Genomic DNA, 57,671 nt, shown 5'->3' on the forward strand with positions numbered 1-57,671 from the left:
GAAGCTCGAAAATCAGAGCTTTGTCCCGCTGGCGCACACCAACGAAGCCCGCGCGCTGGTTGGTATCTTCCTTAACGATCAGTTCGTGAAGGGCAAAGCCAAACAGCTGACCAAAAACGTTGAGACGCCAAAACACGCGGCGGTGCTCGGTGCTGGCATTATGGGTGGCGGCATCGCCTACCAGTCGGCCTGGAAAGGCGTGCCGGTAGTGATGAAAGACATTAACGAGAAATCCCTGACGCTGGGCATGACCGAAGCGGCCAAGCTGCTGAATAAACAGCTGGAGCGCGGAAAAATTGACGGGCTGAAGCTCGCAGGCGTGATCTCCACCATTCAGCCGGTGCTGGAGTACAGCGGTTTTGACCGTGTGGACGTAGTGGTTGAAGCCGTCGTTGAGAACCCGAAAGTCAAAAAAGCAGTGCTGGCCGAAACGGAAGACAAGGTTCGTCCAGGCACCGTGCTGGCCTCTAACACCTCCACTATTCCGATTGGCGAACTGGCGAGCGTGCTGAAGCGCCCGGAAAACTTCTGCGGCATGCACTTCTTCAACCCGGTACACCGTATGCCGCTGGTCGAAGTGATCCGTGGGGAAAAAACCTCTGACGAAACCATCGCCAAAGTGGTGGCGTGGGCGAGCAAGATGGGCAAAACCCCGATCGTGGTGAACGACTGCCCGGGCTTCTTCGTTAACCGCGTATTATTCCCGTACTTTGCAGGCTTCAGCCAGCTGCTGCGCGACGGAGCGGACTTCCGCAAAATCGACAAGGTGATGGAAAAACAGTTCGGCTGGCCGATGGGCCCGGCGTACCTGTTGGACGTGGTCGGCATTGATACCGCCCATCACGCGCAGGCGGTGATGGCGGCAGGCTTCCCGCAGCGCATGCAGAAAGATTATCGCGACGCCATTGACGCGCTGTTTGACGCCAACCGCTTCGGTCAGAAAAATGGCCTGGGCTTCTGGCGCTATAAAGAAGACAGCAAAGGCAAACCGAAGAAAGAAGAAGATGCTGTGGTCGATGGCCTGCTGGCCGACGTATGCCCACCGAAACGCGACTTCACCGACGATGAGATCATCGCCCGCATGATGATTCCAATGATCAACGAAGTGGTGCGTTGCCTGGAAGAAGGCATCATCGCCAGCCCGGCAGAAGCGGATATGGCGCTGGTGTACGGCCTTGGCTTCCCTCCATTCCACGGCGGCGCTTTCCGCTGGCTGGATACGCTCGGCAGCGCCCGCTATCTCGATATGGTTCAGCAGTACCAGCACCTTGGCCCGCTTTATGAGGTGCCGGAAGGTCTGCGTAACAAAGCGCGCCATAACGAACCCTACTATCCAGCAGTTGAGCCAGCCCGCCCGGTTGGCGAGCTGAAAACGGCTTAAGGAGTCACAATGGAAAAGGTTGTCATTGTTGATGCGATTCGCACCCCGATGGGCCGTTCAAAAGGCGGCGCGTTCCGTAACGTGCGTGCGGAAGACCTCTCCGCGCACCTGATGCGTAGCCTGCTGGCGCGTAACCCGGCGCTGGACCCAACAGCGCTGGACGATATCTACTGGGGCTGCGTTCAGCAGACACTGGAGCAGGGTTTCAACATCGCCCGTAACGCGTCGCTGCTGGCGGAGATCCCGCACTCGGTTCCGGCGGTCACCGTCAACCGTCTGTGTGGTTCGTCCATGCAGGCACTGCACGACGCGGCGCGCATGATCATGACCGGCGATGCACAGGCCTGCCTGGTGGGCGGCGTTGAGCACATGGGCCACGTGCCGATGAGCCACGGGGTCGATTTCCACCCGGGCATGAGCCGTAACGTGGCGAAAGCCGCGGGGATGATGGGCCTGACCGCCGAGATGCTCTCTCGCCTGCATGGCATCAGCCGTGAAATGCAGGATGCCTTTGCCGCACGCTCTCACGCCCGCGCCTGGGCCGCCACGCAATCCGGTGCCTTTAAGAATGAGATCATCCCGACAGGCGGTCACGACGCAGACGGCGTTCTGAAGCAGTTCAGCTACGACGAAGTCATCCGCCCGGAAACTACCGTAGAAGCGCTTTCTACCCTGCGCCCGGCATTTGATCCAGTCACCGGCACGGTAACGGCGGGAACGTCGTCCGCCCTGTCCGACGGTGCTGCCGCGATGCTGGTGATGAGCGAAAGCCGCGCCCGCGAGCTGGGTTTAACGCCTCGCGCTCGCGTGCGTTCGATGGCGGTCGTGGGCTGCGATCCTTCCATCATGGGTTACGGCCCGGTTCCGGCCTCGAAGCTGGCGCTGAAAAAAGCGGGCTTAACCGCCAGCGACATCGATCTGTTCGAGATGAACGAAGCGTTCGCCGCGCAGATCCTGCCGTGCATTAAAGATCTGGGGCTGATGGAGCAGATCGACGAGAAGATTAACCTCAACGGTGGCGCGATCGCCCTCGGTCACCCGCTGGGTTGTTCCGGAGCGCGCATCAGCACCACGCTTATCAACCTGATGGAACGCAAAGATGCCCAGTTTGGTCTGGCAACAATGTGTATCGGATTGGGTCAGGGTATCGCGACGGTATTTGAGAGGGTGTAATAAATTGTTTGAGGGAATGTAAATAAGGAAAAGTATCTCAAAGCCAATGACGTCAGAACAAGGCGGCAAGCGAGCGAATCCCGATGAGCTTACATTAGTAAGTGATTCGGGTGAACGAGCGCAGCCAACGCAGTTATGGCGCCATTGGCGAAGAGAGACAGTTTAGTTGCCGTTCTTCCCGCCTGTCAGGGGCGGGTTTTTTACGTTACTGCAGCAGCGAAATATCCGCCACGCGCAGGAACAGCTCGCGCAGTTTCTCGAGCATAGAGAGACGGTTAATACGCAGTTCTTTATCTTCCACGTTCACCATCACTTTCTCGAAGAAGGCGTCAATAACGTCACGCAGTTCAGCCAGTTCCACCAGCGCTTCCTGGTAGCGACCTTCCGCGAAGTACGGCTCGAGCTTGTCGCGCAGCACCACAACCTGCATCGCCAGGGCAATCTCTTCCGGCTCTTTCAGGGTCGCGGCGTTTACGCGCTCGTTCAGCGTTTCATCGGATTTCGCCAGGATATTGGATACACGCTTGTTGGCCGCAGCCAGGGCTGATGCCGCTTCCAGCGTACGGAAGTGAGAAACCGCCTTCATACGCGCATCAAAATCTGCCGGACGGGTCGGACGACGCGCCAGCACCGCCTGAATAGTGTCAACGGTGTAGCCTTCGTCCTGATACCAGGCACGGAAACGACCGAGCATGAAGTCGATGACGTCATCTACCACTTTCGCGTTGGTCAGCTTGTCGCCGTACAGACGCACCGCTTCTTCGGTCAGGGTCTGCAGATCGAGGTTCAGGTTCTTCTCAACGATGATACGCAGCACGCCCAGCGCGGCACGACGCAGCGCGAACGGGTCTTTGTCGCCTTTCGGATGCTGACCGATGCCGAAGATACCCGCCAGGGTGTCCATCTTATCGGCAATCGCCACGGCGCAGGCCACCGGGTTGGACGGCAGATCGTCACCGGCAAAGCGCGGCTGATACTGTTCGTTCAGGGCGACTGCCACGTCTTCCGCTTCGCCGTCGTGACGCGCGTAGTGCATACCCATGACGCCCTGGGTGTCGGTAAACTCGAACACCATGTTGGTCATCAGGTCACACTTGGACAGCAGGCCAGCGCGAGTCGCGTGGTTGACGTCAGCACCGATTTCACGGGCGATCCAGCCGGACAGCTCCGCGATACGGTCGGTCTTGTCGCGCAGCGTACCCAGCTGCTGCTGGAACAGTACGGTTTGCAGGCGCGGCAGGTTATCTTCCAGACGCTTTTTACGGTCGGTGTTGAAGAAGAACTCCGCATCCGCCAGACGTGGGCGCACCACTTTCTCGTTACCGGAGATAATCTGGATCGGATCTTTCGATTCGATGTTCGCCACGAAGATGAAGTTTGGCAGCAGCTTGCCGTCGTTGGCGTATACCGGGAAGTACTTCTGGTCACCTTTCATGGTGTAGACCAGCGCTTCTGCCGGAACGGCCAGGAATTTCTCTTCGAACTTCGCGGTCAGCACAACAGGCCATTCCACCAGAGAGGTCACTTCTTCCAGCAGGCTTTCGCTCAGGTCGGCGTTACCGCCAATCTGGCGTGCCGCGTCTTCCGCGTCCGCTTTGATTTTGGCTTTACGCTGTTCGTAGTCGGCAATGACTTTACCGCGTTCCAGCAGGATCTGCGGGTACTGGTCGGCATTGTCGATGGTGAACTCCGGCTCACCCATAAAGCGATGGCCGCGGATCACGCGATCGGACGCCACGCCCAGAATGGTGGCAGGGATAACGGTATCGCCCAGCAGCAGGGTCACGGTGTGAACCGGACGCACAAAGTGCACGTCGGACGCGCCCCAGCGCATCAGCTTAGGAATTGGCAGCTTGGCCAGTGAGGTCGCGATCATGTCCGGCAGCAGCGCTTCCGCGCTTTCGCCTTTCACATGGGCACGATACAGCAGCCACTCGCCTTTGTCGGTGGTCAGACGCTCGGCCTGGTCAACGGTGATACCGCAACCACGTGCCCAACCTTCTGCCGCTTTGCTCGGCTTGCCTTCGGCGTCGAACGCCTGAGCAATGGCCGGGCCACGTTTTTCCACTTCACGATCCGGCTGAGAGGCCGCCAGATTTGCCACTTTCAGCGCCAGACGGCGCGGTGCAGCAAACCATTCAATTTTACCGTGTGCCAGGCCAGCGTTATCAAGCTCGGCGGTCACGTTCGCAGCAAAAGATTCAGCCAGGCTGCGCAGGGCTTTTGGTGGCAGCTCTTCGGTGCCGATTTCCACCAGGAAAGTTTTTTCAGACATGGCCGCCTCTTATTTGTTTCGGTTGCACATCGGGAAGCCAAGGGCTTCACGGGACGCATAGTAAGCTTCTGCTACGGCTTTGGTCAGGGTACGAATGCGCAGAATGTAACGCTGACGTTCAGTCACGGAGATGGCTTTGCGGGCGTCCAGCAGGTTGAAGCTGTGGGCGGCCTTCAGAATACGCTCGTAGGCAGGCAGCGGCAGCGGAGTCTCCAGCGCCAGCAGCTGCTGCGCTTCTTTCTCGTACTGCTCGAAGCAGGTGAACAGGAAGTCCACGTCCGCGTATTCGAAGTTATAGGTGGATTGCTCCACTTCGTTCTGATGGAACACGTCGCCGTAGGTGGTTTTACCCAGCGGGCCGTCGCTCCAGACCAGGTCGTAAACGCTGTCTACGCCCTGAATGTACATGGCCAGACGTTCCAGACCGTAGGTGATTTCACCGGTGATCGGCTTACATTCCAGACCACCAACCTGCTGGAAGTAAGTGAACTGGGTCACTTCCATGCCGTTCAGCCACACTTCCCAGCCCAGACCCCAGGCACCCAGCGTTGGGTTTTCCCAGTTATCTTCCACGAAACGAATGTCGTGAATGGTCGGGTCCATACCCAGCTCTTTCAGCGACCCGAGGTACAGTTCCTGAATGTTGTCTGGCGATGGCTTAATCACCACCTGGAACTGATAGTAGTGCTGCAGACGGTTCGGGTTTTCGCCATAACGGCCATCGGTAGGACGACGGGAAGGCTGCACATACGCGGTCGCCATTGGCTCCGGCCCCAACGCGCGTAAGCTGGTCATTGGGTGCGAGGTGCCTGCGCCAACTTCCATGTCCAAAGGTTGAACAATGGTGCAGCCCTGACGAGCCCAGTAATCCTGTAAGGTCAGGATCAGGCCCTGGAAGGTCTTGGTATCAAACTTTTGCATAGTATTTCGTGCTGGATACGTGTGGTTTTAAATGGAAGGGATCAGTATACCCGCTGGCTGCAAGATATACAGTACGAAACGGGGTTGTTTAAGATAAATTGGGGAATAAGGCGCGCAGCCAGAACGCCAGGGCATTGTGGCTGCTGATTATACGAGCAGATTAGCGCATCGAGAGATGTAAAAACTGACCGTCCGCGTCAAAAGAACAGACAAAGCCTTCTTTACGCGCAGTATAGCCTTTTAGCTCATAGCTCCTCTGAAAGCGCTCAAATCCGTTAACCGTAATTTTCTGCACCTCGGAATTATAACGGTGCGCCGCCTGGTCTTTGCAGAGCTGCTCCATATTCAGCGAACGTTCAGGGCTGATTTTCCCCTGCTGTGCTTTTTGTTCAGGCACGTCCTGCGAGGTGCTGCACCCCGCCAGTATGAGGAGCAGAAAGAGTGCCGCCACTCGCTTCATCATCATTTTTATTACCGCCCTGGTCAGTGGCTGTTATTTTTAATATCAACACTTTTATAGATTATGGTGGGTCATTCTGCGAATCTCGCGCTCCTCGTACAAGTTACACGAGTTAAACTCAGAATTTTCCAAGGGAAGACATTACCCTAATCGCAGTCACACTCTATTTACAGGGAATAAGAGGAACTGATGTCGTCAAAAATTAACTGGATAGATAACCTGCGAGGAATAGCCTGTCTGATGGTGGTAATGATCCACACGACGACCTGGTACGTCACGAACGCGCACAGCATCAGCCACGTTAACTGGGATATCGCTAATATACTTAACTCCGCTTCCCGCGTGAGTGTGCCGCTGTTCTTTATGATTTCCGGCTTTCTCTTCTTTGGCGAACGCAGTGCGCAGCCGAGGCATTTTATCCGCATCGCGTCATGCCTGGGTTTCTACAGTGCCATTGCGCTGCTCTATATCACGCTTTTTACCTCAATTAACGCCGAACTATCACTGAAAAACGTGCTGCAAAAACCGATCTTCTATCACCTGTGGTTTTTCTTCGCCATTATCGTTATCTACCTGGTTTCGCCTCTGATACAGGTGAAGAACGTCAGCGGCAAGATGCTCCTGGCGCTGATGGTGGTGATCGGCGTGGTGGCAAACCCCAACACCGTCTCGCAGAAAATTGACGGATTTGAATGGCTACCTGTCAACCTCTATATCAACGGCGATACCTTCTACTACGTGCTTTACGGCATGCTGGGGCGCGCCATTGGCATGATGGATACACAAAAACGGGGTATGAACTGGCTTTGTGCAGCGCTGTTTATCATCGGTGTGGTCGTGATTTCACGCGGTACACTTTATGAGCTGAAGTGGCGCGGGAATTTTGCCGATACCTGGTATCTGTACTGCGGCCCGATGGTCTTTATCTGCGCCATATCCCTGCTGATACTCGTCAAAAATATGCTGAATGAACGCCCGCTTCCCCTGGTGGGATTTATTTCCCGCCACTCACTGGGGATTTACGGTTTTCACGCGCTGGTGATCCACGCTCTTCGTACGCGTGGGATTGAGCTCAAAAGCTGGCCGCTGCTGGATATTATCTGGATTTTTGCCGCCACGCTGGTCGTGAGCTTATTGCTGTCGATGCTGTTGCAAAAAATAGATACCCGTCGCTTCGTTAGTTAGCGATTCGCTGCCGGGCACGGTGGAACTGGCGCGGGGAGGAAAACCCTGCCGCCAGAGACGCCTGCTCCACCCCACGCCCCTGCAATAACCACTGTTCGGCCACTGCCAGACGCAATTGCTCAAGGTAATCCCGAACGCTTATCCCTAAATGTTCCTGAAAAAGTCGGGTCAGATGGCGTGGGCTGACGTGCGCCTGCGCGGCGATATCCGGTATCTGCCACGCTTTTTGCGGCTCAGCGGTAAGGGCGTCCTGGGCGCGATGGATCGCCGGGTGAAGATGATTGCGGTAGCGTAACCAGGGTGAAAGCTGCGGATCGTCCCCGGAGCGGCGGAACCAGACCACCATTTCACGCGCGACGGCCAGGGCTTTTTCTGGCCCACAAAGTCGGTTAATCATATGCAGCGCCAGATCGATACCCGACGTGATCCCTGCACTGGTCCAGATATTCTCGTCCTGCACGAAGATCCGGTTCTCTTTAATCGTCGCCGTGGGAGCTGCGGCGCGTAAGCGGCTAATGACGTCATGATGCGTGGTGCACTGCCGGTTATTCAACAAGCCCGACTTTGCCGCCAGCAACGCGCCAGAACAGACGCACATCACGGCGATATCCTGCCGTTGTATTTGCGGCTGAAGCCGCATTAGCCAGTGCTGAATCTGCTGCGCCAGAGGGGTTGAGAACTGAACGCAGGAGTCGCTGACTCCCGGCAGCACAAGCAAGCTACCTTCTGGCAGACGTTCCGGCAGCGGCTGAATGCCGCTCATCGTCAGGCCAATCGACGTCTGAACATCAGGCTGTGGGCCAATGTAATGCAGGCGAAACGCGTCGCCCGCCAGCACAAAGGTTTCTGCCGGGCCGGTCATGTCTAATGACAGCACCCCGGGCAGCATAACGAACCAGACGTCGATGCTCATTACAGTGACTCCAGCGTCTCCGCTACCGTTTTAATCTCGGCAAAACGCCCGGCCAGCACAGTCTCGGTGCGATGACGCAGTTCGTCAGCGCTGAGGGTAATTCCCCTGTACGTCATCGGGAACGTCAGCGTGGCCTCGCTCACAAAGGTCACAGCATAGCCCAGATCGGAGGCCACCCGTGCGGTGGTTTCACAACATTGTTCAGTGCGAATACCGCAGATAATCAGTCGGTTGATATCACGCTCGCGTAGCCAGCGGTCAAGCCCGGTGTCCGTGAAGGCATTATGGACGTGTTTCTGGAAAACCACATCTGGCTGATGACGTAAAAAGGCCATCGGTTTGACATAGCCGCTTTCCAGGGTGAAGGGGCCGTCTTCATCTACATGAAAAATATCAACGACTGGAATATTGCGCGACCGGCAGCCTTCAATCAGCCCCAGCATGGCCTGCTGAAAGGCAGGAATATCGCCCTCCTGCCAGTACACGCGATGATGGAATGACTGCTGAGTGTCAATATTGATTAATGCGGTGCGGGACATGATGGAACTCCTCGTCAGTGGGTATGACCTTATCCTGACGAGGAAATGCAGGCACGAACAGACCAAAAAAGGACATCGTCATGCCTCAATCAGACAACCGTTTTTAAGACATTAACGGCAGCAGCTGCTGGTAGATCCTGCGGAACACATCACGCCTTTCCGCGTAGCGCGAATGTCGTGCTGCGTCAGGCAGGTGCGTTTGCTCAAGCGCCAGCTGTGGCAGCAACTGTGCGAGCGGTTTTTCAGGGTTCACGGCTATCTGTGCCAGCCGCGCTGCGCCGAGCGCAGGCCCGACGTCGCCCCCGGTGCGATAATCAAGCTGTAGACCGCTAATATCAGACAGCATCTGCCGCCAGTAACTGCTACGCGCGCCGCCGCCAATGAGCGTAATGCTTGATGGCTTCAGCCCACAATCATGTACGACGTCCATCCCATCCGCCAGCGCATACCCGACGCCCTCCAGTACCGCACGCGCCAGTTCAGCCGGGCCATGTTGATGAGTTAAACCGAAAAACACCCCTTTCGCTTCTGGGTTGTTGTGCGGCGTACGCTCGCCGGAAAGATAGGGCAAAAACCAGACAGCACCGGCATTTTCATCCGCCTGCTGCGCGGCTTCGATAAACGCAGGGACATCCGCCATTCCGGTCAGCTTCGCTGCCCAATCAAGGCATGATGCCGCACTCAGCATCACCGACATCAAATGCCATTTCCCCGGCAAGGCATGACAGAAACTGTGGACTGCGCTTTCAGGATTGCTGCGATAACCGTCGCTGACGGCAAAATAGACGCCGGAGGTTCCCAGCGAGAGCATCGCCTGCCCTGCCTCCACCATCCCGACACCGACAGCGCCCGCCGCGTTGTCGCCGCCGCCAGCCACCACCGGTACGGCAGGCATATTCCAGCGTTCAGCAATGGAGGATTGCAGTGTGCCGGTGACCTCGCTGCCTTCGAAAAGCGCAGGCATATGGTCACGAGTCAGATGGCAGGCATCCAGCATCACCTCGCTCCAGTCGCGTTTCGCCACATCGAGCCACATCGTGCCCGCCGCGTCAGACATATCACTGGCGAAATCACCCGTCATGCGAAAACGCAGATAATCTTTCGGCAGCAGAACTTTCGCTACCTGACGGAAAATCTCAGGTTCATGGCGCTGTACCCACAAGAGTTTTGGTGCGGTGAAACCTGGCATCATCAGGTTGCCGGTGATGTCACGAGAGGTTGGTACGCGTTCTTCAAGAAGCGCGCACTCTTCTGCACAGCGACCGTCGTTCCAGAGGATCGCTGGACGCAACACGCGGTGCTGGCTGTCCAGCAGCGTTGCGCCGTGCATTTGTCCGGCAATTCCCAGCGCTTTTACATCACGGAGACTGTGCTGCATGCCTAAGGCTTTGATTGCGCGATCCGTCGCCTGCCACCACTGCTCCGGGTCCTGTTCAGACCACAGCGGATGCGGACGTGAAACCTGCAGTTTTTCCGTCTGCGTGGCCAACACGTCGCCCTGTTCGCTTAACAGGATGGCTTTCACACCCGATGTGCCAAGATCGATCCCGATATACATTGTGGTGACTCCTTTGACAGAAATGCCCGGTGGCGCTGCGCTTACCGGGCCTGGATGCTGTTATTTATCGAACAGGTAATGATTGACCAGGTTTTCCAGCAACTCCTGGTGTCCGCTCTGATGCTGCGGTGCCAGTTGATGCTGTTCAGCGTACTTCGCGATCTCAGCAAGCGATAACTGGCCTTTCAAAATTTGCTGGCCCAGCTCACTGTTCCAGCCGCTATAACGCTTCGCTACGCGTTTATCCAGCTCACCGTCCTCAATCATTCGGGCGGCGATTTTCAGCGCCAGCGCCATGGTGTCCATCGCGCCAATGTGACCGTAGAACAGATCGTACTTATCGGTGCTTTGACGACGCACTTTGGCGTCAAAGTTCAGACCGCCGGTGGTGAAGCCACCCGCTTTGATAATTTCGTACATCACCAGCGCATTCTCTTCCACGCTATTCGGGAACTGATCGGTGTCCCAGCCGAGCTGCGCATCGCCACGGTTTGCATCCACAGAACCAAAGATGCCCAGCGCAATAGCAGAGGCAATTTCGTGATGGAAAGAGTGGCCCGCAAGCGTAGCGTGGTTAGCTTCGATGTTCACTTTGATCTCTTTTTCCAGACCAAATTGCTTCAGGAAGCCGTACACGGTTGCGACGTCATAATCGTACTGATGCTTGGTTGGCTCTTGCGGCTTAGGTTCAATCAGCAGCGTACCGCGGAAACCAATTTTGTGTTTATGCTCGACAACCATCTGCATAAAGCGACCAATCTGCTCACGCTCCTGACGCAGATCGGTGTTCAGCAGGGTTTCGTACCCTTCGCGGCCGCCCCACAGGACATAGTTCTCGCCGCCTAACTGGTGCGTGGCGTTCATTGCCGTCACCACCTGTGTGGCCGCCCAGCTGAACACTTCGGGATCCGGATTCGTTGCCGCACCCGCGCCATAGCGAGGGTTAGTGAAGCAGTTTGCCGTGCCCCACAGCAGCTTCACGCCGCTCTGCTGCTGTTTTGCCGCCAGCACGTCCACCATCTGTGCGAAGTTGTTCAGATACTCTTTCAGCGACGCACCTTCCGGAGAGACATCCACATCGTGGAAGCAGTAGTACGGCACGTTCAGCTTGTGGAAGAATTCAAACGCGACATCCGCTTTACGCTTCGCCAGTTCGATGGCTTCGCCAGGCTGTTGCCATGGACGGTCAAAAGAACCTACACCAAACATATCGGCACCATTCCAGCAGAACGTATGCCAGTAACAGGCGGCAAAGCGCAGATGATCTTCCATACGCTTACCCAGCACCAGCTCATCCGGGTTGTAGTGACGAAATGCTAAAGGATTGGTCGTTTTCGTGCCTTCGTAACGAACGCGATCGAGTTGGTCGAAATAAGCTTGCATATTGAGCTCCATAATCAGGGTATGCGGCGAGTCGTAGATACAGGAGTAATAGTGAATATACATTCCGGCTTGCTCAATTACGTTATTTCACACTGCTATTGAGAGAATGCACAACTGTGCGCTGGCTCGCAAAATAATGTGCAGACAAACTATTTTTCGGTGTAGATTCCAGAATCAAATGTAATTAATAAGTTACGTATTTTAAAATCCGATCGCGGTCATAAATTCAGAAATAAACCAAATATCATAATGAGAAGATAAAAATCTGTAATTGCCAGCGGGCCTTTCCACGTTAAAAATTTGCTGCGTCTCAGCAGTGAATGTTTCTTTTATCTCAGCGACACATCCCCTACAAAAAGGCCTAATAATTATGAAGATAAAGAACCTGTCCCTTACACTCTGTACTACTCTCCTGCTTGCAAGCTTTGCCGGGCACGCCAAAGAGGTGAAAATCGGCATGGCCATTGACGACCTGCGCCTGGAGCGCTGGCAGAAAGATCGCGATATTTTTGTAAAAAAAGCGGAGTCCCTCGGCGCAAGCGTGTTTGTTCAGTCGGCTAACGGCAACGAAGAAACGCAAATGTCGCAAATTGAGAATATGATCAACCGTGGCGTTGATGTGCTGGTCATTATCCCCTATAACGGCCAGGTATTAAGTAACGTGGTGAAAGAAGCCAAACAAGAAGGCATAAAAGTATTGGCCTATGACCGCATGATTAATAACGCGGACATTGATTATTATATTTCGTTCGACAACGAAAAAGTGGGTGAATTACAAGCCAAAAGCCTGGTTGATAAAGTGCCACAAGGCAATTATTTCCTGATGGGGGGTTCGCCAGTAGATAACAACGCCAAACTGTTCCGCGAAGGGCAAATGAAAGTCCTTAAACCGTACATCGACAACGGGAAAATTAAAGTGGTTGGCGATCAGTGGGCAGATGGCTGGCTCCCTGAAAACGCGCTAAAAATTATGGAAAACGCGCTGACGGCCAACAACAACAAAATTGATGCAGTCGTGGCCTCCAACGATGCCACCGCTGGCGGCGCGATTCAGGCCCTCAGCGCCCAGGGGCTGGCTGGAAAAGTCGCTATCTCCGGACAGGATGCCGATCTCGCCGGGGTGAAACGCATCATTGCTGGCACCCAAACCATGACGGTTTACAAGCCCATCACCGAACTTGCGAATACGGCGGCTGAAATTGCCGTTGAGCTGGGTCAGGGTCAACAACCTAAATCTGACGCGACGTTGAACAACGGACTCAAAGATGTTCCGGCCCGTCTGCTCACCCCGATTGAAGTCAATAAAGAGAATATTGACGCCACTGTCATTAAAGACGGTTTCCACAAAAAGAGTGAACTGTAATCCCGCGCTGCCCCTGCCAGGCAGGGGCGCACCGGTCTGTCCTGTTCTCCCTCAGGTCACGTGGAGCAGTTATGTCTTATTTACTAGAAATGAAGAGCATCACCAAAGCCTTTGGCGCGGTGAAAGCGGTCGATAACGTAAGCCTGCGGCTAAACCCTGGCGAAGTGGTCTCGCTATGCGGTGAAAACGGTTCAGGCAAGTCGACGCTAATGAAAGTGCTGTGCGGGATCTATCCATATGGCAGTTATGAGGGTGAAATCGTCTTTGCCGGTGAGGTCATTCAGGCCACACACATTCGCGATACGGAACGTAAAGGTATCGCCATTATTCATCAGGAACTGGCCCTGGTGAAGCACCTCACCGTGCTGGAAAATATCTTCCTGGGTGCCGAAATCTCACGTCACGGTGTGCTGGATTACGACACCATGACGCTGCGCTGTGAAAAGCTGCTGGCGCAGGTGAGCCTCAGCATTTCACCGGATACCCGCGTGGGGGATCTTGGTCTGGGACAGCAGCAGTTGGTCGAAATCGCCAAGGCCCTGAACAAGCAGGTAAGACTGCTGATCCTCGATGAGCCAACGGCCTCGCTCACCGAACAGGAAACCGCTGTTCTGCTCAATATCATCCGCGATCTGCAAAACCACGGTATCGCCTGCATTTATATTTCGCACAAACTTAATGAGGTGAAAGCCATTTCGGACACCATCTGCGTGATCCGCGACGGGCAACACATCGGCACGCGTGAAGCGGAGGGCATGAGTGAAGATGACATCATTACCATGATGGTAGGGCGCGAACTCACTGCGCTCTATCCGAACGAACCCCACGCCGTGGGAGATGAAATCCTGCGCGTGGAAAATCTTACCGCCTGGCATCCTGTGAATCGCCACATCAAGCGAGTTAACAACGTCTCCTTTTCCCTTCACCGCGGTGAAATTCTCGGCATTGCTGGCCTGGTAGGTGCCGGGCGTACCGAAGCCGTTCAGTGTCTGTTTGGCGTGTGGCCTGGACGCTGGGAAGGTCGCGTTTATATCGATGGTCAGCCGGTGAAAATCGACAACTGCCAGCAGGCGATTGCCCATGGCATTGCCATGGTGCCAGAAGATCGCAAAAAAGACGGTATCGTGCCTGTGATGGCGGTCGGAAAAAATATCACCCTCGCGGCGCTTAACCAGTTCTCCGGCGCTCTAACGAGCCTGGACGACGCTGCCGAGCAGCAGTGCATTCTTCAGTCACTCGCCAGGCTCAAGGTGAAAACCTCCTCCCCGGAACTGGCCATTGGACGCCTCAGCGGGGGGAACCAGCAAAAGGCGATTCTGGCGCGCTGCCTGCTACTTAACCCTCGAATTTTAATTCTGGATGAACCGACCCGCGGGATTGATATCGGCGCGAAGTATGAAATCTACAAGCTGATTAATCAGCTTGTGCAGCAAGGTATTGCCGTCATTGTCATCTCGTCTGAATTACCTGAAGTGCTCGGCCTGAGCGACCGCGTGTTGGTTATGCACGAGGGAAAACTGAAAGCCAATCTGATTAACCAGAACCTGACGCAGGAGCAGGTGATGGAAGCCGCCCTAAGGAGCGAACGTCATGTCGAAAAGCAATCCGTCTGATATCAAAGTCGCTGTGCCGACACCCGGCGCGTTCGCGGGGCTGAAAGCGCTAAACCTGCAGGTCTTCGTGATGATCGCGGCGATTATCGCCATCATGCTGTTCTTTACCTGGATGACCGATGGCTCATATTTGAGTGCCCGTAATATCTCTAACCTGCTGCGCCAGACTGCCATCACCGGCATTCTGGCCGTAGGGATGGTGTTTGTCATTATCTCAGCGGAGATTGACCTGTCGGTCGGGTCGATGATGGGCCTGCTCGGCGGCGTGGCAGCGATATTTGATGTCTGGCTCGGCTGGCCGCTGCCGCTAACCATTGTCGTGACGCTGGCGCTGGGTCTGGTACTGGGGGCGTGGAACGGGTGGTGGGTTGCCTACCGTAAGGTGCCATCATTTATCGTCACCCTGGCGGGGATGCTCGCCTTCCGAGGGATTTTGATTGGCATCACCAACGGCACGACCGTCTCTCCCACCAGCGCGTCTATGTCGCAGATTGGGCAGAGCTACCTCTCTGATGGCATCGGTTTTACGATCGGCGTGGTGGGTATGATGGCCTTCATCGCATGGCAGTGGCGTGGCCGTATGCGCCGTCAGGCGCTGGGGCTGGCTTCTCCGGCATCGACCTCCGTGGTCGGTCGTCAGGCGCTCACCGCCGTGATTGTGCTGGGTGCCATCTGGTTGCTGAACGATTACCGCGGTGTCCCGACGCCCGTTCTGCTGCTGGCGCTCTTGCTGCTGGGCGGCATGTTTATGGCCACGCGCACCGCCTTTGGTCGTCGTATTTATGCCATTGGCGGTAATCTCGAGGCGGCACGTCTGTCAGGTATCAACGTCGAACGCACCAAACTCGCCGTCTTTGCCATCAACGGCCTGATGGTGGCGATTGCAGGGCTGATCCTCAGCTCACGTCTGGGAGCCGGTTCACCGTCGGCAGGAAATATTGCCGAGTTGGATGCCATCGCAGCGTGTGTCATCGGCGGAACCAGTCTCGCAGGCGGTGTCGGCAGCGTGGCAGGCGCGGTGATGGGCGCATTTATTATGGCTTCGCTGGATAACGGGATGAGTATGATGGACGTCCCAACGTTTTGGCAGTATATCGTCAAGGGAGCGATTCTTTTGCTGGCAGTCTGGATGGACTCTGCAACCAAGCGACGTGCCTGAGAACAATATTGTTACTTATTTGGGAAAGTGAGCCATGTTTGAAAAGCGTCACCGCATTACGTTGTTATTCAATGCCAACAAAGCCTACGACCGTCAGGTGGTTGAAGGGGTTGGTGAATATTTGCAGGCGTCGCAATCCGAGTGGGATATTTTCATTGAAGAAGATTTCCGCACCCGTCTGGAGAACATCAAAGACTGGCTGGGCGATGGTGTTATCGCTGACTATGACGATCCCGTCATTGAGCAATTGCTAACAGACGTCGACGTGCCCATTGTGGGTGTCGGCGGCTCGTATCATTCGCCCGATCACTATCCACCGGTCCACTACATCGCAACCGATAACCATGCGCTGGTCGAGGCCGCCTTTCTCCATTTAAAAGAGAAAGGCGTGCATCGCTTTGCCTTTTACGGGTTGCCCACTTCGAGCGGCAAACGGTGGGCGGTAGAGCGCGAGCATGCATTCTGCCAGCTGGTCGCAAAGGAGAAATATCGTGGCGTGGTGTATCAGGGGCTGGAAACTGCGCCGGAAAACTGGCAGCACGCGCAAAACCGCCTGGCGGACTGGCTGCAAACGCTGCCGCCCCAGACCGGGATTATTGCGGTAACAGATGCTCGTGCGCGCCACGTTTTGCAGGTCTGTGAACATTTGCATATTCCGGTGCCTGAAAAGCTGTGCGTCATTGGCATCGATAACGAAGAGTTAACCCGCTATTTGTCTCGCGTGGCGCTCTCTTCGGTCGCGCAGGGAACACGTCAAATGGGGTATCAGGCCGCGAAGCTCCTGCACCGCCTGCTGGACAACGAAGCCTTGCCGCTTCAGCGCCTGCTGGTTCCGCCTGTGCGTGTCGTCGAACGCCGCTCAACCGATTATCGTTCCTTAAGCGACCCGGCCGTCATTCAGGCCATGCACTACATTCGCAACCACGCCTGCAAAGGTATCAAGGTCGATCAGGTGCTGGATTCGGTCGGCATTTCTCGCTCAAACCTGGAAAAACGCTTTAAAGAGGAAGTGGGTGAAACCATTCACGCGGTTATTCATGCGGAAAAACTGGAGAAAGCGCGCAGCCTGCTGATCTCTACGTCGCTTTCCATCAATGAAATTTCACAAATGTGCGGCTACCCGTCGCTGCAGTATTTTTATTCGGTGTTCAGAAAGGAGTATGACACTACGCCGAAAGAGTACCGGGAACGCTATAGCGAAGTGCTGATATAAAAAGAAAATCGCCTTCCAATGGAAGGCGATTTTTGAGGATTACATATGTGCGGCAATTAAGCGCTGGTTGTCCTGGTACATCGCAAACAGATAGTTGTTATAGCGCTGCCCCTGGGTGGAATAACCTTTCAGCTTGTGGATCATCGTACTCGCCGTCACTTCCTGATCCGCTTTACGCAGCTGGGCGCGAGACTTACGGAACGAAGAGTAGGCCGGATGCGTGTTCAGATTCACGACATAGGCATTCACGGAATCTTTAACCGATTCAAACTGCGAGTAGCCTTTCACTTTACCGGGTGCATTGTTACAACGCCCTTTCACACATTTCATGCCGAAAAGATTGTTGTTATTACGTGCCAGCTTCGAGGTACCCCAACCGCTTTCAGCAGCGGCCATCGTTGCCACCATACTGCCCGGAATAATGTCTACACGTTCCAGAAGTGAATTCCACGGCACACGACGCGTGTTGCCATTCCATTTCACCTTGTAGCGTTTTGAAATCTCTTTCAGGCGCGTACGCTCAGACGGCGACCAGCGGCTATCGTACTGTTTTGAGATCAGCCAGTTACGATCCGCAGTAATTGCGGCATTTTGACTCGTGATGTAAGGCATTACCGTCCGGAGAAACGCTTTTTTCCTTGGTGTTCCGGAAGGGTATTTTCGCAAATCAGGAAGTGAACTACTCTTTGCACTATTGCGAGAATACTCTTGTTTACTGCTAACCTTACTACTTGTCGTCTTTATTACGTGGGCTTTCTTACTCGTTGTATCCGTGTGCGTCTTCGCAAGCACCTCACCCGAAAATGCCGTGGTGAGTAACATGAGTATCGCGGCCCCATATCGTCGAATGGGAGTCGATATCATTAGGTCTCCTGGTCGGATGTAATCATCCCAACACCTTATTTTTTTCACAAATTTGAGAGCGGAATCTCAAATCATATCAAAAATAGTCTTCCAGAGCACGTATAGAAATAGTCCAAATCCGAAACTATGTCACCTGAAACATGCTCACTAAAGCATCAATTCTGAAAAAATGTGTGCGATATCGCAGATAACTGCCTAATTTTGCGCGGGATCACTCATCCCTTCGCATCCTCCTGGCAGAACCCGCCGGAGGAGGAGTTTTTCCTCCTTACCCGGTGGCACACTGGTCAAAAAAGCCGCGACAGGAAAATGGAATGAAACGCACCGCATTGGCTCTCCTGATGTTACCCGCACTGGCGCATGCAGACTGGTCATCGCCGGAATTTAGCGCATTTCGCGCGGAAGGAACCGGAGTCTTCACCAGCCAGGCAAAGCTCGCGAAGGGTACCCGTCCTTTAACAGTGAGTTTTGACAACACGTGCTGGCAGCCAACGGGCTCCATAAAACTCAACGAGATGCTGTCGCTCAAACACTGCGAGGGCACACCGCCCCAGTGGCGGCTTTTCCGTGACGGTGATTATCAGATGCGTGTCGATACCCGCTCAGGGACGCCAACCCTGATGCTGACCATTCAGAGTACAGCGGAGAAACCTGTCGCGAACGTCGTCCGTCAGTGTCCAACATGGGATGGCAAACCTTTGACGCTGGAGGTAAGCAGTACCTTCCCGGAAGGCGCAGTGGTACGTGATTTCTACAGCAAACAGACGGCGACGGTGCAGAACGGCAAAATCACCCTACAGCCTGCCGCTAACAGCAACGGCCTGCTGTTGCTTGAGCGTGCCGAAACCGACCAGCCCGCGCCCTTCAGCTGGCAAAACGCCACCGTCTATTTCGTGCTGACCGACCGCTTTGTAAATGGCGACCCGAGTAACGACAACAGCTATGGCCGTCATAAAGACGGTATGCAGGAGATCGGCACCTTCCACGGTGGCGATCTCAAGGGGCTTACCGGCAAGCTTGATTATTTACAGCAACTGGGCGTCAACGCGCTGTGGGTAAGCTCCCCGCTGGAGCAAATCCACGGCTGGGTGGGCGGCGGAACCAAAGGCGATTTCCCTCACTACGCCTATCACGGTTACTACACGCAGGACTGGACGAAGCTCGATGCCAACATGGGCACCGAAGATGACCTGCGCCAGCTTGTTGACGAAGCGCACAAGCGCGGTATTCGTATTCTGTTTGATATCGTCATGAACCACGTCGGCTACGCGACCCTTGCGGACATGCAGGAGTACCAGTTTGGCGCGCTGTATCTGCAGGGTGATGAGTTGAAAAAAACGCTGGGTGAACGCTGGACGAACTGGAAGCCCGGCGCAGGCCAAAGCTGGCACAGCTTTAACGACTACATCAACTTCAGTGACAAAGCCGCATGGGAAAAATGGTGGGGCAAGAAATGGATCCGCACCGATATTGGTGATTACGACAACCCAGGCTTCGACGATTTAACCATGTCGCTGGCCTTCCTGCCGGATCTGAAAACGGAATCGAGGCCCCCGTCAGGCTTGCCGAACTTTTATCAACACAAGCCCGACACCGGCGCGAAAGCGATGACGAATTTCACGCCCCGGGATTACCTGACCCACTGGCTCAGCCAGTGGGTTCGTGACTACGGTATCGACGGCTTCCGGGTTGATACCGCAAAGCACGTTGAACTCGACGCGTGGCAGCAGCTGAAAGATCAGGCAGGCCAGGCACTGGCAGCGTGGAAAGCGGCTAACCCAGACAAAAAACTCGACAATGGGCCCTTCTGGATGACCGGTGAAGCCTGGGGCCACGGCGTGATGCAGAGCGATTATTACCGCCACGGTTTTGACGCGATGATCAACTTTGACTACCAGGAGCAGGCGGCGAAAGCGGTGGACTGTCTGGCTGATATCGATATGACGTGGCAGCAGATGGCGGAGAAACTGCAAAGCTTCAATGTGCTGAGCTATCTATCTTCACACGATACGCGACTGTTCCGCGAAGGAGGCCAGCGCGCGGCCGAGCTGCTCCTGCTGGCACCGGGCAGCGTGCAGATTTACTACGGCGATGAATCTGAACGTCCGTTCGGCCCGACAGGCTCCGACCCGCTTCAGGGCACCCGCTCGGACATGAACTGGCAGGATGTGACGGGCAAACAGGCCTTAACCGTCGCTCACTGGCAAACTCTGGGTCAGTTCCGCGCCCGTCACCCGGCGATTGGTGAAGGCAAGCAAACCACGCTGTCACTGAAGGAAGGCTACGGCTTTATGCGCGAGCACAAGGGCGATAAGGTGATGGTGGTGTGGGCAGGTAATTAATAAACGTTCTCCCCGCCTTACCCCTCACCCTAACCCTCTCCCCTGAGGGGAGAGGGAACCGCACGTAGCCGTCTTTCCCCCCTCGCCCCTTTGGGGAGAGGGCCGGGGTGAGGGGAAACAAACCAGAATAATTCACTACACAAATCCAACTCCGCCATACAAAACAACAAATCCGACCACATCACCTGATTTGCACCAGTACGGTGCTAGCGTTATGGTTACCCCCTTTCATAATAAGCCCGACAGATCACCTGCTATGACGTTTTCACTTTTCGGCGACAAATTTACCCGCCATTCAGGCATTACCCGCCTGATGGAGGACCTCAACGACGGGCTGCGCACACCGGGCGCCATCATGCTCGGCGGCGGAAACCCGGCTCAAATTCCGGAGATGAATACCTATTTCCAGACGCTGCTCGCTCAGATGCTGGAAAGCGGCAAAGCAACCGATGCACTTTGCAACTATGACGGCCCTCAGGGTAAAACCGAGCTGCTGAAACTCCTCGCCGATATGCTGCGTGAAGAGCTGGGTTGGGATATTGAGCCACAGAATATTGCACTGACAAACGGCAGCCAGAGCGCGTTTTTCTACTTGTTTAACCTGTTCGCAGGACGTCGCGCCGACGGCACGACCAAAAAAGTGCTGTTCCCGCTGGCACCGGAGTACATCGGCTATGCCGATTCCGGCCTCGAAGAAGACCTGTTTGTCTCCGCGCGCCCGAACATCGAACTGCTGCCGGAAGGCCAGTTCAAATATCACGTCGATTTTGAACACCTGCATATTGGTGAAGAGACGGGCATGATCTGCGTATCCCGTCCTACCAACCCAACGGGCAACGTGATTACCGATGACGAGCTAATGAAACTGGACGCGCTGGCCAATCAGCACGGCATTCCGTTGGTGATCGATAACGCCTACGGCGTGCCGTTCCCGGGGATTATCTTCAGTGAAGCTCGCCCGCTGTGGAACCCGAACATTGTTCTGTGCATGAGCCTGTCTAAACTGGGCCTGCCGGGCAGCCGCTGCGGCATCATCATTGCCAATGAAAAAATCATCACCGCCATTACCAACATGAACGGCATTATTAGCCTTTCACCCGGCGGCATCGGCCCGGCGATGATGTGCGAAATGATAAAGCGCAACGACCTGCTGCGCCTGTCGAATGAAGTGATTAAGCCGTTCTATTACCAGCGCGTTCAGGAGACGATTGCGATACTTCGTCGCTATTTACCGGAAGAACGCTGCCTGATCCACAAACCAGAAGGGGCGATTTTCCTCTGGCTGTGGTTTAAGGATCTGCCGATTACGACGGAACTTCTCTACCAGCGCCTGAAAAAGCGTGGTGTGCTGATGGTGCCTGGCGATTACTTCTTCCCGGGGCTGGATAAACCGTGGCCGCACACGCACCAGTGCATGCGCATGAACTATGTGCCTGATCCAGAAAAAATCGAAGCGGGTGTGAAAATTCTCGCGGAAGAGATTGAGAACGCCTGGCGCGAAAACGGTCAGTAAGTTCTTACGCCAGATGATGCAGCCGTTCGGCGCGTAATCTGGCGGGATCGACACAGCTTAACGCGTGGGTCGGGCAAGCCTCAACGCAGGCAGGTCCGCCCTCGCGATGCGTGCATAAATCACATTTCAGCGCCTGCGCACGATCCCCCACCCGCTGTACCTGCATCGCCCCAAACGGACACGCCATCATACAGCTTTTGCACCCGATGCATCGCGCCTGCTCAACGAGCCAGGCTCCGGCTGAACGTTGGATTGCACCGGTTGGGCACACATTTGCACAGGGTGCATCCTCGCACTGATGACACCCGACCGCGGTGGTATAAGAATCCCCTTTCACCACCCGAATGCGGGGCATGAAATCATTTGCGGTGACGAATTCCTGATGCGAAACCGCGCAGGCCACTTCGCAGGTGCGGCAACCAATGCATTTTTCCGAATCCGCCATGATAAATCGGTTCATCTGTTACGCCTCGCGCACGTTAAAACCCAGCTCTTTTGAGATAGCCTCTGCCGTTTCGCGCAGCGGCTTGAGCAGGTTCTTCTCACCCACCTGCTTCATGCGCGACGTCGACAGCGAAATGGAGATCGCATACGGCACGCGCCCGTGGATATCAAAGACCGGCACGGCAATGCAGGAAACCCCCAGCTCGTTCTCTTCTTTATCCATCGCCATGCTGCGATCGCGAATTTCCGCCAGCTCATCATACATCGCACTCAGCTCGGTAATGGTGTTGCGGGTCAAAGGTTGGATCTGTTCCTGATGGCTTTCCCAGTAGCTCGCCACGTAATCCTGATGACCAAACGCCATGTAGATTTTGCCCATTGCGGAGCAGTAGAGCGGCATATGCTGGCCGATATAGGCACGCGTGCGCAGCATACCGGTTGTCGGTTCGAGCTTATAAATCAGGATCGCGTGGTCGTCTTCCCGGCTGGAGAAGTTCACCGTTTCGCCGGTGGCAATATTCAGCGTCTCAAGGTGCGGAGCGGCCACGTGAATAATATTCAGCGACGACAGGGCCTTTTGCCCGACGGCGATAAATTTGGTGGTCAGGCGATAGCTGCCCGCTGCAGGTGCCGGGGTTACGTAACCGCACGACTGTAGCCCCTGCAGCAAGCGGTGCACGGTGCTCTTATTCAGCCCCGCGAGTTCAGATAAGTGCGCAAGCGGACACCCGTTCGGATAGTTGCTGAGGATCTCAATCAGCATCAGGCCGCGAAACAAGCTCTGGCTGCCTGCTGGCCTCTCTTTTTCTTGCGTCATTTCGCTCTCTTTCGTGCTCATCAAATGGCTCCTTTTTGTCGCGCCCTGATGGTAGCGCAAAGTGTGGTTCAGTTCACGATCTCAACAGAAAAAACACAACCGTTTGATTTTAATCGATTTTGAAAATCATGAATGTCGTTGATCTGGCAAAATTTGATCGCTATATTTGAAATCAGATTTCGCATAGTGAAATTTAGCGATATAAAAGCACTCGCACTTGCCCCGACAAAGAACAGGAGAACAGGGATGAAAGTGACCTTTGAAGAGTTAAAAGCGGCGTTCAATCGGGTTCTGCTCGATCGCGGCGTGAACGCGGAAACCGCAGACGCCTGCGCCGAGATGTTTGCCCGCACCACGGAATCCGGCGTTTATTCGCACGGCGTTAACCGTTTTCCGCGTTTCATTCAGCAACTTGATGCAGGCGATATCATTCCCGACGCTCAGCCAAAACGGGTGACAACACTGGGTGCCATCGAACAGTGGGATGCTCAGCGCTCCATCGGCAACCTGACGGCGAAAAAGATGATGGATCGCGCCACCGAGTTGGCGTCCGACCACGGTATTGGTCTGGTGGCATTGCGTAACGCGAACCACTGGATGCGCGGCGGCAGCTACGGCTGGCAGGCGGCGGAGAAGGGCTATATCGGCATTTGCTGGACTAACTCTATTGCCGTCATGCCCGCATGGGGATCAAAAGAATGCTGCATCGGCACCAACCCGCTGATCGTGGCTATACCCTCTAACCCGATCACCATGGTCGATATGTCGATGTCGATGTTCTCCTACGGCATGCTGGAGGTGAATCGCCTGGCCGGTCGCGAGCTGCCGGTCGATGGCGGCTTTGACGATGAGGGTAATCTCACCAGAGAACCCGGCGTGATTGAGAAAAACCGCCGTATTCTGCCGATGGGCTACTGGAAAGGGTCTGGCTTATCTGTCGTGCTCGATATGATCGCCACCCTGCTCTCCAACGGATCCTCCGTCGCGGAGGTGACTCAGGACAACAGCGACGAGTATGGCGTGTCGCAGATCTTCATCGCTATCGAAGTGGATCGTCTGATCGACGGCCCAACCCGCGATGCCAAGCTGCAGCGCATTATGGACTTCATCACCACCGCGCAGCGGTCAGATGAAAACGTTGCCGTCCGCCTTCCGGGCCATGAATTCACGCGCCTGCTGGAAGAGAACCGCCGCGACGGCATCACCATCGACGACAGCGTGTGGGCGAAAATCCAGTCTCTGTAAGGAGTGGACCATGATATTCGGACATATTTCCCAGCCCAATCCGTGTCGTCTGCCGCGGGCGATTGAAAAAGCGCTTCATTTTTTGCGCACCACGGATTTCACCACCCTGCCGCCAGGCGTGGTGGAAATTGAAGGTCGCACTATTTTTGCCCAGGTTCTCGACCTGACGACAAAGGAGCCGCACGAGAACCGCCCGGAAGTGCACCGCCGCTATCTGGATATTCAGTTTTTAGCATGGGGTGAAGAAAAAATCGGTATTGCCATTGATACCGGTAATAACGAAATAAGCGAATCATTACTGGAACAGCGGGATATTATTTTTTATCACGACAGCGCAAATGAATCGTTTATCGAAATGATACCCGGCAGCTATGCCATATTTTTCCCGCAGGATGTGCATCGTCCTGCCTGTATTAAGAACAAGGAAGCCGTGATTCGTAAAATTGTGGTGAAAGTGGCAATCAGTGAATTAGATTAATTTTCTGATAAATACAGGAACGCGAAATGACCAACACCGGTTTTATTATTGGTGCGTACCCCTGCGCACCCTCGTTTCACCAGAAAGGGGAACAAGAAGAACAAATCTTCTGGCGGGAACTTTCCGACACACCGCATATCCGCGGGCTGGAACAGCCGTGCCTTGAAAATCTCCATCCATTTGGTGATGAATGGCTGTTCCGTCATACGCCGGGCGACTGGCAAATCGTCGTCACAGCAGTCATGGAAACCATGCGCCGCCGGGGCGCCAACGGCGCGTTTGGCCTGGCCTCAGCCGAGGACGAACAGCGTAAAGCCTGCATCGATTTCTACCGTCATCTGCGCCAGAAAATTACTGCCGTGAACGCCCGTTTTCCCGGCAAAGTGATAGCCCTGGAGATGCAGGCGGCCCCGCAGGCGGGTAATGCTTCCGTCGAACAGGCTACCGAGGCGTTTTCACGCTCGATCCGGGAAATCGCGAGCTGGAGCTGGGACTGCGATCTGGTGCTGGAACACTGCGATGCCATGACCGGCCCGGCACCGCGCAAGGGCTTCCTGCCCCTGGAGCAGGTGCTGGAGGTGGTGAAAGACACCGATATCAGCGTCTGCATCAACTGGGCGCGCTCGGCTATCGAAGGCCGTAATACGACGCTCCCGCTAGAACATGTTCAGGCCGCACTCAGTGCCGGAAAGATGGGTGCACTGATGTTTTCGGGCACGACTCCCCGCGGAGAATACGGTGAATGGCAGGATCTGCACGCGCCGTTTTCTTCATTCTGCGCCGACAGTTTGATGTCCACTGAACACGCAAAATCACTCTTTACTGCGGCGAGCGCCGCAACGTTGAAATTCTCCGGTATTAAATTACTGGAAATAAATGCTAATGCTGACGTCAGCCATCGCATCGCTATTTTGCGCGACGGCATTAGCGAAATGAATAAAGCAACGCAATAACAATAAAAAATATCCCTATTCCGGTTACATTGACTGAGACAGTAAATATGAACACTTACTCGAATACTCTACAAGCGGACATTCCGCGCCAGCGCTGGCTAAGAATCATTCCTCCTATTCTTATCGCCTGCATCATTTCGTATATGGATCGCGTAAACATCGCCTTTGCCATGCCCGGCGGTATGGATGAAGAACTGGGTATTACCGCCACTATGGCGGGCCTGGCAGGTGGGATCTTCTTTATCGGCTATCTGTTCCTGCAGGTTCCCGGCGGCAAGATTGCCGTGCACGGCAGCGGCAAGAAGTTTATCGGCTGGTCGCTGGTCGCCTGGGCAGTGATCTCTGTGCTCACGGGCCTGGTGACGAATCAGTATCAGCTGCTGGTGCTGCGCTTCTTACTCGGTGTGGCGGAAGGTGGGATGCTGCCCGTGGTGCTCACCATGATCAGCAACTGGTTCCCGGATGCCGAACGCGGCCGCGCCAATGCCATTGTGATTATGTTTGTCCCCATCGCCGGGATCATCACCGCCCCGCTTTCGGGCTGGATCATCACCGCGCTCGACTGGCGCTGGCTGTTCATCATTGAAGGTCTGATGTCCGTCGTTGTGCTGGTGCTGTGGGCGTTCACCGTTTACGACCGACCGCAGGAAGCACGCTGGATTTCAGAGGCTGAGAAAAACTATCTGGTGCAAACGCTGGCGGCTGAACAGCAGGCCATCGCCGGTAAAGAGGTGAAAAACGCGTCTCTCGGCGCAGTGCTTTCCGACAAAACCATGTGGCAGCTGATCGCCCTGAACTTCTTCTACCAGACCGGGATTTACGGTTACACGCTCTGGCTGCCGACCATCCTGAAGGAGTTGACGCACACCAGCATCGGTCAGGTGGGCATGCTCGCCATCCTGCCTTACATCGGGGCCATTGCGGGGATGTTCCTGTTCTCAACGCTTTCTGACCGTACCGGCAAGCGCAAGCTGTTTGTCTCCCTGCCGTTGATTGGCTTTGCGCTCTGCATGTTCCTCTCCGTGGCGCTGAAAGAGAGTACCTGGCTGGCGTATGCCGCACTGGTGGGCTGCGGGTTCTTCCTGCAATCCGCAGCGGGCGTGTTCTGGACCATCCCGGCGCGTCTGTTTAGCGCAGAGATGGCAGGCGGCGCGCGCGGCGTGATCAACGCCCTGGGCAACCTCGGCGGGTTCTGCGGCCCGTATGCGGTTGGGGTGCTGATTACCCTGTACAGCAAAGACGCGGGCGTTTATTGCCTGGCGGTGTCTCTGGCGCTGGCGTCGCTGCTGGCCCTGCTGTTACCGGCAAAATGCGATGCCGGTGCAGAGCCTAATCCCACGGTGAATCCGCACAAGCGTGCGGCCTGATGCCCTCACCCCAGCCCTCTCCCACGGGGAGAGGGAGAAAACCGAACCGTAGGCCGGGTAAGCGAAGCGCCACCCGGCGAATAAGTGAGATGAAGATGAGCGAAAAAGAGCCCTTCTGGCTGGGTATCGATTGTGGCGGTACTTATCTGAAAGCCGGTTTATACAACAGCCAGGGCAAGGAAATCTGCATCGAGCGCCGCTCTGTTGCCACGCTTAGTCCACGCGCAGGCTACGCGGAGCGGGATATGCACCCGCTCTGGCAGCACTGTTACACTACCGTCGCCACGCTGCTCAAACATTCTGGCATCGACCCAGAGCAGATCAAAGGCGTCGGCATTTCTGCTCAGGGCAAAGGTCTGTTCCTGCTTGATAAACAGGATCGCCCCCTGGGCAACGCCATGCTCTCCTCTGACCGCCGGGCGCTGGAGATCGTGCAGCGCTGGCAGCAGGACGGCATTCCCGGGAAGCTCTATCCGCATACGCGCCAGACGCTGTGGACAGGGCACCCGGCCTCACTCCTGCGCTGGGTGAAAGAGAACGAGCCGCAGCGGTATCAGCAAATCGGCTGCGTGATGATGGCGCACGACTATCTACGCTGGTGTCTGACCGGCGTGAAGGGCTGCGAGGAGAGCAACATCTCCGAGTCCAACCTCTACAACATGAATACCGGGCAGTACGATCCCCAGCTCACGCGCTGGCTCGGTATCAGCGAAATTGACGGCGCCCTGCCGCCGATTGTCGGTTCAGCAGAAATTTGCGGGGAAATCACCCCTCAGGCAGCCGCACTTACCGGTCTCGCGGCGGGCACGCCCGTCGTTGGTGGACTGTTTGATGTGGTTTCCACCGCGATCTGCGCCGGGCTGCACGACGAACACACGCTGAATGCCGTCATGGGGACCTGGGCCGTCACCAGCGGGATTGCCAATGCGCTTCGCGATAACGAGCCATTCCCCTATGTGTATGGCCGTTACGTCCACCCGCAGCAGTACATCGTTCACGAAGCCAGCCCGACTTCATCCGGCAATCTTGAGTGGCTTACTGCCCAATGGGGCGATATGTCATTCGATGAAATCAACCATGCCGTCGCCAGCCTGCCGAAAGCGGAAAGCGATCTGTTCTTCCTGCCGTTCCTCTATGGCAGCAACGCCGGGATGGAGATGACCAGTGGCTTCTACGGCATGCAGGCGCTGCATACCCGCGCGCATCTCCTGCAGGCCGTTTACGAGGGCGTGGTGTTCAGCCACATGACCCACCTCAACCGCATGCTTGAACGCTTTACCCAGGTGCAGTCGCTGCGCGTCACGGGCGGCCCGACCCATTCTGACGTGTGGATGCAAATGCTCGCCGACGTCAGCGGCCTGGCGATTGAGCTGCCGCAGGTGGAAGAGACTGGCTGCTCCGGCGCGGCGCTGGCGGCGCTGGTAGGCACCGGCGTCTACCCCGATTTCCACGCAGCGCAGCGCACCCTCAAACACGATATCCGGGTGATTGAACCCGACATGCGCGCCCATGCGGCCTACCAGCGCAAATATCACCGTTACCAGTTACTGATTTCAGCACTTCAGGACTATCACGCCCGTATTAAGGAGTACGACCTATGAGCCGACCATTACTGCAGCTGGCGCTCGACCATACCTCACTTCAGGCTGCGCAGCGCGACGTCGCGACGCTTTCAGATCACGTCGATATCGTCGAAGCGGGCACCATTTTGTGCCTGACCGAAGGGCTGAGCGCCGTGCGCGCCCTGCGCGAACAGTGCCCGGACAAGATCATCGTGGCGGACTGGAAAGTGGCCGATGCCGGAGAAACGCTGGCTGAGCAGGCGTTTGGCGCGGGCGCTAACTGGATGACCATCATCTGCGCCGCACCGCTGGCAACCGTTGAGCGAGGCCACGAGGTCGCACTGCGCTGCGGCGGTGAAATCCAGATGGAGCTGTTTGGCAACTGGACGCTGGACGACGCGCGCGCGTGGCATCGCGTCGGCGTGAAGCAGGCTATCTACCACCGCGGGCGCGACGCGCAGGCAAGCGGTCAGCAGTGGGGCGAAGCCGATCTCGCGAAAATGAGGGCGCTCTCCGATATCGGTTTACAGCTTTCGATTACCGGCGGTATCACCCCTGCCGACCTGCCGCTATTTAAGCAGATCAACGTAAAAGCCTTTATTGCCGGGCGCGCGCTGGCAGGCGCCGCTAATCCGCCGCAGGTGGCACAGGCATTCCATTCGCAAATCCGCGACATCTGGGGAGCGTAACCATGCGTCAACATCCGTTAGGCATATACGAAAAAGCGCTGTCGAAAGATCTCTCCTGGCCGGAACGCCTGGTGCTGGCGAAAAGCTGTGGGTTCGATTTTGTTGAGATGTCCGTCGACGAGACCGACGAGCGTTTGTCACGCCTCGAGTGGAGCACCACGCAGCGCGCTTCGCTGGTTGAAGCGATGCTGGAAACCGGGGTGGCGATTCCATCCATGTGCTTGTCTGCCCACCGCCGTTTCCCGTTTGGCAGCCGCGATGAAACCGTGCGCCAACGCGCCCGCGAGATCATGACCAAAGCCATCAGGCTGGCGCGTGACTTAGGCATTCGCACCATTCAGCTTGCGGGTTATGACGTTTACTACGAGGAGCATGATGAAGGCACGCAGCAGCGCTTTGCCGAAGGGCTGGCGTGGGCCGTCGAGCAGGCCGCCGCCGCGCAGGTGATGCTGGCGGTGGAGATCATGGACACCGCGTTTATGAACTCCATCAGCAAGTGGAAAAAGTGGGACGACATGCTCGCCTCGCCGTGGTTCAGCGTTTACCCGGATGTCGGCAACCTGAGCGCGTGGGGCAACGACGTCACCGCCGAGCTGACGCTGGGCATTGACCGCATCGCCGCTATCCACCTGAAAGACACCCAACCCGTCACCGCACAAAGTCCCGGACAGTTCCGAGACGTGCCGTTTGGTGAGGGCTGCGTCGATTTCGTTGGCGTGTTTAACACGCTGAATAAGCTGAACTATCGCGGCGCGTTTCTGATTGAAATGTGGACTGAAAAAGCAAAAGAGCCGGTGCTGGAAATCATCCAGGCACGCCGCTGGATTGAAGCCCGTATGCAGGAAGGAGGTATGACATGTTAGAACAACTCAAAGCCGAGGTGCTGGCGGCTAACCTGGCGCTGCCCGCCCACCAGCTGGTGACCTTCACCTGGGGCAACGTCAGCGCGGTTGACCGCAAAAGCGGCCTGATGGTGATCAAGCCCTCCGGCGTGGAGTACGACGTGATGGCGGTGGAGGATATGGTGGTGGTGAATATTGCTACCGGCGAAGTGGTCGAGGGAAGTAAAAAACCCTCCTCCGACACGCCAACTCACCTTGCGCTCTATCGTCGATACCCGGAGATTGGCGGCATCGTGCATACCCACTCCCGCCACGCTACCATCTGGTCGCAGGCGGGCCAGGATTTACCGGCGTGGGGCACAACGCACGCAGACTATTTCTACGGGGCGATCCCCTGTACGCGACGGATGACCACGGCTGAAATCGCGGGCGAGTACGAATACCAGACGGGTGAAGTGATCATTAACACCTTCGAAGAGCGCGACTTAAGCCCGATGCAGATCCCGGCAGTATTGGTGCACTCCCACGGTCCGTTCGCCTGGGGTAAAGACGCTGCCGATGCGGTCCACAATGCCGTGGTACTGGAAGAGTGCGCCTATATGGGCCTGTTCTCACGCCAGCTTGCGCCGCAGTTGCCGGTTATGCAGCAGGAGCTGCTCGACAAGCATTATCTGCGCAAGCACGGTGCGAATGCCTATTACGGCCAGTGATCAGCCGGAATTAATATGCTCTTTACAGTACCGCCGTTTCCAGACGGCAGGGGTTAATCCCGTATGTTTTGAAAATATCTGCCGAAAATAGCCCACGTCATTAAAGCCGCAGCGGGTTGCCACTTCGGTGAGGGAGGCAGAGCCATCCAGCAACAGCTTTTCCGCTGCCCTGACGCGCTGGCGATGTATCGCCTCCGTCAGGGTTAAATTGAAAGTCCGGCGAAATACGCGCCCGAGGTAATCGGCATTGCAGTGCAATGCTGTTGCCAGCTGCGACGTAGAAAGCGGTAAATGAAACTGCGTGCGAATAAGCTGCTTTGCCTTCCATGCCATTGCCGCTCCGGCTTCGTCAGGCTTATCTTCATGTCCTGATGAGAGAGAAACTTGCTGTAATATCAGCAGTAGAATCATTTCCAACGCCACGCTGCGCTGTAATTTTTCCTGCTCGCTGAGAAATTGCCGGAAAAGCGCGATCACATACTGTGCATCCCTTACGCAGCAATGTTGTTCTATTGCCAGATTTGGCTGCAACGGCGGTTGATGTTCAACTTCAAAATGCAGCCAGTAAAATTTAAGATCTGCCGGAAAGTCTTCCACCCCAACATGCCGCCGATTCGGCCAGAGCAGTAGACTTTCTCCTGCCTTTACCTCAAAGACGCTGTTTTCTTCCTGGATCGTTAATGTCCCTTTTTCTACAAAAATAATCTCCCACGACCTTAATTTACGAGCAGGGTGTCGTCCCACTCCCCGGGAAATAAATAGCCCACCATTTTGCACCTTAATCGGAAGCGCTATGGATAATTCAAGCATAGATATTCACCATTGAGCTTTAATCAGTGTAATTATTGCGGTTATTCATTGATTATTAATAATTATTGCTTTCACTGCCCGATCGAAATCACAAATTTACCATCAGGTCGGAATCGCCACCTTTTTATACTTTTCCCTTCCCTTGTTGGCCTTTCTGTTCAGTGCAGAATGAATATGTACCTTGCACAAATACGATAATAAATTTGATTACCGAGGAGTTACCTGATGACTTCCACACCGATAACAAACTCTGACGTTGCACAACGGGCGATAGATGACCGTTTGTCCGTTCGCGAAAAAATAGGCTACGGCCTGGGCGACGCGGGCGGCACGGTGATTACCTGCCTGATCATGAATTTTCTGACCTTTTTCTATACTGATATTTTTGGTCTGACGCCTGCGCTCGTTGGCACGCTCTTTATTGCCTTGCGCGTATTTGACGCCATTTCCGATCCGGTAATGGGCATTATTGCCGACCGCACGCAAAGCCGCTGGGGACGTTTTCGTCCGTGGCAGCTGTGGGTCGCCTTCCCGATCGGGATTATCGGCGTACTGACCTTCACCGTTCCGGAAGCCAGCATGGGGGTGAAAATCGCCTGGGCGTTCGGTACCTATCTGCTGCTGTCCGTTGGCTATACCGCCATTAACGTTCCCTACTGCGCGCTGATCAACACCATGACCACCCGACATAACGAGGTTATCTCCTGTCAGTCCTGGCGTTTTGTACTCTGCGGCGTCGCGGGCTTTCTGGTTTCTGTGGGTCTACCATGGCTGGTCGCGGAGCTGGGCCAGGGCGATGCTGCAAAAGGTTATCAACTTGGCGTCGGCGTGCTTTGCGCTGTCGCCGTGGTGATGTTTCTCTGCTGTTTCTTCTGGGTGCGCGAGCGTGTCCCGCTGGCGCTGATGGGTAAATTCACGCTGCGCGAACATCTGGCTGGCCTGCGTAAGAACGATCAATTGCTGCTGATGCTGGTGATGTCATTTCTGCTGATCAACGTATTCAATATTCGTGGCGGCGGATACATGTACTTCATCACCTATGTGTTGCAAGGCAGCACTGCTTATACGTCGCTGTTTTTCACCATGGTGACGTTTGCGGCCATCCTGGGTGCCGTCATTGTCAGCCCGCTGACGCGTCGTATTGATACCGTGAAACTCTACTACTACACCAACCTGGTGCTTGCAGCACTGGCTGTTGGAATGTGGTTCTTACCAGGCGGTCCGGCTCATCAGACGTTCTGGCTGATCGTGATCCTGAGCAATGGTGTCATTCTCGGCTTTACCCTGCCGCTGCACTTCTCGCTGATGGCGTTTGCCGACGACTACGGCGAGTGGAAAACCGGGGTGCGTTCGTCGGGCATGAACTTCGCCTTCAACCTGTTTTTCATCAAACTCGCGTGGGCGTCCAGCGCCGGGATCATCAGCCTGGTGTTTATCGCCGTCGCCTACCAGCCAGGTGCGGGCAATCAGACGCCAGCTTCACTGCAGGGCATCACCGCCATGGAGACGCTGCTGCCAGCCCTTTTCCATCTGCTGCTGGCCGTCTCTATCCGCTGGTGCAGACTCAACAATCCTATGATGTCGCGCATTGCAACCGACCTGCGCCAGCGTCACATACCCTCCTGAGGAGAACACGATGTCCATTATGGAAGCCGACCTGCATAAACTGAAAATTAACGACCCGTTTCTCGGGCAGTATCAACGGCTGGTACGTGAGGTGGTGATCCCTTACCAGTGGGATGCACTAAACGATCGCGTGCAGGGCGCCGACCCCAGCCACGCCATCACCAACTTCCGCATTGCGGCGGGCCTGGAGCAAGGAAGTTTCTACGGCATGGTGTTTCAGGACAGCGACGTCGCAAAATGGCTCGAAGCCGTGGCGTGGTCGCTGTGCCAGAAACCGGATGCTGAACTGGAAAAAACCGCCGACGAGGTGATTGCGCTGGTCGCGGCGGCGCAATGTGACGATGGCTATCTCAACACGTACTTTACGGTAAAAGCGCCCAACGAGCGCTGGACGAATCTGGCTGAATGCCACGAGCTATACTGCGCCGGACATATGATTGAAGCTGGCGTGGCGTATTTTCAGGGAACAGGGAAACGCCATCTTCTGGATGTTGTCTGCAGACTAGCGGACCATATTGACAGCGTGTTTGGCCCCGGCGAAAACCAGCTACACGGTTATCCGGGCCACCCGGAAATCGAGCTGGCGCTGATGAGGCTTTACGACATCACGCAGGAGCCCCGCTATCTCACTCTGGTGAAATATTTCATCGAACAACGCGGGGTGCAGCCTCACTTTTATGATATCGAATACGAGAAACGCGACAGAACATCATACTGGAACACCTATGGCCCTGCCTGGATGGTCAAGGACAAAGCCTACAGCCAGGCGCATCAGCCGCTTTCTGAGCAACAAACGGCCATCGGCCACGCGGTACGTTTTGTCTACCTGATGGCGGGCATGGCGCATCTGGCGCGCCTGAGTCATGACGAGGGTAAACGGCAGGACTGTCTGCGGCTGTGGAAAAATATGGCGCAGCGCCAGCTGTACATTACCGGTGGAATCGGCTCGCAAAGCAGCGGCGAGGCGTTCAGCAGCGATTACGATCTGCCCAACGATACGGTGTATGCCGAAAGCTGTGCCTCCATCGGTCTGATGATGTTTGCCCGCAGGATGCTGGAGATGGAGGCCGACGGCCACTACGCCGACGTGATGGAGCGCGCGTTATACAACACGGTACTGGGCGGAATGGCGCTGGACGGTAAGCATTTCTTTTATGTGAATCCACTGGAAGTGCACCCGAAAACGCTGGCATTCAACCATATCTACGATCACGTGAAACCCGTCCGCCAGCGCTGGTTTGGCTGCGCCTGTTGCCCGCCGAATATCGCTCGCGTGCTGACCTCGTTGGGGCACTATATTTATACCGTCCGTCAGGATGCGCTTTTTATTAACCTTTACGTGGGCAACGATGTCGCCATACCCGTTGACGACGAAACCCTGGCGCTGCGAATTAGCGGCAACTATCCGTGGCATGAACAGGTAAAAATCGACATTACCTCGCCTGTTCCCGTCACGCATACGCTAGCCCTGCGGCTGCCGGACTGGTGTGCCGCGCCTGACGTTACATTAAATGGAGAAGCGGTAACAGGCGAGATCTCCCGTGGATACCTTTATCTAACCCGCAGCTGGCAGGAGGGTGACGTCATTACACTAACGTTACCTATGCCGGTTCGCCGAGTGTATGGCAACCCACAGGTCCGCCAGCAGGCAGGGAAAGTCGCACTGCAGCGCGGCCCGCTAGTCTACTGTCTGGAAGAGGCCGATAACGGTGCCAATCTTCATCACCTTTCTCTGCCTGAAAACAGCGAGTTCAGGGTCTTTGAAGGGAAAGGGATTTTCGCGCACAAGATGCTGATACAGGCAGAGGGGATTGGGTTTCACGTGAAGGACACGGATGCGCTGTGGCAGTACGATCGCTCGCCGGTACAACGTCAGCCCCAGACGCTGACCTTTATTCCCTGGTTTAGCTGGGCTAACCGGGGAGAAGGGGAAATGCGGATATGGGTGGATGAAGCATAAACAAGAATAATGACACCTTTATTAATATATAATATTTTTATCGAGCTCGGTGATGCCGAGCTCACTGATTAGCATCGATTGAAAGACAATGTGATCTAACCCTCGGTATTGTTTTTTTGCGGTCGTTCAACTCAGACATACCATTGTCTGGCATGCATTTTAGTGTTATTCCATACAGACACACAGCTAAAAATAAGGATATCCCATGGAATTCACTGAAAGATTAAATGCCTTATCAAATAAAATAAAACAACAACTTGATGTAATTAATACTGAAGAAGCAACAAAAACTGCATTTGTAATGCCATTCATTCATAACGTTCTGGGTTATGATGTTTTTGACCCTTCAGAAGTGACACCTGAATTTGTCTGTGATGTTGGTACAAAAAAAGGTGAGAAAATCGATTATGCTATAATGAAAAACAATGATGTACAGATACTTATTGAATGTAAGAAAATTGGCGAGCCATTAAATATAAATCATGCCTCGCAGTTATTCAGGTATTTTCATGTAACAAATGCCAGAATCTCAATCCTCACCAATGGACAAAATTATAAATTCTATACCGACCTGGATGCTCCTAATAAAATGGATGAAAAACCATTTTTGGAAGTAGACCTTCTTGATATTGACGAGAATATAATACCTGAGTTAAAAAAATTAACTAAGTCTTCGTTTGATTTGGAATCAATTATCAATGCTGCTGGTGAATTAAAATATGTCAGCCAAATCAAAAAAATACTGCATTCTCAGCTAAATAACCCTGAAGATGACTTTGTGAAATTTTTTGCATCCCGAGTTTATGATGGGATTCTGACCCAAAAAGTTAGAGAGTCTTTTTTAAATTTGACTAAAAAAGCTGCAGGCCAGTATATAAATGATCAGGTAAATGAGCGCCTCAAGTCAGCCATTACGGGCATAACCCCAGCGATCATCGAAATCCCAAATGAGTCATCACATATTGAGGAAGACGAACATAAAGACGAAAGCGATGTGGTAACAACGCTAGAGGAGCTCGAGGGATATCATATTGTTAAAGCAATCACCAGAGCGGTACTGGAGGCACCCCGTATAACTCACAGAGATACCAAAAGCTACTTTGGTATTCTTGTAGATGACAACAACCGCAAACCCCTTTGCCGATTACATTTTAATCGCACGCAAAAATACATCGGTCTTTTCGATATAGAAAAAAACGAAACGCGTCATCCCATAGCGACGGTAGATGATATCTATTCCTTTGCTGATATCCTGAAAGCAACCGCAGCTCTCTATAATTAATCTTTAACCAGGCAGCACGCGACGTGCTGCCTCAGCCAGAAATGCGCTTCGATTACCGAACTGAGGATGCTCGCTGACATAGGAATCAATCTTTACCAGCAAACGTCGAGGCATCGTAATGTTGATACGCTCGGCCCTGCCGTCGAACTGTTTCATATTAATATCCACCAACAGCCATTGCCCGCCGGTGAAATCCTCAGGACGACTTTCCAGATGCGCTTCCACATTACCCGGAAGAGGCAGTGCATCATCCAATTCAAACAGCGCTTCGAAGTGCGATGTGAGCGCATCACGTGCATCCTGAAAAGCGTCGTCCAGGGAATCACCTGCAAAAAAGCAGCCTGGAACGTCAGGGAAAAAGCCGCTGGCGCTACCGTCGGAGTCAGAATGAATGTAAGCCGGATAAAACATAACTACTCCTGATATCAGTGTTTAATTCCCGCCTGCCGCCAGATCTGGGCGAGAGTGCCCGGTTTAATATCCTTCTTAGGATGTGGGACTGTAACCAGCCCTTTCTGTTCGGGATGGCGAAACTGGTGATGGCTTCCTTTAGTTCTGACACATTTCCAGCCATGGCTGATCAGAACAGTAATGACATCCGCACTTTTCACATCCCAATCCTTCCATGATTATACACATGATACACACCATCGCTATCGGATTGAATCACATTAGCGCATAAGGAACATCAGTGCAGCCGTGCTTTGGCGGAACAGGAAGAAGCATCGAGAAATGAAAAAGGAATACGTTGTATTACCGATAAAAATGCAGGCACGATCGCAGGCCGGGTAAGGCGAAGCCGCCACCCGGCTTTACCGCATCAGAAACGCCAGGTCAGGCCGGTCATCAGCGCGAAGCTGTCGTCGCGGTCAATCATCGGACTGTTCTTCACGTCGTCAGGCAACACGGTATAGACCGCGCTGGCATTCAGATACAGTTTCTGCGTCAGCTGATATTTTGCCGCCAGGCCAACGTACGGTGTCCAGGTGTCGCCCGCGGTGTATTCATCCAGACCTGAGCGGCGAGACTCGCTGCCGGACACGCCGTAGTAGTAGTCGTTATAGCTTTCATCGCTGTAGAAAATGCCCACAGAAGGCGTCAGCGTCAGGCGTTCCATGCGGATTGGGCGGAAGTAAGAAATTTCACCCACCACGCCGCCGCTTTCATCCATCGCGTCACCGGAAACGGCAAATTTCAGGGAACCCCATTTTTCATGGCGGTAGTACGCGCCGCCGAGGAATGCCGAAGCTTTACGCTCATCAAGGTGCTTCATCTGATGATCGTCATTGTCATCCGGGTCGAAATGCAGCGGCATCCAGGATGCGGTCAGGCTGAATTCATTCTTGCTGTCTTTCCACAGGATCCATCCTCCCGTGGTCTGACGCACATAGAAGTTATCGCCTTCGTAGCTAATTAACGGTACAGCGGTGGTATTTTCGTTATACCCTTTGTAAGGCGACTCGTTAAATACCGCCCCCGCCCCGAGTGAAAAGTCGCCAGCCATTACCGATGATGTCGAAAATAATGCGGCAGCGATGAGTAAATTATATTTAACAGTCATTCTATGCAATCCATTTAAACGCCGAACAAGCAAGGCGCATAATAATGGTTACAAATTTGCCAAAGCAACGCTGCCGTTTATATAATATTATATATAAAACCATATAGATGGGCGTGCATGATGAATAGCTTACAATTGAAACCACGTGAATTAAAAATTATTTCCGTCATCGCCGCCACCCACAGTATTGGCGATGCCGCCGCCCTGCTAGGGATGGCGCAGGCCAATGTAAGCAAATATTTGTCCGATTTTGAAACCCGCGTTGGGCTCAAAGTGTTTGAACGTACGACACGCCAACTGGCGCTGACGCAATTCGGTGAGGCGTTGCTGCCTTATGTGAATGCCACACTGGATAAAAATAGCCAACTAATTAATTTTATTGCCGATTATAAGCATGAAAAACGCGGCAAAGTGACGATTTACGCCCCGACAGGTATCGTGACCTATCTGGCGCGTCATGTGATCCATAAGATAGAAGAGATTGGTGATATTCGCCTGTCGTTAAAAACCTATAACCTCGATCGGAACGAGTTTTCCGACGGTGTGACGTTTCCAGACGATTGCGACATTCTCATTACTTACGCCCAGCCAAAAGATGAAAACCTGGTCGCCAGCGTGCTGACAAAATATTCCGTCACCGCATTTGCCAGCAAGGAATATTTAACTAAACATCCGATTAAAGGGCCGGAAGACTTAATAAATCATTCGTGTATATTAATAGACTCAATGTTAGTAGATGATGCCAATATCTGGCGCTTCCGGGTACACGACAGTGAAGAGGTTCACGACTATAAAGTGACCGGAAATTATATTTGTGATAATACGCAGACGGCGCTTGAACTGGCTCGAAATAATCTTGGCATTGTCTTCGCACCAAAAGAAAGTCTAAAAAAAGAACTGACTCATGGCATGCTGGTCCCCTGTTTTCCACATCAGGAAGAGTGGTGGCTGGATCTGACTGCAATATTCCGCAAGCGCGAATATCAACCCTGGCGCGTGCAATATGTTCTGGATGGTGTACTGAACTGCCTGCGCCAGCAAATCACTCAGGCCGTCCAGGGACGGCCTGATTTAGGCAATTAAAAGAGCCCCAACGGTTTATCGGAATAACTGACCAGCAGGCATTTTGTCTGCTGGTAATGTTCCAGCATCATTTTGTGGGTTTCTCGCCCAATACCTGACTGCTTGTAACCGCCAAATGCCGCATGCGCCGGATAGGCGTGATAGCAGTTCGTCCATACGCGCCCGGCCTGAATGCCGCGCCCCATTTTATAAGCCAGATTTCCGTTGCGGCTCCAGACCCCCGCCCCCAGGCCATACGGCGTATCGTTAGCAATCTCCAGCGCCTCCTCCATGGTTTTGAAGGTCGTTACTGCCAAAACCGGTCCGAAAATTTCCTCCTGGAAGACGCGCATGTTGTTTTGACCGGACAGGATTGTCGGTTCAAGGTAGTAACCCTCCTGCAGATCCCCGCCCAGCACCTTACGGCGGCCACCGGTCAGGATCTCTGCGCCCTCTTTTTTACCTATATCAATGTAATTAAGGATGGTTTCCAACTGCCCATGGGACACCTGCGCGCCCATCTGCGTAACGTTATCAAGCGGGTTACCGCTACGAATCGACTCCACGCGACGGATTGCCCGCTCCATAAAGCGCTCATAAATGGACTCCTGCACCAGCGCACGGCTTGGACAGGTGCATACTTCCCCCTGATTGAAGGCAAACAGCGCAAACCCTTCCAGCGCTTTATCAAAGAACGCATCCTCTTCATCCATAACGTCAGCGAAGAAGATGTTCGGTGATTTTCCGCCCAGCTCCAGCGTCACCGGGATGATGTTCTGGGTCGCGTACTGCATGATTTGCTGGCCCACTTCCGTCGACCCGGTAAACGCAACCTTAGCGATGCGTTTTGAGGTGGCGAGATATTCCCCAATCTCGCCCCCGGCGCCGTTGACGACGTTAATGACGCCTGGCGGCAGCAGGTCTCCAATCACCTCCATCAACAGCAGCACCGACAACGGGGTTAAACGCGCCGGTTTGAGCACGATACAGTTCCCGGCCGCCAGCGCGGGCGCCATTTTCCAGCTCGCCATCAGCAGCGGAAAGTTCCACGGGATAATTTGTCCCACCACACCCAGCGGCTCGTGGAAATGATACGCCACGGTGTCTTTATCAACTTCACTTATTCCCCCCTCCTGAGCACGAATGCAGGAGGCAAAATAACGGAAATGGTCAATCGCCAGCGGCACATCTGCCGCCATGGTTTCACGGATTGGTTTGCCGTTGTCCCAGGTTTCCGCCGTCGCTAACAGCTCCAGATTCTGCTCCATCCGGTCAGCGATTTTGAACAACATCGCGGCTCTGTCCTGAACGGAAGTCTGTCCCCATTTATCTTTGGCTTTGTGCGCAGCATCCAGCGCCAGGTCTATATCGCGCTTGCCGGAGCTGGCTATCTCACACAGCGGCTGGCCAGTGACGGGCGTGAGGTTGGAATAGTATTCACCGTCGACGGGAGCCACCCAGTCGCCGCCAATAAAGTTGTCATAACGGGGCTTCAGCTTGAGGGGAAAACCATACTCGCCAGGCTGGATACGTGATGAGGGAGGATTGTTTGTCATGACCGTCTCCTTGCTGTTGGTGTACAACAAGGGTAGCTCCCACTGGCGATTTTCTCGCCAACCGGTGACGGGTTTACGAGGCGTATCACGGATTACCGTACTTTACGTTTCGTTTCTGCCGCTGAGCCATACTTAACAGCTCAAGGGCTCATGAGGAACGATGCGATGCAGTTATTTATCGGCTTTGACGTGGGGGGAACCCACATCAAACACGGCGTGATTGATGAAAACGGCAAGGAACTCACGTCCGATGAGTACGATACCCCTGAGGATGCAATCACATTCAAAGAGAAATGGAAAAGCGTTGTAGAAGAGTACCGGAAGGAAAATGACATTGTCGGCATCGGCGTCAGTTTTCCTGGCCATATTAACCACCATACCGGCGAAGCGGCAAAAGCGGGGGCGCTTGACTACCTTGATGGTGAAAACCTGTGCGAGCTGTTTAGCGGACTGACCGATCTTCCCGTTACCGTGGAAAATGACGCCAATTGTGCGGCACTGGGCGAACGCTGGCAGGGCGCAGGTAAAGACTACGAACATTTCGTCTGCATCACCCTCGGTACGGGCATTGGCGGGGGAATTGTGATGGAAGGCGATCTCTATCGCGGGTCGCATTACCGTGCTGGTGAATTTGGCGTGCTGCCCGTTGGGGACAAGGGCGAACCGATGCATGAGGTGGCCTCTGCCAGTGGTCTGATGAAAGCCTGCAGCCGTGCGCTGGCGCTGTCGGAAGACGAAATGCCCTACGGGGAAGAGCTGTTTAAACGTATGGAAAGTGACGTGCATCTGCGCGAAGCCATTGAAGCCTGGGCGCATTTTCTGTCGCGCGGCGTTTACAGCGTGATCTCGATGTTCGATCCCCAGGCAGTGCTGATAGGTGGCGGGATAAGCGAGCAGGAGAAAATTTATCTCCTGCTCGATAAATACCTACAGCGATTCGAGGAGTGGGAGGCCCTCAAGGTGCCTATTCTGCCCTGTGAACTGGGTAACCAGGCAGGACGACTGGGCGCGGTATGGCTGGCGAAGCAGAAACTCGCTCGTCATGCGTAACGCTTAAGGGAACAGCTGCGCGTCGCGAAGCAGATGGTCATTACCCCGGCGACGCGTAAACCCAATACGGTTGAAATATTCGAGGATCTGAATCGCCAGCTTGCGGCCCACGTTCAGCTGGTCACGGAAATCTGCCGCACAGGTTGATCCGCGAGCCTGATCCAACTCGCGGATCAGATTCGCGAACGCCACGATCCGATCGTTACGGTAATAACGATCTTTGACGATCGCCACAATCAGCCCCTGCTGTGCGGCATGACGCAATACCTGCCGCATCACCTGCTCGTCGGTATGGGTTTCACGCGCGAGATCGCGGACCCACCAGGGTTCATCGCCAAACAGCGGTGCCGTTTTTTGCCAGACCGCCTCTTGCTCAGCGGTAAAACCAGCCTTGTGATCCGGCAAATGCAGCCAGCCGTGATGGCTTTTAATCACCCCGCTTTCCCGCATGTTTTCAATAAGCAGCAGCACCAGCGCATCATCTTCCATCGGCAATGCCATGCGTCGCAGACGTTCACGCCCCGGACCGGGTTCATCCTGATGCTGTTCATGGTAGATAGCGAGCGTACTCAGTATCTTGCGCTGCCAGTGCGCGGCAACCGGCGCGTTCAGCATGTTGTTACCGGCCTGAATAAAGCCAGGCTCCTGGGTTAACTGGCGCAACCCTTCAGCGCTCAGCTGGCGCGCCCAGGCAAAATCAGCGAGATTCACCGCACCACGCTCGAGATGGACCCGCAGTGCGGCCTTGTCATCGCTGGCCTGCGTCAGTGCCACCAGACACTGCAGGTACTCTGGCTTACGCTTGCCACGTCGTGGCGGATTGAGCGTCACCACGCGCGCCCCGGCCAACGTCTCCCGCGCCGCGATATCGCGCAGCACCAGGCGGTCGTTATCCGCAAGCCAGAGCGGCGCATCGAACACCAGCTCGGCGAGATCGTTTTCCAGCAATGATACGCGTCCGGTGATATGACTGGCCGCATGGTGTATATGCAGCGGCTGCCATTGGGTCAGCGGCGCATGGGTCTGAAGAGAAACAATGACCCGTCCGGAAGGCTCAGGCGGGGCGTCAGCCAGCAGCCAGTCGCCACGGTTGATGGCATCTTTTTCAGCATCCCCGGCGATGTTCAGCGCAATACGCTGCCCGGCATGGGCATGCTCAGTGGGTTGATTTTGCGCATGTAACCCACGCACGCGCATTGGTTTATTCACTCCCGTCAGCCAGAGCGTATCACCTACATTTACTTCACCACTCAGCGCGGTGCCGGTCACCACCAGTCCCGCACCTTTTACGGTAAAGGCCCGGTCAATGGCCAGACGAAAGCGGTGATGGCTGGCGTGTCCGCGTGACGTAAGCTGCAGTAAACGATCGCGAAGTTCGTCAATACCGCGCCCTTCTGTCGCCACGGTGACAAACAGCGGTGCATCAGCAAAACCGTATTGACGCAGGGTTGCCTGTACTTCATCGCGCACCTCATTCAGGCGCGCCTCATCCACGCGATCGGCTTTCGTGAGTGCGACGGTTAACTGCGGGTTGCCCGTCAGCTGCAGGATCGCAAGATGTTCACGCGTTTGCGCCATCACGCCGTCATCGCAGGCGACCACCAGCAGGGCATGGTCAATCCCCCCCACCCCTGCGAGCATGTTGGAGAGAAATTTTTCATGTCCCGGTACATCAATGAAGCCCAGCACGCGGCCATCGGGCTGCGGCCAGTAGGCATAACCCAGATCGATGGTCATGCCGCGCTTTTTCTCTTCCGGCAGGCGATCGGCGTTAATGCCGGTAATGGCCTGCAACAGCGTCGTTTTTCCATGGTCGACATGACCGGCGGTGGCAATAATCATTTCAACAGCATCTCCAGAAATCGCGCTTCATCTTCAAGACAGCGTAAATCCAGCCACATTCGGCCATCGTAAATACGGCCAATCACGGGCGTCGGCAGCGCACGCCAGCGCGCCGACAGCGCCTCAAGGTGGCTACCGCGTCCATCACGCGGCGTGAAGGTCAGCGCTTCGCTCGGCAGCCTGTCTACCGGCAGCGATCCACTGCCTATCTGCGACTGGCAGGGCTCAATGCGCACGGCAAAATCGGGATAATGCGGCGCAACCTGCGGCAACAGTAATTCAGCCTGCGCGCGAATCGAGGCGGCGTCACGGCCCAGCAGGCGCAGCGTAGGCAGGCGCTCGGCCAGCTTCTCCGGATGCAGGTAGAGCCGCAGAGTCGCTTCCAGCGCGGCAAGCGTCATTTTATCGGCGCGTAAAGCGCGCTTCAGCGGATGTTGCTGCAGCTGGGCTATCAGCTCGCGCTTGCCGACGATAATCCCCGCCTGCGGCCCGCCCAGCAGTTTGTCGCCGGAGAAGCTCACCAGGCTCACGCCAGCGGCAATCATCTCCTGCGGCATGGGTTCTTTTGGCAGACCGTACTGGCTTAAATCCACCAGCGAACCGCTGCCGAGATCGGCAATCACCGGCACATTCAGCTCGCGACCCATCGCCGCCAGTTCCGCTTCATCAACGGTTTTGGTAAAGCCTTCTATATGGTAATTGCTGGTGTGGACCTTCATCAGCAGCGCGGTATTTTCATTCACCGCCGCGCGGTAGTCTTTAGCATGCGTGCAGTTAGTTGTGCCGACTTCATGCAGCGTACAGCCCGCCTGACGCATCACGTCCGGAATACGAAACGCTCCGCCAATCTCCACCAGCTCGCCGCGGGAAACCACCGCCTCTTTGCCGCTGGCGGTCGCCGCCAGCATCAGCAGTACCGCTGCCGCGTTGTTATTTACAATGCAGGCATCTTCCGCGCCGGTCAGCTGGCATAGCAGCTCCGCCAGTGCCCGGTCGCGGTGTCCGCGCCCTGCGCCGTCCAGATCGTACTCCAGCGTCACCGGCGAGCGCATAGCCTGCACGACCGCAGCGACCGCCTCTTCAGCCTGTTGCGCGCGCCCCAGGTTGGTATGCAGCACGGTCCCCGTCAGATTGATGACCGGCCGTAACGCGCTTTGCGTTTTCTCTGCCAGCCTTCTCTGCGCTTCCTCTCCCCACTGCTCACACCAGGCGGGCAGCGCATTTTCAGCCTGAATATGGCGTCGGGCTTCGTCCTGAAGCTGGCGTAGCATGTCGACCGTCGCGGTATGGCCGAATTGACCCAGAGCGGTTTGAATGCACGGTTCGCGAAGCAGACGATCGGTGGCAGGAATTTGGCTGTAGAGGGAATGATGAGTAGTCATAATGCGCCCGGCGAGTAAATATCTTCCCCCCTCCCGACGGGAGAGGGAGTTAACATGTGACGGGATTGTACCGCCTCCTGGCGGGAAGTGTTATATCCCGCATCAAGCCTTTGGCGGTTCGGTACGGGCAAAGCTCTCGCGCTGACAAAGCGTTTCGGTGAGCTTCACCAGCAACGGACGGTTGACGCACCATCCCGGGGAAACGTGGCGGAAGTTGAGATAACCAATGGCACAAACGATGGCAATGGTTGCCAGATCCACACTATCGATCTGAATTTTCCCTTCCCGGAGGAGCTGCTCGCACCTGTCCAGGCTGCGGTTGATTTTTTCACGCTGGCGCAGCAGTTCCGTTTCCGACTGCTGTGCAGCTGGCCGTGCCTGCTCGCGCACGGAGGTTAATGCCGCATCCATGATGCCATCTGCCAGCGCTTCGATTTGCTTCATGGCCAGCGCCGCTTTTGGATCGGCCGGTAGCATGGCTGGCGCAACGCCGAGTTGTTCGACGTATTCCGCAATAATCGGCGAATCAAACCAGCATTCCCCCTCATCGGTCACCAGTGCAGGGACTTTGCCCAACGGGTTGTACTGCGCTACGCCATTGTCGGCGCTGTAGGGCTGTTCATTGACGAATTCAAATTCAATCCCTTTCTCCAGCAGGAGAATCGAGATTTTACGCACGAAGGGACTGGTATAGCTGCCGATGAGTTTCATTGCCTGCTCCTGAATGCTCACAAAGAGGTCAGTATGGATCAAGCAGCGAAAAAAGGCAGGTATGCATATCGCATTCCTGCCTCGGGAGAGATTAGTGATCGAGGTAGAGGTAGTGCATCCAGCTGGTCATACGTAACAGGACCTTACGCATCACCGAGACGTGGGCAAAGTGGTCGGAATAGACCGCCACCTGGGCATAGATACCGTCAGGCAGAGCATCGACGTCCGCGTTCGGCTCCAGCTCGATAAGCGCCTGCACGCCATCGGTGCCCGGCACGACCGTCAGCGCCTGCAGCGCTCCCTGCGCCTGGTAAGTCCCTCCCGGCACCACCGGCAGGACGCTGGTGAGTTTACCGGTGAACACCTGGCCTGGCAGTGCGTTAAACACCACTTCCGCTTCGTCGCCCGGTTTCAAACGCAGTAACGAGTTCTGACGGAACTGCGCCACGATTTGACGTTTCTGTTCCGGGATGAAAACCATCACCGGACGCAGCGGCAGCGCGGCGGCATAGGTACCCGGACGGATCAGCACCTGGGTGATATACCCATTGCTTGGCGCGCGTACCACGGTCTGATCGAGGTTATAGGTGGCTTCCGCCAGCTGGGCGCGCAGGGAGGCAATCTGCGACTGTTCGCCATTCACCATGCTGTCTAACTGGCTTTGAATCTGCGTTTGTTCGGCAACGGAGCCTTTCACCATCGCATCCTGTGCCAGGTAGTTCTGACGCGCGTTGTCGATATCGCTTTCAGAGAACGGATTCACCTTCGCCTGGCTGCCTTTCAGGTAGCGCTGATAATCTTTAAACAGACGGTCACGTTCAGCGGACACACGTGTCGTATTAGCGACCGCTTCCGACAGCTGTGCTTTCAGATTGTCGATATTGTGCGTGGCGGTCACCAGGTCAGCCTTCAGCCTGTCGACGCGCGCCTGATAGCGGCCCGGATCCAGTTTAAATAACACTTCGCCTTTTTTAATAAGCTGGTTATTTTTATCGGTCACTTCCGTGACGATTCCCGTCACCTGCGGCGTAATCGGAATGGAAATAACCGCTTTTTGCGCCGTAAAGGTATACGGGTGGTTATAGTTCATTAATAAGATAAGGCCCGCGACAATAAATACCCCACCCAGGGTTGCGGTGGCGAGCGTCCATTGGTTGACCGGAATACGAAATATTTTAAAGATGGCCCATGCAAAGGCCACATAGGTCAGAATAATTAACAAATCCATGATCAGCGCTCCAGCGTATTTTTATCGGCAACGGGTTGCACTGCGGCCAGTTTTTGCTCGAGTTCGGCTACGCGTTGGGTCAGAGCATCCATACCCGGCACCTCATCCGGTTTTGAGAGATGGTTCTGCATACCCCAGCCGCGATCTTCCCGATACAACGTGGCCCAAATCCACAAAAACGGCCAAATGGCGTGGAGCGTAAACAGGCTTATCCACCCCGCCGTATGGATAGCATCGGCATGGGGATGGTTTCGTTTTTTCGCCATATTATAAGGGATGTCATGAATAGCGATGATTCCGTAAAACAGAACCAGGAACACAAAAATCAATACACCCAGCGCAAAATAGTTGAGAAACATATTCTCCTCACTTAAACAACGTCAACTCATTAAATTAATAAAACAGTGCGCAGTCTAATTAATTTATTTTTAAACAAAAGAACAACGTTAGTTATTTCAAAGGCGGGGAGTATCGGTTTTTATAATATCTCCATGCAAGTTTATAAGCGTTTCAAAATATATCCTGAATAATAATATACTTAACCTTACATTATGAGCGTAATCTACCTTTTCCTTTTTCGCCATACCACATCTTAAAAGTGGTTTTTTAGCTTTCCGTGTTGCTTGCTTTCATCCTGGCGTCGAATGGCAAAACAAAGTTTGCCGGGGATCACATGCAGACAAATCTGCATAAAAATATTTTGTGAATCCAGTCACATCTCAGAAACAAACACGCGGCGAACAAATGTGACTTCAATCACAAAATAGGGGTGATTTTGCTTCTTTTCTACGCGTTGTATTTATTTTACACACTAATTTTGTGATGAAGATCACTTCATTATTCTCCCCACCCCCTACATTTACGTGACTGAGATCACACAATTTTTCGCTGTCTGGACAGTTGAACGATTCAGTGCCAGATTTCACAGCATCAGAACAGGGTCCGGCTACCTCTGCCGCCACACATTAACGATAAACCTCGGGCCGCAAGCCTAAGCGTAAACATAAGAAGGGGTGTTTTATGTCATCCGATTTCAAGATCAAAGTTCAAAGCTTTGGTCGTTTTCTCAGCAACATGGTGATGCCAAATATCGGCGCGTTTATCGCGTGGGGTATCATCACTGCATTGTTCATTCCGACAGGGTGGTTGCCTAACGAAACGCTGGCGAAACTTGTTGGTCCAATGATTACCTATCTGCTGCCGCTGCTCATCGGTTATACCGGTGGTCGTCTGGTCGGCGGTGACCGTGGTGGCGTAGTGGGTGCTATCACGACCATGGGTGTTATCGTCGGTGCGGATATGCCGATGTTCCTCGGTGCCATGATTGCCGGTCCTCTGGGCGGCTGGGCGATTAAGAAATTTGACGTCTGGGTTGATGGCAAGATCAAATCCGGCTTCGAAATGCTGGTGAACAACTTCTCTGCGGGCATCATCGGGATGATCCTCGCGATTCTGGCGTTCCTCGGCATTGGCCCTGCGGTTGAAGTGCTGTCCAAAATTCTGGCGGCGGGCGTTAACTTCATGGTTGCGCACGACATGCTGCCGCTGGCGTCTATCTTTGTTGAACCGGCGAAAATCCTGTTCCTCAACAACGCCATCAACCACGGTATCTTCTCACCGCTGGGAATTCAGCAGTCCCATGACCTCGGCAAGTCCATCTTCTTCCTGATTGAAGCGAACCCGGGTCCGGGTATGGGCGTTCTGCTGGCGTACATGTTCTTTGGTCGTGGCAGCGCTAAGCAGTCTGCGGGCGGCGCGGCTATCATCCACTTCCTGGGCGGTATCCACGAAATTTACTTCCCGTACGTGCTGATGAACCCACGTCTGATCCTGGCCGTTATCCTCGGCGGTATGACCGGCGTGTTCACCCTGAGCGTGCTGGGCGGTGGTCTGGTTTCTCCGGCGTCTCCGGGCTCCATCCTGGCGGTACTGGCGATGACCCCGAAAGGCGCCTACTTCGCTAACATCGCGGCGATCTGTGCGGCCATGGTGGTCTCCTTCGTGGTCTCCGCTATCCTGCTGAAAACCAGCAAAGTGAAAGAAGACGACGATATCGAAGCGGCAACCCGTCGTATGCATGACATGAAAGCGGAGTCCAAAGGCGCTACCCCGCTGGCAGCGGGCGATGTCTCTAACGACCTGAGCCACGTGCGTAAAATCATCGTTGCCTGTGACGCCGGTATGGGCTCCAGCGCAATGGGTGCGGGCGTGCTGCGTAAGAAAGTACAGGATGCGGGTCTGACCAATATCTCTGTCACTAACAGCGCGATTAACAACCTGCCGCCGGACGTTGACCTGGTGATCACGCACCGCGATCTGACCGAACGCGCCATGCGCCAGGTACCTCAGGCGCAGCACATTTCGCTGACTAACTTCCTCGACAGCGGCCTGTACACCAGCCTGACAGAGCGTCTGGTTGCGGCCCAGCGTCACGAAGACAATGAAGTCAAAGTGCGTAGCAGCCTGCAGGACAGCTTCGACGAGAGCAATGCTCACCTGTTCAAACTGGGTGCGGAAAACATCTTCCTCGGTCGTACCGCGACCAACAAAGAAGAAGCGATTCGCTTTGCCGGTGAGCAACTGGTGAAAGGCGGCTACGTTCAGCCAGAATACGTTGACGCAATGCTGGAACGTGAAAAACTGACCCCAACCTACCTGGGTGAATCCATCGCGGTTCCGCACGGTACGGTTGAAGCAAAAGACCGCGTGCTGAAAACGGGCGTGGTGTTCTGTCAGTACCCTGACGGCGTGCGCTTCGGTGAAGAAGAAGATGACATCGCCCGTCTGGTGATTGGTATTGCCGCACGCAACAACGAGCACATTCAGGTGATTACCAGCCTGACCAACGCGCTGGATGACGAAACCGTCATTGAGCGTCTGGCTAACACCACCAGCGTGGAAGAAGTCCTGGCTCTGCTCAACAAATAACAGCGCCTCTTCCCTCTCCCCTTCGGGGAGAGGGCTAGGGTGAGGGGGAGAAAGCTCCTCACCCCAGCCCTCTCGGGTAAAAACATTGATGAAGGTTAATACTATGAAAGCATTACATTTTGGCGCAGGTAACATTGGCCGTGGTTTTATCGGCAAACTGCTGGCAGACGCGGGCATTACGCTGACGTTTGCCGATGTGAACCAGGTGGTCCTGGATGCCCTGAATGCCCGTCATAGCTATCAGGTCCACGTAGTGGGTGAAAACGAGCAGGTTGAAACCGTGTCGGGCGTGAATGCGGTAAGCAGCATTGGCGACGACGTTATCGACCTGATTGCCAGCGTTGATCTGGTCACCACGGCGGTAGGCCCGGTGGTGCTTGAGCGTATCGCCCCGGCAGTGGCGAAAGGTCTGGCGAAGCGTAAAGCTCAGGGGAACGACGCTCCGCTGAACATCATCGCCTGCGAAAACATGGTGCGCGGCACCACGCAGCTGAAAGGCCACGTTCTGGCGGCTGTCGCTGACGAAGACAAAGCCTGGGTCGAAGCGCACGTCGGGTTTGTGGATTCCGCTGTGGACCGCATCGTTCCGCCGTCTGAATCCGCCACCAACGACCCGCTGGAAGTGACCGTTGAAACCTTCAGCGAGTGGATCGTCGATAAAACCCAGTTTAAAGGTACGCTACCAACCATCCCGGGGATGGAATTAACTGATAACCTGATGGCATTTGTCGAACGTAAACTCTTCACGCTGAACACGGGTCATGCTATAACCGCGTACCTCGGAAAATTGGCCGGTCATCAGACCATTCGTGACGCGATCCTCGATGAGAAGATCCGCGCGGTGGTTAAAGGGGCAATGGAAGAGAGCGGCGCGGTGCTGATCAAACGCTACGGTTTTGATGCTGATAAACACGCAGCATACATCCAGAAAATCCTCGGTCGTTTTGAAAACCCGTATCTGAAAGATGACGTTGAGCGCGTGGGTCGTCAGCCGCTGCGTAAACTGAGCGCGGGCGATCGCCTGATTAAGCCGCTGCTGGGCACGCTGGAATACGGCCTGTCGCACGCCAACCTGGTGAAAGGGATCGCGGCCGCAATGCACTACCGCAGCGAGCAGGATCCGCAGGCGATTGAGCTGGCTCAGCTGATTGATGACAACGGCGCGCAGGCTGCGCTGGCGCAGATTTCCGGTCTGGACGCCAACAGCGACGTGGTGGCGGAGGCGGTAAGCGCATATAACGCAACCAAATGATACAGAGTCCGGCGCAGGTTAACCTGCGCCCGAATAACAGATTGTCAGATATGCAGGCAATAATGGAACAAACCCAGGCCTTTGAAAACCGTGTGCTTGAGCGTCTGAATGCTGGCAAAACCGTACGAAGTTTCCTGATTGCCGCCGTCGAACTGTTAACCGAGGCGGTCAATATCCTGGTGCTTCAGGTGTTTCGCAAAGACGACTACGCGGTAAAATATGCTGTGGAACCGTTACTGGACGGAGACGGACCGCTGGGCGATCTTTCAGTGCGTCTGAAGCTGATTTACGGCCTTGGCGTGCTGAGCAGGCCAGAGTATGAAGACGCTGAATTGCTGATGGCGTTACGCGAAGAGTTAAATCATGACGGTAATGAGTACACCTTTACTGATGATGAAATTCTTGGGCCTTTCGGCGAATTACACTGCGTCACCGCACTGCCCCATGCGCCCCATTTTGATAACAGCGACCCTGAGCTGTACGCGATGCAAAAGCTGCGTTATCAACAGGTTGTCCGTTCCACCATGGTCCTTTCCCTGACTGAGCTGATTTCCCGAATCAGCTTAAAAAAAGCGTTTCAGAAGTAAGCCTGCTCACATTGGTGTATCCTTCCCTGTAAATTCCCCGTTTTCAGAGTTATTTGTCATGAAAGAAGTCGAAAAGAACGAAATTAAACGCCTGAGCGACCGCCTGGATCTGATCCGCCACCAGATGGCTGGCCTGTCACTGGTCGATTCCGCCGAGAAGTACGCCGAGCTGGAAAAAGAAGCCGCCACGCTGGAAACAGAAATCGAGCGCCTGCGCGAAGTAAAAGGTCAGAAGCTGAGCAAAGAAGCGCAGAAGCTGATGAACATGCCGCACCGCCGCGCGATTACCAAAAAAGAGCAGGCCGATATGGGCAAGCTGAAGAAAAGCGTCCGTGGCCTGGTGGTGGTACACCCGATGACCGAACTTGGTCGCGAAATGGGCCTGAAAGAGATGACGGGCTTTTGTAAGACGGCGTTTTGAACAATTTTCCCCCTCACCCTAACCCTCTCCCCAAAGGGGCGAGGGGACTGAACGGTGCGGTTTCTCCCTCTCCCCGTTGGAGAGGGCCAGGGTGAGGGCATCGGGCCACACTCCCGCTTCAAATTGGCCCAACCAATTCCCCTTTTCTTCCTTCCCTGGTTCACAATTCCGTTATTTTTGCTCACAAACTCATTGCCTACCCATAACATCTGGTTAACCATCTGTTGTCATTAACCCTACAACACAACATTGGCAGGACCACTTTTACACAACCTGTGACGCAGAGGTGAGCGGAGACTCACCCGCAGCGCAGGCTGTCTGGTCCCCAGGAGACCTGCATGAGCCTCTGGCAACAAAATTACGATCCGGCCGGAAATATCTGGCTGTCGAGCCTGATCGCATCGCTTCCGATCCTGTTCTTCTTCTTTGCGCTGATTAAGCTCAAGCTGAAGGGCTACCTTGCCGCAACGTACACCGTTGCCATCGCCCTGCTGGTGGCGCTGTTCTTCTACAAAATGCCGGTCGATCGCGCGCTGGCCTCCGTCGTCTATGGCTTCTTCTACGGCCTGTGGCCGATTGCGTGGATCATCATCGCCGCCGTTTTTGTCTACAAAATCTCGGTGAAAACCGGGCAGTTCGACATCATTCGCTCGTCGATTCTCTCCATCACGCCGGACCAGCGCCTGCAGATGCTGATTGTCGGCTTCTCCTTCGGGGCATTTCTGGAAGGTGCGGCAGGCTTTGGCGCACCGGTGGCGATTACCGCCGCGCTGCTGGTGGGTCTGGGCTTTAACCCGCTCTATGCCGCAGGCCTGTGCCTGATTGTGAATACCGCGCCGGTGGCCTTTGGCGCAATGGGGATCCCCATTCTGGTGGCCGGACAGGTCACCGGGCTGGACAGCTTCGAGATCGGGCAGATGGTCGGCCGCCAGCTGCCGTTCCTGACCATCATTGTGCTGTTCTGGATCATGGCGATTATGGACGGCTGGCGCGGCGTGAAAGAGACGTGGCCCGCAGTGATGGTCGCGGGCGGTTCGTTCGCCATTGCCCAGTATCTCAGCTCCAACTTCCTCGGCCCTGAACTGCCGGATATTATCTCCTCGCTGGTGTCGCTGGTCTGTCTGACGCTGTTCCTGAAACGCTGGCAGCCCGTGCGCATCTTCCGCTTTGCGGACATGGGCGCATCACACGTGGATCAGACCCTCGCCCGCACCGGCTATACCGCCGGGCAGATCGTCCGCGCCTGGTCACCTTTCCTGTTCCTGACCGCAACCGTCACACTGTGGAGCGTGCCGCCGTTTAAAGCGTTGTTTGCCCCGGGCGGTGCGCTGTATGACATGGTGATTAACATCTCCGTGCCGTTCCTCGACAAAATGGTCGCCCGTATGCCGCCAGTGGTGCACGACGCCACGCCGTATGCAGCAGTGTTCAAGTTTGACTGGTTCTCCGCCACCGGTACGGCCATCCTGTTTGCCGCTATCCTTTCCGTGGTGTGGCTGCGCATGAAGCCTGCCGCGGCAGTACAAACCTTTGCGGCGACGATTAAAGAGCTGATGCTGCCGATTTACTCCATCGGCATGGTGCTGGCGTTCGCGTTTATCTCGAACTACTCCGGCCTGTCGTCGACGCTGGCGTTAGCGCTGGCGCATACCGGCCACGCATTTACCTTCTTCTCGCCGTTCCTCGGCTGGCTGGGGGTGTTCCTGACCGGTTCAGATACCTCGTCTAATGCCCTGTTTGCCGCGCTTCAGGCAACGGCAGCCCAGCAAATTGGCGTGTCGGACGTCCTGCTGGTGGCCGCGAATACCACCGGCGGCGTGACCGGGAAAATGATCTCCCCACAATCCATCGCCATTGCCTGTGCGGCGGTGGGACTGGTCGGTAAAGAGTCGGATCTGTTCCGCTTTACCGTGAAACACAGCCTGATATTCACCTGCATGGTGGGCGTTATCACCACGCTGCAGGCCTATGTCTTAACCTGGATGATTCCATGATAGTGATGCCCAGACGCCTCTCCGACGAGATTGCCACTCGCGTGCGGGCGCTGATTGAAGAACAACATCTGGAAGCGGGCATGAAATTGCCCGCCGAACGCCACCTTGCCGCTCAGCTTGGCGTGTCGCGCAATTCACTGCGCGAGGCGCTGGCGACGCTGGTTAACGAAGGGGTGCTGCTGAGCCGTCGTGGCGGCGGCACTTTCGTGCGTTGGCAGCATGACGACTGGTCCGAGCAAAACATCGTCCAGCCGCTGAAAACGCTGATGGAAAACGACCCGGACTACAGCTTTGACATCCTCGAAGCGCGTCACGCCATCGAAACCAGCACCGCGTGGCACGCGGCGATGCGGGCGACCGAGGCCGACAAAGAGAAGCTCAAAGCCTGCTTCGAAGCCACGCAAAGCAGCGACCCGGACATCGCCTCGCAGGCGGACGTGCGTTTTCATCTGGCGATTGCCGAGGCGTCGCACAACGTCGTTCTGCTGCAGACCATGCGCGGGTTCTTCGACCTACTGCAATCCTCCGTGAAGCAGAGCCGCCAGCGCATGTATCTGGTCCCGCCGGTTTTTGCTCAGCTAACCGAACAGCACGAGGCGGTGCTCGACGCCATACTTGCGGGTGATGCCGAGGCCGCGCGTAAAGCGATGATGGCGCATCTCGGCTTCGTGCACACCACCATTAAACGATTCGATGAAGATCAGGCCCGACAGGCGCGCATTACCCGTCTGCCTGGCGACAACGATATTTCCAGGGAGAACAAAGCATGATTATTTCAGCAGCCAGTGACTATCGCGCCGCGGCGCAGCGCATTTTGCCCCCGTTCCTGTTCCACTACATCGACGGCGGGGCGTATGCCGAATACACCCTGCGCCGCAACGTGGAGGATCTGTCAGAAGTGGCCCTGCGCCAGCGCGTGCTGAAAAATATGTCTGACCTGAGCCTTGAGACAAAACTATTCAACGAGACGCTCTCCATGCCGGTGGCGCTTGCGCCTGTCGGTTTATGCGGCATGTACGCCCGCCGTGGCGAAGTGCAGGCAGCGGCAGCGGCGGACGCCAAGGGTATTCCGTTTACCCTCTCGACCGTTTCAGTTTGCCCGATTGAAGAAGTCGCGCCTACCATCAAGCGTCCGATGTGGTTCCAGCTGTACGTCCTGCGCGATCGCGGCTTTATGCGTAACGCGCTGGAGCGCGCCAAAGCGGCGGGCTGCTCTACGCTGGTCTTTACCGTCGATATGCCGACGCCCGGCGCACGCTATCGTGATGCCCACTCCGGCATGAGCGGCCCAAACGCCGCGCTGCGCCGCTACTGGCAGGCCGTCACCCACCCGCAGTGGGCGTGGGATGTGGGTCTGAACGGACGTCCACACGATCTGGGAAATATTTCAACCTATCTCGGCAAACCCACCGGACTGGAAGATTACATCGGCTGGCTGGCGAATAACTTCGATCCGTCCATCTCGTGGAAAGACCTGGAGTGGATCCGCGAATTCTGGGACGGCCCGATGGTGATCAAAGGGATCCTCGATCCGGAAGATGCCCGCGACGCGGTGCGCTTCGGCGCCGATGGGATCGTGGTCTCGAACCACGGCGGACGCCAGCTCGACGGCGTGCTCTCTTCTGCCCGCGCGCTGCCTGCTATCGCAGATGCAGTGAAAGGGGACATCGCGATTCTGGCCGACAGCGGCATTCGTAATGGGCTGGACGTGGTGCGCATGATTGCCCTGGGCGCAGACAGCGTGCTGCTGGGTCGTGCATACCTTTACGCGCTGGCCACCAGCGGTCAGGCGGGCGTGGCGAACCTGCTGAACCTGATCGAGAAAGAGATGAAGGTGGCGATGACGCTGACCGGTGCGAAGACGATTAGCGAGATCGGTAAAGATTCGCTGGTACAGGAATTGAGTAAACTGCCTGCGGCGCTGGCACCGCTGTCGCAAGGCAACGCTGCTTAAGGAGTTGTGCGGTCTGATCCCCTCACCCTGGCCCTCTCCCCAAAGGGGAAAGGGGATGCTATTCTGCCCCCGCAATTAAGGGGGCAGCATGCTTAACATCGTTTTATTCGAACCAGAAATTCCACCCAATACCGGCAACATCATCCGACTGTGCGCCAACACCGGTTTTCGCCTGCATATCATTGAGCCGATGGGCTTCACGTGGGACGACAAGCGCCTGCGTCGCGCGGGGCTGGATTACCATGAATTTACTGCCGTCGTTCGCCATCACGATTACGCCACGTTTCTGGAAGCCGAAAAACCGCAGCGCATGTTCGCCCTGACCACCAAAGGCACCCCAGCACACAGCGCCGTGAGCTATCAGGACGGGGATTATCTGATGTTTGGCCCGGAAACACGCGGCCTGCCGGCCACCATTCTTGATGCCTTGCCAGCCGAGCAAAAAATTCGTATTCCGATGATGCCGGACAGCCGCAGCATGAATCTGTCGAATGCGGTGTCGGTAGTAGTGTATGAGGCGTGGCGCCAGTTGGGATACCCGGGCGCGGTACTGCGTAGCTGAAACATATCGGGTGGCTTTCGCCACCCGATTGATTACGCTTAACCTGCTACCGCGATACGTTTCATATCGGTCATGTAGCCGCGCAGCTTCTGGCCCACTTTCTCGATTTCGTGGCTGCGGATCGCGTCGTTTACGTCACGCAGCTGCGCGTTGTCAACCGCACCTTCCGCAATCGCTTTGCCCAGATCGCCTGCCTGCAGAGAGGTCATAAACTCTTTCAGCAGCGGTACGCAGGCGTAAGAGAACAGGTAGTTACCGTATTCTGCGGTATCAGAGATAACCACGTTCATTTCATACAGACGCTTACGGGCGATGGTGTTCGCGATAAGCGGCAGTTCGTGCAGTGATTCATAGTATGCAGACTCTTCGATGATGCCGGAATCCACCATGGTTTCGAATGCCAGCTCAACGCCTGCTTTCACCATCGCGATCATCAGTACGCCTTTATCGAAGTACTCCTGCTCGCTGATTTTGCCGTCGAACTGTGCCGCGTTTTCAAACGCGGTTTTACCGGTCTCTTCGCGCCAGGTCAGCAGGTTTTTATCGTCGTTCGCCCAGTCCGCCATCATGCCGGAAGAGAACTCGCCGGAGATGATGTCGTCCATGTGTTTCTGGAACAGCGGTGCCATGATGGTTTTCAGCTGTTCAGACAGCGCGTAAGCACGCAGTTTTGCCGGGTTGGACAGACGGTCCATCATCAGCGTAATGCCGCCCTGCTTCAGCGCTTCGGTGATGGTTTCCCAGCCGAACTGAATCAGTTTTTCCGCGTAGGACGGGTCGGTGCCTTCTTCCACCAGCTTGTCAAAGCACAGCAGAGAACCGGCCTGCAGCATGCCGCACAGAATGGTCTGCTCGCCCATCAGGTCAGATTTCACTTCAGCAACGAAGGACGATTCCAGAACGCCCGCACGGTGGCCGCCGGTCGCCGCTGCCCATGCCTT

At 55.1% G+C, this 57,671-nt stretch carries 51 protein-coding genes (2 of these 51 running past the window's edge); 30 read left to right on the plus strand and 21 right to left on the minus strand.

Features of this window, described 5'->3' with window-relative positions:
- On the plus strand, positions 1 to 1,381 hold the 3' portion of the coding sequence (gene fadB / locus N2K86_RS21465) for a fatty acid oxidation complex subunit alpha FadB (RefSeq protein ID WP_260659899.1). The gene continues 809 nt to the left of window position 1, outside the view; only the last 1,381 of its 2,190 coding nucleotides appear in the window; the start codon falls outside the window, past its left edge; the stop codon is at positions 1,379 to 1,381.
- Between the two features lie 9 nt (positions 1,382 to 1,390).
- Positions 1,391 to 2,554: an acetyl-CoA C-acyltransferase FadA gene (gene fadA, locus N2K86_RS21470; RefSeq protein ID WP_235403382.1), complete on the plus strand. Its 1,164-nt coding sequence runs from the start codon at positions 1,391 to 1,393 to the stop codon at positions 2,552 to 2,554.
- 205 nt (positions 2,555 to 2,759) lie between these two features.
- On the opposite strand, the gene glyS is transcribed toward fadA, so the two are convergent.
- From glyS to N2K86_RS21485, 3 genes are all read right to left on the minus strand, one after another.
- A complete protein-coding gene (glyS, locus tag N2K86_RS21475) occupies positions 2,760 to 4,829 on the minus strand; it encodes a glycine--tRNA ligase subunit beta (protein WP_260659900.1) in 2,070 nt (689 codons plus the stop codon).
- Between the two features lie 9 nt (positions 4,830 to 4,838).
- Positions 4,839 to 5,750 (minus strand): glycine--tRNA ligase subunit alpha, encoded by a 912-nt coding sequence (glyQ, locus tag N2K86_RS21480; protein ID WP_003860141.1) that lies wholly within the window; start codon positions 5,748 to 5,750, stop codon positions 4,839 to 4,841.
- A 160-nt stretch (positions 5,751 to 5,910) separates the two neighbouring features.
- Entirely contained in the window at positions 5,911 to 6,216 is a 306-nt protein-coding gene (locus N2K86_RS21485) for a YsaB family lipoprotein (protein WP_260659901.1), read from the minus strand.
- Between the two features lie 183 nt (positions 6,217 to 6,399).
- Here N2K86_RS21485 and N2K86_RS21490 point away from each other — a divergent pair, with 183 nt between their 5' ends.
- A complete protein-coding gene (locus tag N2K86_RS21490; RefSeq protein ID WP_260659902.1) occupies positions 6,400 to 7,395 on the plus strand; it encodes an acyltransferase in 996 nt (331 codons plus the stop codon).
- Here the strand turns inward: N2K86_RS21490 and N2K86_RS21495 are convergent.
- The 4 genes from N2K86_RS21495 to xylA form a co-directional block, all read right to left on the minus strand.
- Entirely contained in the window at positions 7,388 to 8,308 is a 921-nt protein-coding gene (locus N2K86_RS21495; protein ID WP_260659903.1) for a GlxA family transcriptional regulator, read from the minus strand. The genes N2K86_RS21490 and N2K86_RS21495 overlap by 8 nt on opposite strands.
- On the minus strand, positions 8,308 to 8,847 hold the full coding sequence (locus N2K86_RS21500; protein WP_260659904.1) for an isochorismatase family protein: 540 nt from the start codon (positions 8,845 to 8,847) through the stop codon (positions 8,308 to 8,310). Before N2K86_RS21500 ends, N2K86_RS21495 begins: the two co-directional genes overlap by 1 nt.
- A gap of 103 nt (positions 8,848 to 8,950) precedes the next feature.
- Entirely contained in the window at positions 8,951 to 10,405 is a 1,455-nt protein-coding gene (gene xylB, locus N2K86_RS21505) for a xylulokinase (protein WP_260659905.1), read from the minus strand.
- Positions 10,406 to 10,465: 60 nt separating this feature from the next.
- A complete protein-coding gene (xylA, locus tag N2K86_RS21510) occupies positions 10,466 to 11,788 on the minus strand; it encodes a xylose isomerase (protein ID WP_221552983.1) in 1,323 nt (440 codons plus the stop codon).
- Positions 11,789 to 12,158: 370 nt separating this feature from the next.
- On the opposite strand from xylA, the gene xylF reads away from it, so the two are divergent.
- The 4 genes from xylF (at position 12,159) to xylR (ending at position 17,136) form a co-directional block, all read left to right on the plus strand.
- Complete coding sequence (gene xylF, locus N2K86_RS21515; protein ID WP_042716575.1) at positions 12,159 to 13,151, plus strand: D-xylose ABC transporter substrate-binding protein; 993 nt, start codon at positions 12,159 to 12,161, stop codon at positions 13,149 to 13,151.
- Between the two features lie 71 nt (positions 13,152 to 13,222).
- Complete coding sequence (locus N2K86_RS21520) at positions 13,223 to 14,764, plus strand: xylose ABC transporter ATP-binding protein (protein WP_260659906.1); 1,542 nt, start codon at positions 13,223 to 13,225, stop codon at positions 14,762 to 14,764.
- Positions 14,742 to 15,923, plus strand: coding sequence for a xylose ABC transporter permease XylH (gene xylH, locus N2K86_RS21525; RefSeq protein WP_010436746.1), 1,182 nt, complete (start codon positions 14,742 to 14,744; stop codon positions 15,921 to 15,923). The genes N2K86_RS21520 and xylH overlap by 23 nt, the downstream gene beginning before the upstream one ends.
- A 34-nt stretch (positions 15,924 to 15,957) precedes the next feature.
- Positions 15,958 to 17,136 (plus strand): D-xylose utilization transcriptional activator XylR, encoded by a 1,179-nt coding sequence (gene xylR, locus N2K86_RS21530; protein ID WP_260659907.1) that lies wholly within the window; start codon positions 15,958 to 15,960, stop codon positions 17,134 to 17,136.
- 39 nt (positions 17,137 to 17,175) lie between these two features.
- On the opposite strand, the gene N2K86_RS21535 is transcribed toward xylR, so the two are convergent.
- Positions 17,176 to 18,000: a protein bax gene (locus tag N2K86_RS21535; RefSeq protein ID WP_100165422.1), complete on the minus strand. Its 825-nt coding sequence runs from the start codon at positions 17,998 to 18,000 to the stop codon at positions 17,176 to 17,178.
- A 314-nt stretch (positions 18,001 to 18,314) separates the two neighbouring features.
- Here N2K86_RS21535 and N2K86_RS21540 point away from each other — a divergent pair, with 314 nt between their 5' ends.
- Entirely contained in the window at positions 18,315 to 20,342 is a 2,028-nt protein-coding gene (locus N2K86_RS21540; RefSeq protein WP_260659908.1) for an alpha-amylase, read from the plus strand.
- 256 nt (positions 20,343 to 20,598) lie between these two features.
- Positions 20,599 to 21,855, plus strand: coding sequence for a valine--pyruvate transaminase (gene avtA, locus N2K86_RS21545; RefSeq protein ID WP_260659909.1), 1,257 nt, complete (start codon positions 20,599 to 20,601; stop codon positions 21,853 to 21,855).
- Positions 21,856 to 21,859: 4 nt separating this feature from the next.
- On the opposite strand, the gene N2K86_RS21550 is transcribed toward avtA, so the two are convergent.
- Positions 21,860 to 22,315, minus strand: a complete 456-nt coding sequence (locus N2K86_RS21550) for a 4Fe-4S dicluster domain-containing protein (protein ID WP_260659910.1) — start codon at positions 22,313 to 22,315, stop codon at positions 21,860 to 21,862.
- 3 nt (positions 22,316 to 22,318) lie between these two features.
- Positions 22,319 to 23,137 (minus strand): IclR family transcriptional regulator YiaJ, encoded by an 819-nt coding sequence (gene yiaJ / locus N2K86_RS21555; RefSeq protein WP_260659911.1) that lies wholly within the window; start codon positions 23,135 to 23,137, stop codon positions 22,319 to 22,321.
- A gap of 225 nt (positions 23,138 to 23,362) precedes the next feature.
- On the opposite strand from yiaJ, the gene yiaK reads away from it, so the two are divergent.
- The 8 genes from yiaK to araD all read left to right on the plus strand — a co-directional run bounded on the left by yiaK (position 23,363) and on the right by araD (position 30,962).
- Positions 23,363 to 24,361 carry a 3-dehydro-L-gulonate 2-dehydrogenase gene (yiaK, locus tag N2K86_RS21560; protein WP_260659912.1) on the plus strand — a complete coding sequence of 333 codons (999 nt, stop codon included), beginning with the start codon at positions 23,363 to 23,365 and terminating at the stop codon, positions 24,359 to 24,361.
- Positions 24,362 to 24,371: 10 nt separating this feature from the next.
- Positions 24,372 to 24,839, plus strand: coding sequence for a YhcH/YjgK/YiaL family protein (locus N2K86_RS21565; RefSeq protein WP_260659913.1), 468 nt, complete (start codon positions 24,372 to 24,374; stop codon positions 24,837 to 24,839).
- A 26-nt stretch (positions 24,840 to 24,865) separates the two neighbouring features.
- Entirely contained in the window at positions 24,866 to 25,792 is a 927-nt protein-coding gene (locus N2K86_RS21570; protein ID WP_260659914.1) for a DUF4862 family protein, read from the plus strand.
- A gap of 47 nt (positions 25,793 to 25,839) precedes the next feature.
- Entirely contained in the window at positions 25,840 to 27,159 is a 1,320-nt protein-coding gene (locus tag N2K86_RS21575; protein ID WP_260659915.1) for an MFS transporter, read from the plus strand.
- Between the two features lie 95 nt (positions 27,160 to 27,254).
- Positions 27,255 to 28,760 (plus strand): FGGY-family carbohydrate kinase, encoded by a 1,506-nt coding sequence (locus N2K86_RS21580; RefSeq protein ID WP_260659916.1) that lies wholly within the window; start codon positions 27,255 to 27,257, stop codon positions 28,758 to 28,760.
- Complete coding sequence (gene ulaD / locus N2K86_RS21585; RefSeq protein ID WP_260659917.1) at positions 28,757 to 29,410, plus strand: 3-keto-L-gulonate-6-phosphate decarboxylase UlaD; 654 nt, start codon at positions 28,757 to 28,759, stop codon at positions 29,408 to 29,410. Before N2K86_RS21580 ends, ulaD begins: the two co-directional genes overlap by 4 nt.
- A 2-nt stretch (positions 29,411 to 29,412) precedes the next feature.
- Positions 29,413 to 30,273, plus strand: a complete 861-nt coding sequence (locus tag N2K86_RS21590; RefSeq protein WP_010436719.1) for an L-ribulose-5-phosphate 3-epimerase — start codon at positions 29,413 to 29,415, stop codon at positions 30,271 to 30,273.
- Entirely contained in the window at positions 30,267 to 30,962 is a 696-nt protein-coding gene (araD, locus tag N2K86_RS21595; protein ID WP_260659918.1) for an L-ribulose-5-phosphate 4-epimerase, read from the plus strand. The genes N2K86_RS21590 and araD overlap by 7 nt, the downstream gene beginning before the upstream one ends.
- Here araD and N2K86_RS21600 read toward each other — a convergent pair whose 3' ends face one another.
- Positions 30,963 to 31,772: a helix-turn-helix domain-containing protein gene (locus N2K86_RS21600; protein WP_260659919.1), complete on the minus strand. Its 810-nt coding sequence runs from the start codon at positions 31,770 to 31,772 to the stop codon at positions 30,963 to 30,965.
- A gap of 225 nt (positions 31,773 to 31,997) precedes the next feature.
- Between N2K86_RS21600 and N2K86_RS21605 the strand changes: the two genes are divergently transcribed.
- The 3 genes from N2K86_RS21605 to N2K86_RS21615 all read left to right on the plus strand — a co-directional run bounded on the left by N2K86_RS21605 (position 31,998) and on the right by N2K86_RS21615 (position 36,640).
- A complete protein-coding gene (locus N2K86_RS21605) occupies positions 31,998 to 33,398 on the plus strand; it encodes an MFS transporter (RefSeq protein WP_260659920.1) in 1,401 nt (466 codons plus the stop codon).
- 10 nt (positions 33,399 to 33,408) lie between these two features.
- Positions 33,409 to 35,358 (plus strand): glycoside hydrolase family 127 protein, encoded by a 1,950-nt coding sequence (locus N2K86_RS21610; protein ID WP_260659921.1) that lies wholly within the window; start codon positions 33,409 to 33,411, stop codon positions 35,356 to 35,358.
- A gap of 205 nt (positions 35,359 to 35,563) precedes the next feature.
- A complete protein-coding gene (locus N2K86_RS21615; RefSeq protein WP_260659922.1) occupies positions 35,564 to 36,640 on the plus strand; it encodes a type I restriction endonuclease in 1,077 nt (358 codons plus the stop codon).
- Between the two features lie 3 nt (positions 36,641 to 36,643).
- Here N2K86_RS21615 and N2K86_RS21620 read toward each other — a convergent pair whose 3' ends face one another.
- From N2K86_RS21620 to N2K86_RS21630, 3 genes are all read right to left on the minus strand, one after another.
- A complete protein-coding gene (locus N2K86_RS21620) occupies positions 36,644 to 37,051 on the minus strand; it encodes a type II toxin-antitoxin system HicB family antitoxin (protein WP_260659923.1) in 408 nt (135 codons plus the stop codon).
- Positions 37,052 to 37,065: 14 nt separating this feature from the next.
- Complete coding sequence (locus N2K86_RS21625) at positions 37,066 to 37,251, minus strand: type II toxin-antitoxin system HicA family toxin (protein WP_071993467.1); 186 nt, start codon at positions 37,249 to 37,251, stop codon at positions 37,066 to 37,068.
- A 209-nt stretch (positions 37,252 to 37,460) separates the two neighbouring features.
- Positions 37,461 to 38,201 carry a MipA/OmpV family protein gene (locus N2K86_RS21630; RefSeq protein WP_260659924.1) on the minus strand — a complete coding sequence of 247 codons (741 nt, stop codon included), beginning with the start codon at positions 38,199 to 38,201 and terminating at the stop codon, positions 37,461 to 37,463.
- A 117-nt stretch (positions 38,202 to 38,318) separates the two neighbouring features.
- Here N2K86_RS21630 and N2K86_RS21635 point away from each other — a divergent pair, with 117 nt between their 5' ends.
- On the plus strand, positions 38,319 to 39,284 hold the full coding sequence (locus N2K86_RS21635) for a LysR family transcriptional regulator (protein ID WP_260659925.1): 966 nt from the start codon (positions 38,319 to 38,321) through the stop codon (positions 39,282 to 39,284).
- Here the strand turns inward: N2K86_RS21635 and exaC are convergent.
- Complete coding sequence (gene exaC / locus N2K86_RS21640) at positions 39,281 to 40,819, minus strand: acetaldehyde dehydrogenase ExaC (RefSeq protein WP_260659926.1); 1,539 nt, start codon at positions 40,817 to 40,819, stop codon at positions 39,281 to 39,283. The genes N2K86_RS21635 and exaC overlap by 4 nt on opposite strands.
- A 165-nt stretch (positions 40,820 to 40,984) precedes the next feature.
- On the opposite strand from exaC, the gene N2K86_RS21645 reads away from it, so the two are divergent.
- Positions 40,985 to 41,869, plus strand: coding sequence for an ROK family protein (locus N2K86_RS21645; RefSeq protein WP_260659927.1), 885 nt, complete (start codon positions 40,985 to 40,987; stop codon positions 41,867 to 41,869).
- Positions 41,870 to 41,872: 3 nt separating this feature from the next.
- Here the strand turns inward: N2K86_RS21645 and selB are convergent, their stop codons facing one another.
- The 5 genes from selB to N2K86_RS21670 all read right to left on the minus strand — a co-directional run bounded on the left by selB (position 41,873) and on the right by N2K86_RS21670 (position 47,391).
- The gene (gene selB, locus N2K86_RS21650; RefSeq protein ID WP_260659928.1) at positions 41,873 to 43,711 is read right to left on the minus strand and encodes a selenocysteine-specific translation elongation factor; all 1,839 of its coding nucleotides are present in this window, start codon (positions 43,709 to 43,711) and stop codon (positions 41,873 to 41,875) included.
- Positions 43,708 to 45,093: an L-seryl-tRNA(Sec) selenium transferase gene (gene selA / locus N2K86_RS21655; protein WP_260659929.1), complete on the minus strand. Its 1,386-nt coding sequence runs from the start codon at positions 45,091 to 45,093 to the stop codon at positions 43,708 to 43,710. The genes selB and selA overlap by 4 nt, the downstream gene beginning before the upstream one ends.
- A gap of 102 nt (positions 45,094 to 45,195) precedes the next feature.
- A complete protein-coding gene (locus tag N2K86_RS21660; RefSeq protein ID WP_260659930.1) occupies positions 45,196 to 45,804 on the minus strand; it encodes a glutathione S-transferase in 609 nt (202 codons plus the stop codon).
- A gap of 91 nt (positions 45,805 to 45,895) precedes the next feature.
- The gene (locus N2K86_RS21665; protein WP_089599703.1) at positions 45,896 to 47,032 is read right to left on the minus strand and encodes an HlyD family secretion protein; all 1,137 of its coding nucleotides are present in this window, start codon (positions 47,030 to 47,032) and stop codon (positions 45,896 to 45,898) included.
- A 2-nt stretch (positions 47,033 to 47,034) separates the two neighbouring features.
- Complete coding sequence (locus tag N2K86_RS21670) at positions 47,035 to 47,391, minus strand: DUF3302 domain-containing protein (RefSeq protein WP_260659931.1); 357 nt, start codon at positions 47,389 to 47,391, stop codon at positions 47,035 to 47,037.
- A 661-nt stretch (positions 47,392 to 48,052) separates the two neighbouring features.
- Here N2K86_RS21670 and N2K86_RS21675 point away from each other — a divergent pair.
- The 8 genes from N2K86_RS21675 to trmL all read left to right on the plus strand — a co-directional run bounded on the left by N2K86_RS21675 (position 48,053) and on the right by trmL (position 56,730).
- The gene (locus tag N2K86_RS21675) at positions 48,053 to 49,960 is read left to right on the plus strand and encodes a PTS mannitol transporter subunit IICBA (RefSeq protein ID WP_260659932.1); all 1,908 of its coding nucleotides are present in this window, start codon (positions 48,053 to 48,055) and stop codon (positions 49,958 to 49,960) included.
- A 103-nt stretch (positions 49,961 to 50,063) separates the two neighbouring features.
- A complete protein-coding gene (gene mtlD, locus N2K86_RS21680) occupies positions 50,064 to 51,212 on the plus strand; it encodes a mannitol-1-phosphate 5-dehydrogenase (RefSeq protein WP_260659933.1) in 1,149 nt (382 codons plus the stop codon).
- Positions 51,209 to 51,799: a mannitol operon repressor MtlR gene (gene mtlR, locus N2K86_RS21685; RefSeq protein ID WP_260659934.1), complete on the plus strand. Its 591-nt coding sequence runs from the start codon at positions 51,209 to 51,211 to the stop codon at positions 51,797 to 51,799. The genes mtlD and mtlR overlap by 4 nt, the downstream gene beginning before the upstream one ends.
- A 58-nt stretch (positions 51,800 to 51,857) precedes the next feature.
- Positions 51,858 to 52,220 (plus strand): YibL family ribosome-associated protein, encoded by a 363-nt coding sequence (locus tag N2K86_RS21690; protein WP_010436679.1) that lies wholly within the window; start codon positions 51,858 to 51,860, stop codon positions 52,218 to 52,220.
- 338 nt (positions 52,221 to 52,558) lie between these two features.
- Entirely contained in the window at positions 52,559 to 54,214 is a 1,656-nt protein-coding gene (gene lldP / locus N2K86_RS21695) for an L-lactate permease (RefSeq protein WP_260659935.1), read from the plus strand.
- Positions 54,211 to 54,984 (plus strand): transcriptional regulator LldR, encoded by a 774-nt coding sequence (gene lldR / locus N2K86_RS21700; RefSeq protein WP_260659936.1) that lies wholly within the window; start codon positions 54,211 to 54,213, stop codon positions 54,982 to 54,984. Before lldP ends, lldR begins: the two co-directional genes overlap by 4 nt.
- The gene (gene lldD / locus N2K86_RS21705) at positions 54,981 to 56,168 is read left to right on the plus strand and encodes an FMN-dependent L-lactate dehydrogenase LldD (RefSeq protein WP_260659937.1); all 1,188 of its coding nucleotides are present in this window, start codon (positions 54,981 to 54,983) and stop codon (positions 56,166 to 56,168) included. The genes lldR and lldD overlap by 4 nt, the downstream gene beginning before the upstream one ends.
- An 88-nt stretch (positions 56,169 to 56,256) precedes the next feature.
- Entirely contained in the window at positions 56,257 to 56,730 is a 474-nt protein-coding gene (gene trmL / locus N2K86_RS21710; protein ID WP_010436675.1) for a tRNA (uridine(34)/cytosine(34)/5-carboxymethylaminomethyluridine(34)-2'-O)-methyltransferase TrmL, read from the plus strand.
- Positions 56,731 to 56,768: 38 nt separating this feature from the next.
- Here the strand turns inward: trmL and ilvC are convergent, their stop codons facing one another.
- Positions 56,769 to 57,671: the 3' portion of a ketol-acid reductoisomerase gene (gene ilvC / locus N2K86_RS21715; protein ID WP_260659938.1), read on the minus strand. Its footprint extends 573 nt past the window's final position; only the last 903 of its 1,476 coding nucleotides appear in the window; the start codon falls outside the window, past its right edge; it ends in the stop codon at positions 56,769 to 56,771.

It is taken from the genome of Enterobacter mori (assembly GCF_025244905.1).
Taxonomy (GTDB): domain Bacteria; phylum Pseudomonadota; class Gammaproteobacteria; order Enterobacterales; family Enterobacteriaceae; genus Enterobacter; species Enterobacter mori_A.

Bases quoted from the DNA above. Each gene is read 5' to 3' on its own strand.
- fadA (WP_235403382.1), top strand. From the start codon at position 1,391: ATGGAAAAGGTTGTCATTGTTGATGCGATTCGCACCCCGATGGGCCGT.
- glyS (WP_260659900.1), bottom strand. From the start codon at position 4,829: ATGTCTGAAAAAACTTTCCTGGTGGAAATCGGCACCGAAGAGCTGCCA.
- glyQ (WP_003860141.1), bottom strand. From the start codon at position 5,750: ATGCAAAAGTTTGATACCAAGACCTTCCAGGGCCTGATCCTGACCTTA.
- N2K86_RS21485 (WP_260659901.1), bottom strand. From the start codon at position 6,216: ATGATGATGAAGCGAGTGGCGGCACTCTTTCTGCTCCTCATACTGGCG.
- N2K86_RS21490 (WP_260659902.1), top strand. From the start codon at position 6,400: ATGTCGTCAAAAATTAACTGGATAGATAACCTGCGAGGAATAGCCTGT.
- N2K86_RS21495 (WP_260659903.1), bottom strand. From the start codon at position 8,308: ATGAGCATCGACGTCTGGTTCGTTATGCTGCCCGGGGTGCTGTCATTA.
- N2K86_RS21500 (WP_260659904.1), bottom strand. From the start codon at position 8,847: ATGTCCCGCACCGCATTAATCAATATTGACACTCAGCAGTCATTCCAT.
- xylB (WP_260659905.1), bottom strand. From the start codon at position 10,405: ATGTATATCGGGATCGATCTTGGCACATCGGGTGTGAAAGCCATCCTG.
- xylA (WP_221552983.1), bottom strand. From the start codon at position 11,788: ATGCAAGCTTATTTCGACCAACTCGATCGCGTTCGTTACGAAGGCACG.
- xylF (WP_042716575.1), top strand. From the start codon at position 12,159: ATGAAGATAAAGAACCTGTCCCTTACACTCTGTACTACTCTCCTGCTT.
- N2K86_RS21520 (WP_260659906.1), top strand. From the start codon at position 13,223: ATGTCTTATTTACTAGAAATGAAGAGCATCACCAAAGCCTTTGGCGCG.
- xylH (WP_010436746.1), top strand. From the start codon at position 14,742: ATGTCGAAAAGCAATCCGTCTGATATCAAAGTCGCTGTGCCGACACCC.
- xylR (WP_260659907.1), top strand. From the start codon at position 15,958: ATGTTTGAAAAGCGTCACCGCATTACGTTGTTATTCAATGCCAACAAA.
- N2K86_RS21535 (WP_100165422.1), bottom strand. From the start codon at position 18,000: ATGATATCGACTCCCATTCGACGATATGGGGCCGCGATACTCATGTTA.
- N2K86_RS21540 (WP_260659908.1), top strand. From the start codon at position 18,315: ATGAAACGCACCGCATTGGCTCTCCTGATGTTACCCGCACTGGCGCAT.
- avtA (WP_260659909.1), top strand. From the start codon at position 20,599: ATGACGTTTTCACTTTTCGGCGACAAATTTACCCGCCATTCAGGCATT.
- N2K86_RS21550 (WP_260659910.1), bottom strand. From the start codon at position 22,315: ATGAACCGATTTATCATGGCGGATTCGGAAAAATGCATTGGTTGCCGC.
- yiaJ (WP_260659911.1), bottom strand. From the start codon at position 23,137: ATGAGCACGAAAGAGAGCGAAATGACGCAAGAAAAAGAGAGGCCAGCA.
- yiaK (WP_260659912.1), top strand. From the start codon at position 23,363: ATGAAAGTGACCTTTGAAGAGTTAAAAGCGGCGTTCAATCGGGTTCTG.
- N2K86_RS21565 (WP_260659913.1), top strand. From the start codon at position 24,372: ATGATATTCGGACATATTTCCCAGCCCAATCCGTGTCGTCTGCCGCGG.
- N2K86_RS21570 (WP_260659914.1), top strand. From the start codon at position 24,866: ATGACCAACACCGGTTTTATTATTGGTGCGTACCCCTGCGCACCCTCG.
- N2K86_RS21575 (WP_260659915.1), top strand. From the start codon at position 25,840: ATGAACACTTACTCGAATACTCTACAAGCGGACATTCCGCGCCAGCGC.
- N2K86_RS21580 (WP_260659916.1), top strand. From the start codon at position 27,255: ATGAGCGAAAAAGAGCCCTTCTGGCTGGGTATCGATTGTGGCGGTACT.
- ulaD (WP_260659917.1), top strand. From the start codon at position 28,757: ATGAGCCGACCATTACTGCAGCTGGCGCTCGACCATACCTCACTTCAG.
- N2K86_RS21590 (WP_010436719.1), top strand. From the start codon at position 29,413: ATGCGTCAACATCCGTTAGGCATATACGAAAAAGCGCTGTCGAAAGAT.
- araD (WP_260659918.1), top strand. From the start codon at position 30,267: ATGTTAGAACAACTCAAAGCCGAGGTGCTGGCGGCTAACCTGGCGCTG.
- N2K86_RS21600 (WP_260659919.1), bottom strand. From the start codon at position 31,772: ATGCTTGAATTATCCATAGCGCTTCCGATTAAGGTGCAAAATGGTGGG.
- N2K86_RS21605 (WP_260659920.1), top strand. From the start codon at position 31,998: ATGACTTCCACACCGATAACAAACTCTGACGTTGCACAACGGGCGATA.
- N2K86_RS21610 (WP_260659921.1), top strand. From the start codon at position 33,409: ATGTCCATTATGGAAGCCGACCTGCATAAACTGAAAATTAACGACCCG.
- N2K86_RS21615 (WP_260659922.1), top strand. From the start codon at position 35,564: ATGGAATTCACTGAAAGATTAAATGCCTTATCAAATAAAATAAAACAA.
- N2K86_RS21620 (WP_260659923.1), bottom strand. From the start codon at position 37,051: ATGTTTTATCCGGCTTACATTCATTCTGACTCCGACGGTAGCGCCAGC.
- N2K86_RS21630 (WP_260659924.1), bottom strand. From the start codon at position 38,201: ATGACTGTTAAATATAATTTACTCATCGCTGCCGCATTATTTTCGACA.
- N2K86_RS21635 (WP_260659925.1), top strand. From the start codon at position 38,319: ATGATGAATAGCTTACAATTGAAACCACGTGAATTAAAAATTATTTCC.
- exaC (WP_260659926.1), bottom strand. From the start codon at position 40,819: ATGACAAACAATCCTCCCTCATCACGTATCCAGCCTGGCGAGTATGGT.
- N2K86_RS21645 (WP_260659927.1), top strand. From the start codon at position 40,985: ATGCAGTTATTTATCGGCTTTGACGTGGGGGGAACCCACATCAAACAC.
- selB (WP_260659928.1), bottom strand. From the start codon at position 43,711: ATGATTATTGCCACCGCCGGTCATGTCGACCATGGAAAAACGACGCTG.
- selA (WP_260659929.1), bottom strand. From the start codon at position 45,093: ATGACTACTCATCATTCCCTCTACAGCCAAATTCCTGCCACCGATCGT.
- N2K86_RS21660 (WP_260659930.1), bottom strand. From the start codon at position 45,804: ATGAAACTCATCGGCAGCTATACCAGTCCCTTCGTGCGTAAAATCTCG.
- N2K86_RS21665 (WP_089599703.1), bottom strand. From the start codon at position 47,032: ATGGATTTGTTAATTATTCTGACCTATGTGGCCTTTGCATGGGCCATC.
- N2K86_RS21670 (WP_260659931.1), bottom strand. From the start codon at position 47,391: ATGTTTCTCAACTATTTTGCGCTGGGTGTATTGATTTTTGTGTTCCTG.
- N2K86_RS21675 (WP_260659932.1), top strand. From the start codon at position 48,053: ATGTCATCCGATTTCAAGATCAAAGTTCAAAGCTTTGGTCGTTTTCTC.
- mtlD (WP_260659933.1), top strand. From the start codon at position 50,064: ATGAAAGCATTACATTTTGGCGCAGGTAACATTGGCCGTGGTTTTATC.
- mtlR (WP_260659934.1), top strand. From the start codon at position 51,209: ATGATACAGAGTCCGGCGCAGGTTAACCTGCGCCCGAATAACAGATTG.
- N2K86_RS21690 (WP_010436679.1), top strand. From the start codon at position 51,858: ATGAAAGAAGTCGAAAAGAACGAAATTAAACGCCTGAGCGACCGCCTG.
- lldP (WP_260659935.1), top strand. From the start codon at position 52,559: ATGAGCCTCTGGCAACAAAATTACGATCCGGCCGGAAATATCTGGCTG.
- lldR (WP_260659936.1), top strand. From the start codon at position 54,211: ATGATAGTGATGCCCAGACGCCTCTCCGACGAGATTGCCACTCGCGTG.
- lldD (WP_260659937.1), top strand. From the start codon at position 54,981: ATGATTATTTCAGCAGCCAGTGACTATCGCGCCGCGGCGCAGCGCATT.
- trmL (WP_010436675.1), top strand. From the start codon at position 56,257: ATGCTTAACATCGTTTTATTCGAACCAGAAATTCCACCCAATACCGGC.